Source organism: Neorhizobium sp. SHOUNA12A, from assembly GCF_023006505.1.
Taxonomy (GTDB): domain Bacteria; phylum Pseudomonadota; class Alphaproteobacteria; order Rhizobiales; family Rhizobiaceae; genus Neorhizobium.
In genome coordinates, this window is record NZ_JALBGV010000055.1 from 1 (window position 1) to 42,090 (window position 42,090).

At 60.4% G+C, this 42,090-nt stretch carries 46 protein-coding genes and 1 tRNA gene; 23 read left to right on the forward strand and 24 right to left on the reverse strand.

The window, feature by feature from the left end; translation table 11 throughout:
• Positions 1-332: 332 nt before the first annotated feature.
• Positions 333-1,556, reverse strand: coding sequence for an MFS transporter (locus MOV63_RS21715; protein WP_247036723.1), 1,224 nt, complete (start codon positions 1,554-1,556; stop codon positions 333-335).
• Between the two features lie 158 nt (positions 1,557-1,714).
• Here MOV63_RS21715 and MOV63_RS21720 point away from each other — a divergent pair, with 158 nt between their 5' ends.
• Entirely contained in the window at positions 1,715-2,332 is a 618-nt protein-coding gene (locus tag MOV63_RS21720) for a TetR/AcrR family transcriptional regulator (RefSeq protein WP_247036796.1), read from the forward strand.
• A 284-nt stretch (positions 2,333-2,616) separates the two neighbouring features.
• On the opposite strand, the gene MOV63_RS21725 is transcribed toward MOV63_RS21720, so the two are convergent.
• Positions 2,617-5,055, reverse strand: a complete 2,439-nt coding sequence (locus MOV63_RS21725; RefSeq protein ID WP_247036725.1) for a hypothetical protein — start codon at positions 5,053-5,055, stop codon at positions 2,617-2,619.
• Between the two features lie 134 nt (positions 5,056-5,189).
• Here MOV63_RS21725 and MOV63_RS21730 point away from each other — a divergent pair, with 134 nt between their 5' ends.
• Together MOV63_RS21730 and MOV63_RS21735 are read left to right on the forward strand one after the other, a co-directional pair.
• On the forward strand, positions 5,190-6,089 hold the full coding sequence (locus MOV63_RS21730) for a DMT family transporter (RefSeq protein ID WP_247036727.1): 900 nt from the start codon (positions 5,190-5,192) through the stop codon (positions 6,087-6,089).
• A 103-nt stretch (positions 6,090-6,192) separates the two neighbouring features.
• The gene (locus MOV63_RS21735; RefSeq protein ID WP_247036729.1) at positions 6,193-7,452 is read left to right on the forward strand and encodes an MFS transporter; all 1,260 of its coding nucleotides are present in this window, start codon (positions 6,193-6,195) and stop codon (positions 7,450-7,452) included.
• A gap of 19 nt (positions 7,453-7,471) precedes the next feature.
• Here the strand turns inward: MOV63_RS21735 and MOV63_RS21740 are convergent, their stop codons facing one another.
• Complete coding sequence (locus tag MOV63_RS21740; protein WP_247036731.1) at positions 7,472-7,846, reverse strand: GFA family protein; 375 nt, start codon at positions 7,844-7,846, stop codon at positions 7,472-7,474.
• Positions 7,847-7,874: 28 nt separating this feature from the next.
• On the reverse strand, positions 7,875-8,627 hold the full coding sequence (recO, locus tag MOV63_RS21745; protein ID WP_247036797.1) for a DNA repair protein RecO: 753 nt from the start codon (positions 8,625-8,627) through the stop codon (positions 7,875-7,877).
• A gap of 187 nt (positions 8,628-8,814) precedes the next feature.
• On the opposite strand from recO, the gene MOV63_RS21750 reads away from it, so the two are divergent.
• Positions 8,815-9,204, forward strand: coding sequence for a hypothetical protein (locus MOV63_RS21750; RefSeq protein ID WP_051899676.1), 390 nt, complete (start codon positions 8,815-8,817; stop codon positions 9,202-9,204).
• A gap of 10 nt (positions 9,205-9,214) precedes the next feature.
• Here MOV63_RS21750 and MOV63_RS21755 read toward each other — a convergent pair whose 3' ends face one another.
• The 7 genes from MOV63_RS21755 to MOV63_RS21785 all read right to left on the reverse strand — a co-directional run bounded on the left by MOV63_RS21755 (position 9,215) and on the right by MOV63_RS21785 (position 13,786).
• Positions 9,215-9,712 carry a PAS domain-containing protein gene (locus MOV63_RS21755; protein WP_247036733.1) on the reverse strand — a complete coding sequence of 166 codons (498 nt, stop codon included), beginning with the start codon at positions 9,710-9,712 and terminating at the stop codon, positions 9,215-9,217.
• Between the two features lie 167 nt (positions 9,713-9,879).
• Positions 9,880-10,836: a GTPase Era gene (gene era, locus MOV63_RS21760; RefSeq protein WP_247036734.1), complete on the reverse strand. Its 957-nt coding sequence runs from the start codon at positions 10,834-10,836 to the stop codon at positions 9,880-9,882.
• A gap of 10 nt (positions 10,837-10,846) precedes the next feature.
• On the reverse strand, positions 10,847-11,566 hold the full coding sequence (gene rnc, locus MOV63_RS21765) for a ribonuclease III (protein WP_038541489.1): 720 nt from the start codon (positions 11,564-11,566) through the stop codon (positions 10,847-10,849).
• Entirely contained in the window at positions 11,563-12,312 is a 750-nt protein-coding gene (gene lepB, locus MOV63_RS21770; protein WP_038541486.1) for a signal peptidase I, read from the reverse strand. The genes rnc and lepB overlap by 4 nt, the downstream gene beginning before the upstream one ends.
• 83 nt (positions 12,313-12,395) lie before the next feature.
• Positions 12,396-12,797 carry a holo-ACP synthase gene (acpS, locus tag MOV63_RS21775; protein ID WP_037080909.1) on the reverse strand — a complete coding sequence of 134 codons (402 nt, stop codon included), beginning with the start codon at positions 12,795-12,797 and terminating at the stop codon, positions 12,396-12,398.
• Between the two features lie 40 nt (positions 12,798-12,837).
• The gene (locus MOV63_RS21780; RefSeq protein WP_247036736.1) at positions 12,838-13,398 is read right to left on the reverse strand and encodes a DUF2062 domain-containing protein; all 561 of its coding nucleotides are present in this window, start codon (positions 13,396-13,398) and stop codon (positions 12,838-12,840) included.
• A 232-nt stretch (positions 13,399-13,630) separates the two neighbouring features.
• Positions 13,631-13,786 carry a DUF3563 family protein gene (locus MOV63_RS21785; protein ID WP_065814410.1) on the reverse strand — a complete coding sequence of 52 codons (156 nt, stop codon included), beginning with the start codon at positions 13,784-13,786 and terminating at the stop codon, positions 13,631-13,633.
• Between the two features lie 288 nt (positions 13,787-14,074).
• Here MOV63_RS21785 and MOV63_RS21790 point away from each other — a divergent pair, with 288 nt between their 5' ends.
• Entirely contained in the window at positions 14,075-15,553 is a 1,479-nt protein-coding gene (locus MOV63_RS21790) for an FAD-dependent oxidoreductase (protein WP_247036738.1), read from the forward strand.
• Positions 15,554-15,555: 2 nt separating this feature from the next.
• Here MOV63_RS21790 and MOV63_RS21795 read toward each other — a convergent pair whose 3' ends face one another.
• The 3 genes from MOV63_RS21795 to rpoZ all read right to left on the reverse strand — a co-directional run bounded on the left by MOV63_RS21795 (position 15,556) and on the right by rpoZ (position 18,947).
• A complete protein-coding gene (locus tag MOV63_RS21795; RefSeq protein ID WP_247036740.1) occupies positions 15,556-15,993 on the reverse strand; it encodes a VOC family protein in 438 nt (145 codons plus the stop codon).
• 171 nt (positions 15,994-16,164) lie between these two features.
• Entirely contained in the window at positions 16,165-18,381 is a 2,217-nt protein-coding gene (locus tag MOV63_RS21800) for a bifunctional (p)ppGpp synthetase/guanosine-3',5'-bis(diphosphate) 3'-pyrophosphohydrolase (protein ID WP_247036742.1), read from the reverse strand.
• A 158-nt stretch (positions 18,382-18,539) separates the two neighbouring features.
• Positions 18,540-18,947: a DNA-directed RNA polymerase subunit omega gene (gene rpoZ / locus MOV63_RS21805; RefSeq protein WP_037080919.1), complete on the reverse strand. Its 408-nt coding sequence runs from the start codon at positions 18,945-18,947 to the stop codon at positions 18,540-18,542.
• A 289-nt stretch (positions 18,948-19,236) separates the two neighbouring features.
• Here rpoZ and MOV63_RS21810 point away from each other — a divergent pair, with 289 nt between their 5' ends.
• Both MOV63_RS21810 and MOV63_RS21815 read left to right on the forward strand, forming a co-directional pair.
• Positions 19,237-19,812 (forward strand): NYN domain-containing protein, encoded by a 576-nt coding sequence (locus MOV63_RS21810; RefSeq protein WP_247036743.1) that lies wholly within the window; start codon positions 19,237-19,239, stop codon positions 19,810-19,812.
• A gap of 85 nt (positions 19,813-19,897) precedes the next feature.
• Positions 19,898-20,959 carry a bifunctional transcriptional activator/DNA repair enzyme AdaA gene (locus MOV63_RS21815; protein WP_247036746.1) on the forward strand — a complete coding sequence of 354 codons (1,062 nt, stop codon included), beginning with the start codon at positions 19,898-19,900 and terminating at the stop codon, positions 20,957-20,959.
• Positions 20,960-21,172: 213 nt separating this feature from the next.
• Here MOV63_RS21815 and MOV63_RS21820 read toward each other — a convergent pair whose 3' ends face one another.
• The 4 genes from MOV63_RS21820 to dapA form a co-directional block, all read right to left on the reverse strand.
• Positions 21,173-22,138 (reverse strand): YbhN family protein, encoded by a 966-nt coding sequence (locus tag MOV63_RS21820; RefSeq protein ID WP_247036752.1) that lies wholly within the window; start codon positions 22,136-22,138, stop codon positions 21,173-21,175.
• An 81-nt stretch (positions 22,139-22,219) separates the two neighbouring features.
• Positions 22,220-22,513 (reverse strand): WYL domain-containing protein, encoded by a 294-nt coding sequence (locus MOV63_RS21825; protein WP_247036754.1) that lies wholly within the window; start codon positions 22,511-22,513, stop codon positions 22,220-22,222.
• A 94-nt stretch (positions 22,514-22,607) separates the two neighbouring features.
• Positions 22,608-23,084, reverse strand: coding sequence for an SsrA-binding protein SmpB (gene smpB / locus MOV63_RS21830; RefSeq protein WP_038541461.1), 477 nt, complete (start codon positions 23,082-23,084; stop codon positions 22,608-22,610).
• Between the two features lie 124 nt (positions 23,085-23,208).
• The gene (dapA, locus tag MOV63_RS21835; RefSeq protein ID WP_247036756.1) at positions 23,209-24,093 is read right to left on the reverse strand and encodes a 4-hydroxy-tetrahydrodipicolinate synthase; all 885 of its coding nucleotides are present in this window, start codon (positions 24,091-24,093) and stop codon (positions 23,209-23,211) included.
• Positions 24,094-24,370: 277 nt separating this feature from the next.
• Here dapA and MOV63_RS21840 point away from each other — a divergent pair, with 277 nt between their 5' ends.
• Positions 24,371-26,464, forward strand: coding sequence for a lytic transglycosylase domain-containing protein (locus MOV63_RS21840; protein ID WP_247036759.1), 2,094 nt, complete (start codon positions 24,371-24,373; stop codon positions 26,462-26,464).
• 175 nt (positions 26,465-26,639) lie between these two features.
• Here MOV63_RS21840 and MOV63_RS21845 read toward each other — a convergent pair whose 3' ends face one another.
• From MOV63_RS21845 to MOV63_RS21865, 5 genes are all read right to left on the reverse strand, one after another.
• Complete coding sequence (locus tag MOV63_RS21845; RefSeq protein ID WP_247036760.1) at positions 26,640-27,680, reverse strand: porin; 1,041 nt, start codon at positions 27,678-27,680, stop codon at positions 26,640-26,642.
• Between the two features lie 180 nt (positions 27,681-27,860).
• Positions 27,861-28,925 (reverse strand): porin, encoded by a 1,065-nt coding sequence (locus MOV63_RS21850; protein WP_247036766.1) that lies wholly within the window; start codon positions 28,923-28,925, stop codon positions 27,861-27,863.
• 419 nt (positions 28,926-29,344) lie between these two features.
• A tRNA-Ser gene (locus MOV63_RS21855) sits at positions 29,345-29,434 on the reverse strand.
• A 126-nt stretch (positions 29,435-29,560) separates the two neighbouring features.
• A complete protein-coding gene (locus MOV63_RS21860) occupies positions 29,561-30,361 on the reverse strand; it encodes an aldolase/citrate lyase family protein (RefSeq protein ID WP_247036768.1) in 801 nt (266 codons plus the stop codon).
• 11 nt (positions 30,362-30,372) lie between these two features.
• Positions 30,373-31,602 (reverse strand): NAD(P)/FAD-dependent oxidoreductase, encoded by a 1,230-nt coding sequence (locus MOV63_RS21865; RefSeq protein ID WP_247036770.1) that lies wholly within the window; start codon positions 31,600-31,602, stop codon positions 30,373-30,375.
• A gap of 280 nt (positions 31,603-31,882) precedes the next feature.
• On the opposite strand from MOV63_RS21865, the gene MOV63_RS21870 reads away from it, so the two are divergent.
• The 3 genes from MOV63_RS21870 to MOV63_RS21880 all read left to right on the forward strand — a co-directional run bounded on the left by MOV63_RS21870 (position 31,883) and on the right by MOV63_RS21880 (position 34,629).
• Positions 31,883-32,236, forward strand: coding sequence for a PilZ domain-containing protein (locus MOV63_RS21870; protein WP_038541444.1), 354 nt, complete (start codon positions 31,883-31,885; stop codon positions 32,234-32,236).
• 344 nt (positions 32,237-32,580) lie between these two features.
• Positions 32,581-33,474 (forward strand): LysR family transcriptional regulator, encoded by an 894-nt coding sequence (locus tag MOV63_RS21875; protein ID WP_247036771.1) that lies wholly within the window; start codon positions 32,581-32,583, stop codon positions 33,472-33,474.
• Positions 33,475-33,519: 45 nt separating this feature from the next.
• Complete coding sequence (locus tag MOV63_RS21880; RefSeq protein ID WP_247036774.1) at positions 33,520-34,629, forward strand: pyridoxal phosphate-dependent aminotransferase; 1,110 nt, start codon at positions 33,520-33,522, stop codon at positions 34,627-34,629.
• Between the two features lie 187 nt (positions 34,630-34,816).
• Here the strand turns inward: MOV63_RS21880 and MOV63_RS21885 are convergent, their stop codons facing one another.
• Entirely contained in the window at positions 34,817-35,083 is a 267-nt protein-coding gene (locus tag MOV63_RS21885; protein WP_007758903.1) for a sel1 repeat family protein, read from the reverse strand.
• A gap of 520 nt (positions 35,084-35,603) precedes the next feature.
• On the opposite strand from MOV63_RS21885, the gene MOV63_RS21890 reads away from it, so the two are divergent.
• The 12 genes from MOV63_RS21890 (at position 35,604) to MOV63_RS21945 (ending at position 41,920) form a co-directional block, all read left to right on the forward strand.
• Positions 35,604-35,942 (forward strand): DUF2147 domain-containing protein, encoded by a 339-nt coding sequence (locus tag MOV63_RS21890; RefSeq protein WP_247036776.1) that lies wholly within the window; start codon positions 35,604-35,606, stop codon positions 35,940-35,942.
• A 572-nt stretch (positions 35,943-36,514) separates the two neighbouring features.
• Positions 36,515-36,739, forward strand: coding sequence for a hypothetical protein (locus tag MOV63_RS21895; RefSeq protein WP_038541431.1), 225 nt, complete (start codon positions 36,515-36,517; stop codon positions 36,737-36,739).
• A gap of 88 nt (positions 36,740-36,827) precedes the next feature.
• A complete protein-coding gene (locus MOV63_RS21900) occupies positions 36,828-37,043 on the forward strand; it encodes a hypothetical protein (protein ID WP_247036777.1) in 216 nt (71 codons plus the stop codon).
• 87 nt (positions 37,044-37,130) lie between these two features.
• A complete protein-coding gene (locus MOV63_RS21905) occupies positions 37,131-37,346 on the forward strand; it encodes a hypothetical protein (RefSeq protein WP_247036779.1) in 216 nt (71 codons plus the stop codon).
• An 86-nt stretch (positions 37,347-37,432) separates the two neighbouring features.
• Positions 37,433-37,699, forward strand: a complete 267-nt coding sequence (locus MOV63_RS21910) for a hypothetical protein (RefSeq protein ID WP_247036786.1) — start codon at positions 37,433-37,435, stop codon at positions 37,697-37,699.
• 85 nt (positions 37,700-37,784) lie between these two features.
• Positions 37,785-38,078, forward strand: a complete 294-nt coding sequence (locus MOV63_RS21915) for a hypothetical protein (protein WP_038541422.1) — start codon at positions 37,785-37,787, stop codon at positions 38,076-38,078.
• Between the two features lie 85 nt (positions 38,079-38,163).
• Positions 38,164-38,424, forward strand: a complete 261-nt coding sequence (locus MOV63_RS21920) for a hypothetical protein (RefSeq protein ID WP_038541420.1) — start codon at positions 38,164-38,166, stop codon at positions 38,422-38,424.
• 453 nt (positions 38,425-38,877) lie between these two features.
• Positions 38,878-39,174 (forward strand): hypothetical protein, encoded by a 297-nt coding sequence (locus MOV63_RS21925; RefSeq protein ID WP_247036788.1) that lies wholly within the window; start codon positions 38,878-38,880, stop codon positions 39,172-39,174.
• Between the two features lie 324 nt (positions 39,175-39,498).
• The gene (locus MOV63_RS21930) at positions 39,499-39,669 is read left to right on the forward strand and encodes a hypothetical protein (RefSeq protein WP_157884579.1); all 171 of its coding nucleotides are present in this window, start codon (positions 39,499-39,501) and stop codon (positions 39,667-39,669) included.
• Between the two features lie 72 nt (positions 39,670-39,741).
• Positions 39,742-41,244 (forward strand): AMP nucleosidase, encoded by a 1,503-nt coding sequence (gene amn, locus MOV63_RS21935; protein ID WP_247036790.1) that lies wholly within the window; start codon positions 39,742-39,744, stop codon positions 41,242-41,244.
• A gap of 59 nt (positions 41,245-41,303) precedes the next feature.
• Positions 41,304-41,534, forward strand: a complete 231-nt coding sequence (locus MOV63_RS21940; RefSeq protein WP_247036792.1) for a type II toxin-antitoxin system VapB family antitoxin — start codon at positions 41,304-41,306, stop codon at positions 41,532-41,534.
• A complete protein-coding gene (locus tag MOV63_RS21945) occupies positions 41,531-41,920 on the forward strand; it encodes a PIN domain nuclease (RefSeq protein ID WP_247036794.1) in 390 nt (129 codons plus the stop codon). The genes MOV63_RS21940 and MOV63_RS21945 overlap by 4 nt, the downstream gene beginning before the upstream one ends.
• Positions 41,921-42,090 lie beyond the last annotated feature (170 nt).

The window sequence follows — 42,090 nt, forward strand, 5'->3', positions numbered from 1 at the left end:
CCCGGACCACTGTTCGGCTGGAACGCCGTGCCGCGCGGCACCGGGCGGATCAGAATCGGCGACGTGGCGACGGTGGTTGGCGAACGGGCGGAGGCCTGGGCGATCAAGCGGCGGGCCTGACACGACTGACGGAAATTGGTTGGCGGCGGAGGCTCTGGTTTGTCGAGGTGCCGCCCCTCATCCGCCTGCCGGCACCTTCTCCCCGCGCGCGGGGAGAAGGACTTTTGCCGCGCCCTCTCCGGTCCCCCTCGCCCCGCGTGCGGGGAGAGGGTCGCCGAGCGTAGCGGAGGCGGGGTGAGGGGCCGCCTCGCCCAAGAGATCACCTGAGGAGATCACTCCGCCGGGTTTAATACCCCCGCCGCCGGCACCGCTTGCCGATCCGGCCGGCTCAGCAAGCCATAACCGGAGAGCATCGTGGTGAGCGCCAGCGCGCCGCCGGCGACGGCGACCCAGAAGCCGTTGGAGGCGCCGTAGGCGTCGATCGTCCAGCCGGCGAGCGAGGAGCCGGCGGCAAAGCCGATGCTCATGCCGGTCATGGCATAGGTGATGCCTTCGGTAACCTGCGAGGAAGGAACGATGCGCTCGATCAGGGTCATGGCGCTGATGAAGGTCGGCGAGATCGCAGCGCCGGCAAGGAAGATGACCGCTGTCAGCCCCCAGAGGCTGCCGACGAAGGGCATGGGCAGCGTGGTGACGGCGGCAACCAGGCTTGCGAAGAGCAGCCGGCGGGCCAGCGACGACTTGAACTTGATGGCGCCGAAGACGATGCCGACCACGAAGGAGCCGGCGGCATAGGCCGACAGGATATAGCTGGCGGCGCCCTTGTTGCCCATCGCTTCCGAAAACGCGACGACCGAGACTTCCGCCGTGCCGAAAATGATACCCATGCCGGCGCAGAGCACCACTAGGAACCACATGGCAGGCAACCGCATGACCGAACCGCCGCCTTTCATCCGCTGCGGATCGACCTTCGGTTCGGTCGATTTCTGGACCACGAACAGTGCCGTGCCGACGGCGAGGAACGCGGCGGAGGCGAGCACGCCGGCTTCCGGGAAGAGCGCGACGCTGAGGCCGATGCCGAAGACCGGGCCGCAGATATAAACGAGCTCGTCGATGACAGATTCGAAGGCGAAGGCGGTGTGCAGTTCCGGCCGGTCGCGATAGATTTCCGACCAGCGGGCGCGCACCAGCGCCATCATGCTCGGCATCAGCCCGGCGACGAGGGCGAAGGCAAACAGCGTCCAGATCGGCCAGCGCATCCAGGCAGCGGTCGCAAGACCGATCAGCGCGAGGAAAGTGACGAACGTCGTCGGCACCAGCACGGCCGACTGCCCTTTCGCATCCACCCAGCGCGACACTTGCGGGGAAATGAAGGCGTTGGCGAGGGCAAACGTGGCCGAGACCGCGCCGGCCAGCCAATATTCGCCATGCGTCTGGGAAAGCATGGCGACGAGGCCGATCGTCGTCATCGGCAGCGGCAGCCGCGCCACGAAAGCGGCGGCGGAAAAACCTTTCGTACCCGGCCTCGCGAATATTTCGCGATAGGGATTGGGCATAACCTGCTCCTTGGGTTATTTTGAATGAGGACTTACATACGCCGCGTATGTGAGGTAAATAGCCGCATACGTTTCGTATGTCAATTCACATACGGAGCGTATGCGAATAATTCGGAGTCCGCATGGCTGAGAAGATGGCAGACAAGATCGTCACCGATATGGCTCCCGGCACGAGCCCGAGGAGCGCCGCCAGGCCGCGCAAGGAAATGATCGCCGAAACGAAGGCCAAGCTGATCGCCGCCGCAAGGCACGCCTTTGCGCGCCAGGGTTATGCCGAGGCCTCGATGGACGATTTTACCGCCGGTGCCGGGCTGACGCGCGGGGCCCTCTACCACCATTTCGGCGACAAGAAGGGCCTGCTGATGGCGGTCGTCATGCAGATCGACGCGGAAATATCAAACCGTCTCTGCGAGATCTCGAGCCGGGCCGACAATACCTGGCGCGGCTTCGTAGACGAATGCGTCGCCTATATCGAAATGTCGCTGGAGCCCGAAATCCAACGGATCATGCTGCTCGACGGCCCGGCGGTGCTCGGCGATCCGTCGCAATGGCCAAGCCAGAGCGCCTGCATCCGCACCACCACCGCAAGCATCCAGAAACTGATCGACGACGGTACGATCCGCCCCGTCGACGCCGAAGCCACCGCCCGCCTCGTCAACGGCGCCACCTTGAGTGCCGCACTCTGGATCGCCAGTGCCGAGGACCCGGAGGCGGTGTCGAAGAAGGCGGTGGAGGCGTTTCTGACGCTGGTTTCGGGGTTGTTGGTGGAGAGGTGAGGTGGGTGGGGCGAGTCCAGGCGGTACCGCTAGGCTCGACTTCAGAACTCAAGCCCTCCGAAAATTGCGGCAGTCGGATTAGGTTGCATCCCCTTCAGCCCAAAGTGGTCGAAGCCGATGGTATTCCGCCAAGTCAGTTCTCAATAAAACGATCCCCATCGGAAAAAACTAAGAGGTTATTCGACCTTTTGGATTATCACTTGGCCTTGTCAGGGGTCACCGCTTCATCAGTTACGCCTATGTTTGGGAAGAGCCCCCTTTCAAACGTACTTGACGCGCGAGGCTCAAGAAACGCAAGGAAAAGGAAGAGGTATGCTGCCCAAGAGAAATTCGCTATCCAGTTCAAGGCCTTCACAGGCCACCTCTCTAAGTAATAGCAAACGATTCACGTAAATCTTACAGAGCACAATGCTCAAAACGGCTATCGTAATCTGCCCCGCAAGTGGCGCCAACCATCCAGCGAAGCCCGATAGTTCAACGGCAAAATATCGAACCGCAGAGATCGCCGGCGTCGCCACAGCCGCGCCTAGAAGTACAGAAGCTGCAAACTTCCATTTTTCGCTGAGGATCTTACGTACAGCGACGCGCGCCTCATCCTCACTCTGTATTATTGCCAATTTGGCTCGGATATCCGCAAGCTCTGCATCGGTAGACAATTTCGCGGCCTCAGCACGCTCCTTCTCCGCGAGAGCCGCTATAAGTTGTGCCGAATTTTCCGCCTGCACGGTTTCTAGGCGGGTGACGCCTTGCCTCCGCTCACTCTCCATCAACTCCTGCACACGAATTAGATGCGACTTAGCGTCATTGGCTTCGCGCGTTTTCTCTGCCAGATGCTCTACAATCGCATCCTTAATAAGTGCAACCTCACCCGTCGTATCCTGACTTTCGCCAATCTTAGCGCGCAGAACCTTATTGCCCAGTATGGTGAGTATTGTTTCTTCACCTAGTTCATCGATATTTTCGTACATCGATAAGGTTCCCAGAATTTTCTGGGTAGCTTTTTCGTCCTCAATATCGAACTGCTCGAAAAGGAACGGCATCTGCATCAGCGCAAGAATTGTCCTCTCGAGATTTTCATCAGAAGGAATTACAATCTGCAACGCCTGCACAAGAGATGCAGGATGCACAAGTAACGGTATACCGGATCCGTGCCTTTTGTGATTATCAAATGCAATAAAACCAAAGTCTATAGTTACGCAAACCCATTCAGCATCAAAAATTGTGTCACTTATTTCTGGCCTCTTATCGAATATAAAATGCCACAATACCATATCGTGCCATATTCTATCGTAAGATTTCTCGCGTTTTCCTGCTACGTTCTTGCTGGCATAAAAAGACTTCTGATCTAACGCGTCGTCGATAGTTGATTGGTCGGTTGCATACTTTTTGTCTTCGCCATTCAATACGTGAACACCATAACTATTCAAAATTGCTTTGATGTCATTGAAATACGGATCAAAGTAATCCTTGGCAGTGATCTTGTATCCGCTTTCGCGGGCCTTCAAAAGAAAGGCCTCGATTACCCCTGAAACATTCGACTTCACCCCGGCAGAAACGATACCAGACGTAGGCCTAATGCGTTCAGCCACACCTTGATAGTAACTTATCGATCGGTGGAACTCGTCAATGGTGGACGGCAAGACATACATATCGACGGAAAACGGCTTGGGTACCCGAGATATCAGGTCCTGTAGCATCGATACCGCCTCATTGGAGGGATTGGAATGAAGCTTGAAGAGAGAAAATAAGAAATTGGTATCCAAGACCAGCCGCAGCCGCCTCTCCTGCCCAGGCTTCGCAAATGCCTTTTCGGTTACGAAGCGGGGGAGGCTGACAGCAGACTGAAAAAAATAACTATTGAGAAGTCTTAGGATGTACTTTCGGCAATCGCCATCGCTTTTATCCAGGGCGGACAAAATCATTGCTTCGAGTACAATTCTGCGCTCGTCGGTGAATTTTCCGAGAAAGTCCGAAATAAAAATGTTTTGCCGAACATTGGTATTCGCCCCGGTCATCAATTCATAGGCGCGAGCACCGAACTCCCGAATGAACGGCACGATAAACTCTTCGTGGAATCCGTCCCAAATCTTTCTTTCCCAATCGTCTCCCGTGGAGACACCTGTGTCTTGCGCAGCTTTCAATACCTTTTTACGAACGTGCGCTTCTACGTTTTCGGCTGTTGAGATTGATTTTTCGAGGCTTTCAATCTCCGCCTCAGCCAATTTGAATTTGTCGTTGCCGACTGGGAGTATGGCGTTCAAATCCAGAAGTTCATTTATCGCAGTTTCCGCTTGCTCCCTCGTCAACTTGTTAAGGCCGAGGTTTTCACGTTCGTTTAATATCATATTGATGTCGGCGGGTTCGCCGATCATCCAGATCAGGAACCGGACAGCTTTGCGGATTGCAGTGTTTACCCAGCCGCTTTCATTCAGCTCGATATGATGAACGAGCGCAATAATATCTGGGCCAACGTTACGACGTCCATTCATCAAAGCCTCCATTCGATGACTGAATATTGCAGTAAATTTCGCAGGCATGATCAATAATCGTCGTGACAGAGCGAAATATGCACAGCTACTTTGCAACTCTTGGTTCAAAGTGACAGATACAAGCTGTAGCACGCGTTCGCAGCCACGCCGGGCTTTGTAACGATGATGCTCTTGGCGCAAAGCGACAACTTTAGCTAAAGCCTCAACTCCACCCCACTCCCCCGCCCCACGCATGGCAGCTATTCGCAAAATCACGTTGTTCGGCCCCTTGCCGAACGATCAGAACGGGGTCATCACCATAAGCCGCCCTGCTTCCCATGCGCCGGCCGGATTTCCGTCCGGGCGGCACCCCGAAAGAGACTGCCTTCATGACCCCTCGGTCCACCGGCCTCATCTGCGCCATCGCGGCGGTGACGATCTTTTCGCTGCAGGACGGGATTTCCAAACATCTGGGCAGCGCCTATCCGCCGATCTTCATCACGATGATCCGCTACTGGGCATTCGCGGGCTTTGCGTTTGCGCTGGCGAGCCGGTCGTCGGGCGGCGTGAAGGTTGCGGCGAAAGCCGGCCGGCCCTGGCTGCAGATTGCCCGCGGCGCGCTTCTGGCGGTGCAGATCGTCATCTCGATCTTCTCCTTTTCGCATGTCGGGCTGGCGGCCAGCCACACGATGTTTGCGGCGACGCCGCTGGTGGTCGCCTGTCTTTCGGTGCCGTTTCTCGGCGAAAAGGTCGGCTGGCGGCGGTGGACGGCGATCGGCGTCGGCTTTATCGGCATCCTTCTGATCGTCAACCCGCTCAACGCCACCTTCGACGCCAGGATCGTCATTCCGATGGTCGCGACGCTGATGTTCGGGCTCTATTCCGTCATGACCCGGCTTGCCAGCCGCACCGACACGTCCGAAACGGCCTTTTTCTATACCGGCGTCGTCGGCGCGGTGACGATCACCTTTGTCGGTCCGTTCTACTGGACCCAGGTCACGCCTGTCGACTGGCTGTGGATGGTGGTGCTCTGCATCACCGGCATGAGCGGGCATTACCTTCTCATCCGCGCCTTCAACCTGCTCGATGCGGTGGTCGTGCAGCCGATGACCTATATCCAGTCGGTGCTGGTCTGCCTGATCGGCGTCTTCGTGTTCGGCGAGGTGATGACCGCCAACATGATCCTCGGCGTCGCAATCGTCATCGGCGCCGGCATTTTTACCATCTGGCGCGAGGCCCGGCTCGGGCGCGCGACCCCGCCGGCGATCGATCCGCCGGGCACGCCGTAAGGGGCGTACCATCAATCCCGGTGATGGATTGATTGAGCAAAAGTTGTTTTAACACCGCAAGCGCACGCGGTATGTTTTGCCCCTTGTGTTCGAGGAGGTCCGCATGCCCACGTCTGCATCGCCATCCGTGCGCCCCTCGGGGCAGAGGCCGGCTTCCATGCCCTGGCTGATCATCGTCGCCGGTGCCCTGATCGCCATGCTGACCTTCGGCCCGCGCTCGGCCATGGGTTTCTTCCAGCTGCCGATGCTCCACGATACCGGCTGGGACCGCTCCACCTTCGCGCTCGCCATGGCGATCCAGAACCTTGCCTGGGGGCTCGGCCAGCCATTGTTTGGGGCGCTTGCCGACAAATACGGCACCGGGCGGGTGCTGACCCTTTCCGGCCTGCTCTACGCCTGCGGCCTGATCCTGATGTCGACTGCCCATTCGGTCCCGGTGCTCTATCTCAGCGGCGGCGTGATGGTCGGGCTTGCGGTCGGTGCCGGCTCGTTCGGCACCATCCTGTCGGCCTTTGCCCGCAACGTGACGCCCGAACAGCGGTCGGTCGCCTTCGGCATCGGCACGGCTGCGGGTTCGGCCGGCATGTTCCTGTTTGCGCCGTTGAGCCAGGCGCTGATCAGCACCTACGGCTGGTCGGACAGCCTCGTCTACATCGCCTTGCTGATGCTGCTGGTGCCGGTGCTCGCCTATCCCCTGCGCGGCAATTCCAGCTCCGGCACCCAGTCGCAGTCCGAGATCAAGCAGACCGTCGGAGAGGCGCTACGCGAGGCCTTCGGCCACCAGAGCTATCTTCTCCTGACCTCCGGCTTTTTCGTCTGCGGTTTCCAGGTGGCGTTCATCACCGCGCATTTCCCCGCCTATCTCGGCGATATCGGCATCGCACCCGCTTACGCGGTGATCGCCATGGCGCTGATCGGCTTCTTCAACATCATCGGCTCGTTCGGCGCAGGCATGATCGGCCAACGTTATTCAAAACCCTATTTCCTCGCCTATATCTATGTCGCCCGGTCGATCGCGGTCACCGCCTTCCTCCTCCTGCCCCAGACGCCCGCCTCGGTGATCGTGTTTGCGATCGTCATGGGGCTTTTGTGGCTTTCCACCGTGCCGCCGACCAACGGGCTCGTCGCCATCATGTTCGGTACGCGCCATCTAGGGCTCTTGGGAGGCATCGTTTTCCTGTCGCACCAGGTCGGCTCGTTCCTCGGCGTGTGGATGGGCGGTTATCTCTACGACCGATTCGGCTCGTATGATCCGGTCTGGTGGCTCGGCGTGGCACTCGGCATCTTCGCCGCGATCGTGCACTGGCCGATCCAGGAAAAGCCGGTCGACCGCGGCTTGTTGCGGCCGCAGCCTGCGGAGTAACGCGGCTTCTTGCAGACGGTCACTCGAGCGCCGGCACCCAGGAATGCCGGTGCTGGTCGTAGACGGCCTGCGAGGGTGCCGGGAAGCCGGGATCGGCGAACGAGCCAACGCCGACCGCGATCACGTCGGGCCTGCGCTGCGGCTCCCAGAACACAGTCGAACCGCAGTTCGGACAGAAATGCAGGTTGACCGCAAAGCCGCTGTCCCCCAGGCGGGCATAGGCGGTGCTTCCCCCCTCGATGCGCACCTGGGCGCGGTCGAAGAAGGCGCCGATGCCATAGGTGCTGCCGGTCCGTTTCTGGCATTCGAGGCAATGGCAGAGCGAGACCTTGACCGACTCTCCTTTACAGATGGCCCGCAATTTGCCGCAGGCGCAGGTGGCTATCCGCTCCATGGGTTCCTCCTTCAGCTGGATTTCTCGTTCAACCGGTCTGGCGTTCCGTATCCTTCGAAAGCGCCTTCAGCGCCGCCTGGACGAAACCGTCACGGGCGGCGTTTTCCGTCAGGCCGCGGGGTTCGTAGACGTGGCGATGCAGGAAATAGCCGGTGAGCCGGAAGGCCTCCGCCATGCTGTCGCGGTCGGCGGCCGAAGCGGCGCCTTCGCTCAAGAACCCCGGCAGGGCCAGCATCCGGTCGGCATAGGGCATGCCTGCCTCGCGGGAAACGGCGCGGCCGGTTTTCGGCGAGACGTAAACGAGGTTTTCGCGTCCGCCGGTCGCCGCGCATTCGGTGAGGTCGAGGCCGAAACCAAGGTCGTTCAACACCGCGAGCTCGAAACGCACGAAAAGTTCGCCAGCATCGGAGGGGTCGTCGAAGGCGTCGAGGATGATGTCCAGCGCTTCGAAGAGATGCGGATGCGGATCACGCTCCGGCAGCAGGCGCAGCAGCGCGCCCATCGCCTGGACGCCGTAGACCGCGGTCGCCGTCTCCATCAGCTTGGCGGCGCGCAGGCGGATCGGTTCCAGCTTGAACTCGCCGAGATGTTCGTCGAGCCGCGCGCGCCAGACGGCCTCCACCCGGTTTCCGGCCTGCAGCACCGGCTGCATCACCCGCGAGCGGCCAGAGCGGACGAGGCCGAGATGCCGGCCGCGGTCACGGGTCATCAGCTCGGCGATGACGCTCGTCTCGCCGTGGCGCTTGACGCCTATGATGATCGCTTCGTCCTGCCACTGCATGTATCTGTTCAAGATCCTTCCGAGCCGATTCAACAATAGAGCATAAGTCCTTCGGACTGAATCGGTTTCTGCTTTCCCCGGTCGACGGCAAAGATGCAGGTGTCCATGGGCTTGCCTGGAACAAATCGGCCTCCATTTGGATTCCTGTGCGAAATTCGCACGTCAAATACGACCCTTGGGAGTCTCCATGAAACACGCCCTCTTTGCCGCCCTCCTGGCCGCCTCGCCTGTCGCCCTTGTCGCTCCCTCGCCCGCTGCGGCGCAATCGCCACAGCTCGAACAGGCCTGCATCTCGGTCGCCAAGAATTTCCTGCTGGTGCCCTCGCTGAAGACGGGTATCGTCCAGTCCTTCCCGGAACTGGACCCGCCGGGCGCGCGGCTGACCTATTCCACCCGCGAGGAGCCCAAGCCGACCGATTTCAGCAACGAGATCGAATGCGAGTTCGACAAGGGGCAGCCGCCCTTCCGCTTGCAGCGCTTCTGCATTTCCGACACCTGCTACGGCCCCAACGAACAGGACCAGGACCGTCGCCGCCGTTACCTGGAGGTCAGGGCGCTGATGGACCGGCAGAAGTGAGGCGGGGAACCTATTTGCCGAGCACGTTGAGCGCCGAGGTGAGATAGCGCGCGGCGAGCATCTGGCGGCGTTTGGTGGCAAGCCAGAGAGCGGCGCGGCAATGGTGCTCCAGCGGATCGGTCGCCGCAGCCGCCGTGGGCTGGATCATCACGGTGCCTGAATAGATATACGGGACACCCTCGGCATCGCGCAGACACCGACCATTCGCTGCGACGTCGATCCGGCGCCCGTCCGGATGGGTGACGCGGTAGTTTTCCTGGTATGCGAACCCTGTGACGATCGCATCGTGGATCGCCTTTGCGACCCGCTGCCTATCGCCCTCGTTGATGTAGCGGATGACCCTCTCGATCGGGGCGCCGGCAGCCAGTTCCTGATCCGAAACGCCGAATATGGAGGCAATCACCTGATCGCCATACACCTTGTTTTCCGGCACGATCCAACTGTAGAAGCCGACGGAATTCGGATCATCCGAGCCCGTGCCTTCATCTGCTGATCCGCCATCCGACATTCATGACTCTCCGCGCCATTTTGCCGATAAATTGGATCTTCGGCTCAACGTTAGCAAGTCATTATAATGATGGATAAAAATCGCTAACGAGATACTCCGTCCGTGGGTATCGCTCGCGGCGGTTGACGCCGCCACGTGGCGGCGCTGGCGGATGTGGCAGCGTTGGTTCAGGACTTCGGGAATTCCAGGCCCATCTCGCGAAAACGCTCGGGATCGTCGCCCCAGTTCTCGCGGACCTTGACGAACAGGAAGAGGTGGACCGGCTGTTCGAGGATTTCGGAGAGTTCCTTGCGGGACGCGGTGGAGATTGCCTTGATGGCGTCGCCGTTCTTGCCGAGCGCGATCTTCTTCTGGCTGTCGCGCTCCACGTAGATGACCTGTTCGATGCGCACCGAACCGTCCTTGCGCTCCTCCCATTTCTCCGTCTCGACATGGCTGGCGTAGGGGAGTTCCTGGTGGAGGCGCAGGAAGAGCTTTTCACGGGTGATCTCGGCGGCCAGTTGGCGCATCGGCAGGTCGGAGATCTGGTCTTCAGGGTAATACCAGGGGCCTTCCGGCAAGGTTTTGGCAAGGTAGTCCATCAGGTCGTCGCAGCCGGAGCCTGTGGTTGCCGAGACCATGAAGGTGCGCTCGAATGGCACCGCTTCGTTGGCGGCGGCGGCGAGCTTCAGCAGGTCCTCGTGGCGGACGCGGTCGATCTTGTTCAAGACCAGGATTTTCGGCTGATGGACTTCCTTCAAGCCTTCGAGGATTGCCTCGGCGTCGCCGCGGATGCCGCGTTCGCTGTCGATCAGGAGCAGGATCAGGTCGGCATCCTTGGCCCCGCCCCAGGCCGAGGTCACCATGGCGCGGTCGAGCCTACGGCGCGGCTTGAAGATGCCGGGCGTGTCCATGAAGACGATCTGGGCGTTGTCGTGGATGGCGATGCCGCGCACGATGGCGCGCGTCGTCTGCACCTTGTGGCTGACGATCGAGACCTTCGCGCCGACGAGCCGGTTGAGAAGCGTCGATTTGCCGGCATTGGTGGGGCCGATCAGCGCCACGAAGCCGGAATGGGTCGGGCCACCAGCCTGGGTTTTGCCGGCTTCGTTCTCTTCACCGGGAATGTTGTCGTTTTCGGTCATGGTGTCCAATTCATTGTTCGGCAGCGGGTTTCTGCCACACGCCTTCGCGCTCGAGCATCTTTGTGGCGGCCACCTGTTCGGCGGCGCGCTTGGAACGGTCCACGCCGGTTTCCGGCGCCACGCCGGTTACCTCGACGGTCACCGTGAAACGGGGATCATGATCCGGTCCGGAGCGTTCGTCGACCCTGTAGGCGGGCGTCAGGCCGAATTTCGCATGCGCCCATTCCTGCAGCTCCGTCTTGGCATCGCGCCGCGCGCCGTCGGCGCGGGTGGCGCGGGCTTCCCAATACCTGATGATGAAGCCGCGGGCAGCTTCCAGCCCGCCATCCAGATAGAGCGCGGCGATCAGGCTTTCGACCACGTCGGCACGCACGTTCATCATCCGCTTGCCGGTCAGCTTCTTGACGTCGGCGCCGGTGCGGATGAACCGATGCAGTTCCAGTTCGTCGGCAACAACGGCGCAGCTGTCAGCGCTGACAAGCTGGTTCAGACGCACGGAAAGCTCGCCTTCGGCGGCAGTGCGGAACGTTTTGAACAGCAGTTCGGCGACGCAGAGACCGAGCACGCGGTCGCCCAGGAATTCCAGCCGCTCGTAATTAGCACTCTTGGCGGACCCGGTGCTCGCATGGGTGAGCGCCCGGTCCAGCCATTGCTTGTCGGCGAATTCATGACCGATGGCTTTTTCAAGCTGGCCGCGTTCCTCCGCCGAAAGCGTCTTTGACTTCATCACCGGACGACCTTGAAAATCCGATCCCAGCGCATGTTGGTCGGCCATTTCCAGATTTCGCGGAACGAGGTGTCGTTGCCGAGCGAGAAGAAGATGACGCTGGCGCGGCCGACCAGATTTTCGGCGGGCACGTAACCAACGTCGAAACGGCTATCGAGCGAGTTGTCGCGGTTGTCGCCCATGAAGAAATAATGATCCGCCGGAACCACGAATTCCTGGGTGTTGTCGCCGCGCGAAACCGGTGAATGGTCGAGCGTGTCATAGGTGACACCGTTGTCGAGCGTTTCGCGGAAAACCGGCACGTCGGTGCCCGGATCGAGGCTGTAATCGGAGGTAAAGGCGCCGTCGCCCTGTTTGGGGACCGGCTTGCCGTTGACGAACAGCACGCCGTTGGTGACCTGGACGCGGTCGCCCGGCAGGCCGATCAGGCGCTTGATATAGTCGACATCCGGATGGCTCGGCAGGCGGAAAACGATGACGTCGCCACGCTTCGGCTGGTTGAATTCCAGGATACGGCCGGAGAACAGGTCAGGCGAGAACGGCAGCGAATATTTCGAATAACCATAGGCGAACTTGTTGACGAAGATATAGTCGCCGACGAGCAGGGTCGGCATCATCGAGCCGGACGGGATGGTGAAAGGCTGGAAGAGCACGGTGCGGATCACCATCGCCAGCAGCAGAGCCTGGATGATGACCTTGATGTTTTCCCAGAGGCTGTTCTGCGACTTCGTCTCGGCTTTGTCGGACACGTTTAACGTCTTTCTGTTCGGCGCGGCTGTTGCCAGCGGTTTTGCGTTCTCTAAACCCTTCGCAAAGCGGCGGCAATGGTCGATTAGGCTGCGAGGCGCGCTTCGATCACCACAAAGGCTTGCGCATAAGGGTATTCATCGGTGATCGTGATGTGAATAACCGCTTCGTGACCCGCCGGCATCATGCTCGCGAGACGTTCGGCGGCGCCATTGGTGAGCACCATGGTCGGCCGTCCGCCGGGCAGGTTGACGACGCCCATGTCCTTCCAGAACACGCCGTGGGCAATGCCGGTGCCGAGCGCCTTGGAGCAGGCTTCCTTGGCGGCGAAACGTTTGGCATAGGAGGCGGCGCGGTTCTGGCGGCGGTCGGATTTCGCCCGCTCGATCTCGGTGAAACAGCGATGGGTAAAACGCTCGCCAAACCTCTCGATGGATTTTTCCACGCGTCTTATGTCGATGAGGTCACTGCCCATGCCGATGATCATGAAATCTTCCTCACGGCGCCAGGCCGGTTCTCGTCAGTCTTTATACTGACTTGAGGGCTCCGGCCCGTGCCGTCAAGCGTTCCAGCCGCCGGTTGCGGAAACTGCGCACGCCCAGATAGGTGACCGCGTAGAAAACCAGGCCGCACAGGATACCCGGCGGCAGGGAGCCGATCAGCATCGGCTCGAGGATCGGCCGCCAGAGCTGCGAGAAATCGAGATGGTGGAACAGTCGGCCGAGATCGAGATGATCGTGGCCGGAGGCTTCGTTGCCGAGCAAGGTCTCGCCGATCTTCCAGGTGAGCGGCCAGATGATCGGACAGGTGACGGGATTGGCAAACGTGGTGCCGAGGGCTGCGGCGATCATGCTGCCGCCGAAGAGATAGGCGAGCGGGATGGCAAACAGGATGTGGAGGCCGAGGAAGGGCGTCCAGGCGCTGATCACGCCGATCGCGAGGCCTGCCGCGACTGCGTGCGGGGAGCCGCCGATGCGCATGACCTTCAGGCGATAATAATCGAGGACGCGGCGAAAGCCCTTGGGAGGCAGGACGGCACGGCGCAGTCTTTCACGAAATGCAAGCGGTGTACGGCGGCGAAACGGCATAGGGGCGCATCTGGTTCAGCAGCGGGATATTCATCCGTCGGCTGCGGGAATCTTCGATCGAACAGGCTTTAGCCCAAGCCGAAGATGATGGCGAAAATTTGCCCGTCTCGCATGAGACAAGGTTTTCGCGGAGGTGATCAGGCCTTCGGCCGCATCGAGGCAGCACGGGAAGACCCACATCTGCCGCGCGGCGATTTTCCGCGCGAACGGGTGGCTGATCGGAACGTGTCGCTTAGAAGGACGACTTGCGGAACATGCCGCGGTCGACCTGGCGCATGCGGAATTCAAGGTCGATCCGGTCCTTGGATTCGTTCAGATAGGCGACTTCACGGTCCTGGGTGGAGGGAACGCGGAAAGCGCGGGCGAACTTGCGTACTGAGTCAAACATGATGTTTTCTTTCTCTCTTATATTGCACTGCACCAATATATGACGCGGCATCGCGCTTTACCAACGCCGCAACTGCTGGTCAGCCCTGCGTGGGAAGCATGGCGGGTTAATCCGGATGCGCATGAAATAGGCGGACGCAGGAAGCCGTTGGGAGCCGGGCTTCATCACCTAGCGTGAATCGAGAAAGCTCTATCGGCGTATTGGTGTCTTTTCCACGCTGCTTTTCCTTGGCTAAATCACCTTTTGGATCGTCGGGCGTGACGGTCCGCAGAAATCAGGGAGGATGCCATGACTGATCAGAAGGTTTCGGTGAAGGAGATACGCCAGAACGAGAACCGCTTCCTGAGCTCCGATATCTTCGAATCGGGGCACTATGTCTTCCCGCGCCGCAACGGCGAAGGCGTTTTCCGGGAGGAGGCCCGCGACATTCCGGTCTATCATCGCTGCGACGTACTCGTCGTGGGCGGTGGGCCATCCGGAACCGCCGCAGCGCTTGCCGCCGCGCGAACCGGGGCGGAGGTCGTGGTGCTGGAGCGCTATAACCATCTCGGCGGGCTTTCCACCGGAGGCGTGGTGATCTGGATCGACCGGATGACCGACTGGGAGGGACGCCAGGTCATTCGCGGTTTTGCCGAGGAGGTTCTCGGCCGCCTTCCCCCTGAAGCCGTCGCCGGGCCGGACAGGAGCCTGTGGGGGCAGGGGGACGCGGATCTCGCAAAATACTGGCGGCTGCGCACCTCCGCCTTTCATGGGATCGTTACCTGGGCGCCTACGATCGACCCTGAAAGACTGAAGCTGATCTCGCAGGAAATGCTGATCGAGGCGGGCGTGCGGATCGTCTTCCATTCCTGGGCAGCGACCCCGGTGGTCGAGGACGGCGCGGTAAAAGGCGTCATCTTCGAAAGCAAGGAGGGACGCCAGGGGATCATGGCCAAGGTCGTGGTGGACTGCACCGGCGACGGCGATGTTTTTGCGCGCGCAGGAGCGAGTTTCGAGGCCGATATCGAGGAAGGCGACGTCCATCACTCGATGAATACCGGCTTCATGCTGGGCGGCGTGGACATGGAAACATGGCTGACATTCCGTGCCACCCAGGAGCAGGCCTTTGCCGACTTCAACACGCTCGGGCGCGAAGAGCTCGGCTTCTTCCAGACGCCCTACGTTTCCTGGCGCAACGACATCGCGCTGTTCCTCGGCCCGCGGCAATCGGGGCTTTCGGCGCTCAATGTCGACGATATGACCGAGGTCGAGATCCGCTCGCACCGGTTCATGCAGTCGCATTGCGAATTCTTCAGGAAACATGCGCCGGGATTCCAGGACGCCTACATGCTGCTCAGCGCGCCTCAACTCGGCGTCCGGCACACGCGGCGTCTGGCGGGCGCCGGCCGGGTCGAGCGCAGCCAGTGGCCGGTCGGTGCCGTTCTGCCGGATGAAATCGGCGTCAGTCCCTCGGTCTCGCCGAAGTTTCCGGTGATCTCAGTACCGTACGGAGCACTTGTGCCGGCAAGGCTGGATGGACTGCTGGCCGCCGGGCGACACATCTCCTGCGATGCCAACAGCCACGGTTTCATGCGCGAAATTCCGCAGTGCTGGCTGACCGGCCAGGCGGCGGGTGTCGCGGCGGGCATTGCGGCCAACCGTGGCGTGGCACCGCGGAATGTGGATATTGCCGAGCTGCAGTCGACCTTGCGGGCTCAAGGCGCCTTCGTGCGGGATGCGAGCGAGGCTGCTGCGATGGTGAGCCAGGCGGAGACGGTGCAGGACTGACCTCAGGTGAGTTCCTGGGCCAGTCCGATGAGAAGCCCGCCAGGCCCGCGGATGTAGCAGAGCCGGTACACGTCTTGATAGTCGACGACCTCGCCTACGAGCTCAGCGCCGCGCGCGCGGAGCCTTTCAAGCGTCTCGCCGATGTCGTCCACGGTGAACATGACGCGAAGGTAGCCGAGCGCGTTGACCGGGGCGTTCCGGTGATCTTCGACGATTGGCGGCGTGAGGAAGCGGGAGAGCTCGAACCGGCTGTGGCCATCCGGTGTGCGCATCATGGCAATCTCGACATGCTGATTGCCCAACCCGGTAACGCGTCCGGCCCATTCTCCTTCGATTGTCGCCCGCCCTTCGAGCTCAAGGCCGAGTTCGCGAAAGAAATCAATCGTCACGTCGAGATCCTCGACGACGATTCCTACATTGTCCATCCGCTTGAGCGCCATGTTTCCAATCTCCGATGGGTCGGTTCACTCTACAAGGTGTTCGCCTCGTCTGACAAAAGACGTTCGGGGCACACCAATACCGACAGCCATCCGCGCTGAATCGGCCGTTTCCACATCAGAAGCTTGAATGAGGGGCCGCCTCGAACCTACGGCCCCTTTTCAAACGGTCTCTCAGTCATACACCCGCTTGACGTTCGCCACGCAGTCGAGATCCTTCAGCTGGCTCAACAGCTGGTTCAGCTGGCGCAGGTCCCAGACCTCGACTTCCATGGTGATCTCGGAGAAGTCGGCGGCGCGGTTGCTGCCCATGGTCAGAGTGCGGATGTTGATGTCGAGATGAGCGATCGTCTGGGTGACGGTTGCGAGCGTGCCGGGCTCGTTCAGCGTGTTGACCTCGATGCGGGCGAGGAAGCGGGACTTGTTGGCCTCGTCGAGATCCCAGCGCACGTCGATCCAGCTTTCCGGCTGATCGTCGAACCGCTGCAGGGCGGACGCCTGGATCGGGTAAATGGTGATGCCCTTGTTCTTTTCCATGATGCCGACGATGCGGTCGCCGGGCACGGCGCCGCTCGGCGCGAAGCGTACCTGCAGATTGCCCGAAAGGCCGCGGATCGGCAGCGGATCGGGGCCTGCTTCCAGCTCCTCCGGCGAGACGCGCCGCTGGTTCGGCAGCTTGAAGATCATGCCCGAGGCGCTGCGCATGTTGAACCAGCCGTCGTCGGCGGCCGGCTTCACGGTGACGCGCTCGTCCTTGTAATCCGGGAAGACGGCGCGCAGCACGTCGAGCGACGAGAGTTCGCCGCGTCCGACCGCGGCGATCGCATCCTCGACATCCTTGTGGGCCAGTCGATGCAGCGCCGGCTTGAGCGTTTCGCGGGTGAAAACCTTGCCGGCGCGCTCGAAGGTGCGCTCCAGGATCCGGTGGCCGAGACCGGCATATTGCTTTCGGATCGCCATGCGGGTGGCGCGGCGGATCGCCGAGCGCGCCTTGCCAGTGACGACGATCTCCTCCCAGGCAGCGGGCGGCACCTGCACGCCGGAACGGATGATCTCCACCTCGTCGCCGTTGTTGAGCCTTGTGACCAGCGGCATGATCCGGCCGTTGATCTTGGCGCCGACCGTGGTGTTGCCGATATTGGTGTGGACCGCGTAGGCGAAGTCGATCGGCGTGGCGCCGCGCGGCAACGCAATCAGCTTGCCCTTTGGCGTGAAACAGAAGACCTGGTCCTGGAACAGTTCGAGCTTGGTATGCTCCAGGAACTCTTCCGGATTGTCGCCCTCGGCCAATGACTCGATGGTGTGCCGCAGCCAGGAATAGGCGTTGGATTCCTTCGGCAGCAGCTCTCCGCCCCTGCCGTCCTTGTAGAGCGCATGCGCGGCGATCCCGTATTCCGCGATTTCCTGCATCAGCTGGGTGCGGATCTGCAGCTCGATGCGCTGGCGGGAGGGGCCGACGATGGTGGTGTGGATCGAGCGGTAGTCGTTCTGCTTCGGGTTGGAGATATAATCCTTGAAGCGGCCGGGCACGACACGCCAGCGCGTATGGACAATGCCGAGCGCGCGGTAACAGGATGGAATGTCGCCGACCACGATGCGGAAACCGTAGACGTCCGAAAGCTGCTCGAAGGAGAGCGACTTCGACTGCATCTTGCGAAACACCGAATAAGGCTTCTTCTGGCGACCCTTGACGAAGGCATCCTTGAGGCCGTTGGCGATCAGCAGCTCACGCAGCTCGTCCTCGATCTTCTTGATCAGGCCCTCGTTGCGGGCCTCGAGATCGGCGAGCCGGCCGGTGACGGTGTCGTAGGCTTCGGGATTCATGTAGCGGAAGGACAGTTCCTCCAGCTCGTCGCGCATGTCCTGCATGCCCATGCGGCCGGCAAGCGGCGCATAGATGTCCATGGTCTCTTCGGAAATGCGCGCCTTCTGCTCGGCCTTCATGTGCTCGAGCGTGCGCATGTTGTGCAGCCGGTCGGCGAGCTTGACGAGCAGGACGCGCACGTCGTCGGAAATGGCCAGCAGCAGCTTGCGCAGGTTTTCCGCCTGCTTGGCTTTCTTGGAGACGAGGTCGAGGCGCTTCAACTTGGTGAGGCCTTCGACCAGCCGGCCGATATCCTCGCCGAACAGTTCGTCGATCTCGGCGCGGGTGGCAGTGGTGTCCTCGATCGTATCGTGCAGCAGGGCGACCGCGATGGTCGACTCGTCGAGATGCATGTCGGTGAGGATGGCTGCGACTTCCAGCGGGTGGGAAATATAGGGGTCGCCGCTGGCGCGCTTCTGCTGACCATGCTTCTGCATGGCGTAGACATAGGCTTTGTTGAGCAGAGCTTCGTTGGCTTCGGGTTTGTATTTCTGAACCCGCTCCACCAGCTCGTATTGCCGCATCATCCTGAAAAATGTCCTCGATACCGCTTCAGTGCCTGCGAATGGGCACCGGACGAAAAGAAAATGGCGCGCCAACCGGGAAGGTTGGCGCAGCCATCATAAAACATTCAAGCAGATTAGGGCGAGAGAATGAACGAAAACTTGCTAAGCAGGTGTTTCGCTTAGTAATCGTCACTCTTTTCCGGCGGCACGAGGCCTTCGATGCCGGCGAGCAGTTCTTCTTCCGACATCTGGTCGAAGGTGACGGTCTCCGGAGCGTCGTCTTCCTCGTCGCGATCGGAGGCGACGGCAACGCCGCCGGCAGCGATCAGCGAAGCCGGATCGGGCTCGGGCTCGTCGACTTCGACGTGCTTCTGCAGCGAATGGATGAGGTCTTCCTTGAGGTCGTCCGGCGAAAGCGTCTCGTCGGCGATTTCGCGAAGAGCGACGACAGGATTCTTGTCATTGTCGCGGTCGATGGTGATCGAAGCACCCTGCGAGATCTGGCGGGCGCGGTGGCTCGCGAGCAGGACCAGTTCGAACCGGTTGTCGACTTTGTCGATGCAATCTTCTACTGTGACACGGGCCATTGCCTGTCCTTTGATCAGTGATTTTCGGAATTGATACGCCCGATACAGGCATTGCGCGGCAAATTCAAGTTTTTCCTGATAATTGACTTTCGGCAAGTGAGGCCACGCCTTCTGGGGGTGCCGGCGAAATTCAACCCCAAGCTGCTTGGATTATTGCGAATCGTGCCATAAATGACAGTTATATGAATAGTTCGTAATGTAGTGGATTATTCCGGAGATTTGGCTCGGCTTATATTGACCAGGCCTCCACCTGCCAAGCAGGTTCATAAGAAAAGGGGATGGAGACCATATGTTTGACCCAAGGGAGAAGATTGCTCTCTTCATAGACGGCGCAAATCTTTACGCTGCTTCGAAAAGCCTCGGTTTTGACATCGATTACCGGAAATTGCTCAAGGCCTTTCAAAAGCGCGGTTATCTTCTTCGCGCCTATTATTACACCGCCCTGATTGAGGACCAGGAATATTCCTCCATCCGCCCGCTGATCGACTGGCTCGACTACAACGGATACAAGGTCGTCACCAAGCCGGCCAAGGAATTTACCGACAGCATGGGCCGCCGCAAGATCAAGGGCAACATGGATATCGAACTTGCGATCGATGCCATGGAGCAGTCGGAAACCGTCGACCATCTCGTGCTGTTTTCCGGCGACGGCGACTTCACCACGCTGGTGGAGGCCCTGCAGCGGAAAGGCCGGAAGGTTTCCGTGGTTTCGACCATGGCGACCCAGCCGCCGATGATCGCCGACGACCTGCGCCGGCAGGCCGACCATTTCATCGACCTGGTGTCGCTGAAGGCCGAAGTCGGCCGCGATCCGTCCGAACGCCCGCCCCGGCCGGCGGAATCGGCCGAAGCCGCCGACGCCTGATCACCCGGCATCCGCACCATTAAAAAGGAGAATAGGCGCCCGTTTTTCGGCGGCGCCTTTTTTCGTTCTGGGCTAAAACGGCTTCATGCTTTTCGAACGCCCCTCCGACGATCTTCTTTACGATGCGCTGGTCGCCCGCGACGCCTCCTATGAAGGCTTTGCCTGGGCTGCGGTGAAGACGACCGGCATTTTCTGCCGCCTGACCTGCCCGGTCCGCAAGCCGAAGCGCGAAAACACCAGTTTCTTTGAGACGATCGCGGAATGCCTGGAGGCCGGCTTCAGACCCTGCAGCCGCTGCCGACCGATGCTGAAACTTGGCGAGGCGGATCCGATGGTGACACGGCTGCTGACGGCGCTCGATACCGAGCCCTTCCGCCGCTGGAGCGAGGATGATGTCGTTTCTCTCGGCATCGATCCGTCGACCGCACGGCGTGCCTTCAAGCGGCAGTTCGGCATGAGTTTTCTCGAGATTGCCAGGCTCAGGCGTATGGGCAAGGCGGCAGAAACGCTGAGGCAAGGGGCAAGCGTTCTCGATGCGCAGCTCGATGCCGGTTACGAATCCGGCAGCGGCTTTCGCAGCGCCGTGACGAAGCTGTTCGGTGCGGCGCCCGCCAACCTGCGCGACAAGACGCTGCTGCGGGCCGACTGGATCGAAACGCCGATCGGGCCGATGATGGCGATCGCCGACCAGCATTCGCTGCACCTCCTCGAATTCGCCGAGCGCAAGGCGCTGCCAGCGGAAATCAAGAAACTGCAAAAATTCACCGGCAGTGGCATCGTCATGGGACGCCATCCGCCGATCGATCAGATCGAGGCGGAACTGAACGCCTATTTCGCCGGCGAGGACCGGGGGTTCAAGACCCGGATTGCCGGGCACGGATCGCCATTTCAACGCCAGGTCTGGGAGGCATTGCGGGCAATCCCGGCCGGCGTGTCCACGACCTATGGAGCGGTCGCTGCGGAACTCAACCTCCCCTCCTCCACCCGCGCGGTTGCGGGCGCAAACGGCGCCAATCAGATCGCCATCGTCATCCCCTGCCACCGCCTGATCGGCGCAGACGGCAGCCTCACCGGTTACGGCGGCGGGCTGTGGCGCAAGCGCTGGCTGCTGGAGCATGAGCGGCGGATGACGGTGAGGAACAGCTAGCTACGTTCGCGGTATTGCGGATGCGACCCCCCTCTGCCCTGCCGGGCATCTCCCCCACAAGGAGGGAGATTACAAGTGGGATGACCGCCACTCCCAAAGTTTCGTGGCAGAGGGTGAGACCTCAGAGAGAGCCGTGAGCACGCCGCCAGCCGATCTCCCCCCTTGAGGGGGAGATGCCCGGCAGGGCAGAGGGGGTGGCGGCGCCCACCAATCTCACGTCGATGCCGGCTCGCGCATCTGAAGCCCTTCCGCCGAAGACCGCTTCGCCTTCCGCGCCCGAAACACCGCCTCGACAACCAGCGACAGCGGCAGGCCGATGAAGAACGGGATAAAGAAATAGATGACCCGGAAGGCGACCAGCGAGCCGATCGAGGCCTGGTCCCCCATGACGTGGCGAACAGTCGCTTCCAGCACGCCAAGACCGCCCGGGGCGTGGGTGATCAATATCGCCAGGTTGGCGAGCACGAAGGCGGTCGCCGCCTTGAGATAGCTGACATCCGCCGTGGCGCCCATGACCTCGCGCAGGCAGGCGGAGACCATTGCGAAATTGATCGTGCCGATCACCACTTGGGCTATAGCGATCTTCAGCGTCGGCATCTCGAAGGTCCATGCGCGGATTTTGAGCGGCGTGCGGACGAAGGCGGCGAGCGCCAGGTAACCGGCTGTGGCGGCAAGGCAGGCAAAACCGATCGCGATGATCACGGTTTCGCTCAGGCCCAACACCGAAGCGGCATCCTTCGGATTGATGACCATAACGATGCCCGACAGCACGGCCATGCCGATACCGACGGTAACGCCCGACAGCAGAACGATCTTCGCCACGTCCTCGGCGCTCATGCCCCAATGCGCATAATAGCGGTAGCGTAGCGCGCCGCTGCTCAAGCCCGCAAGACCGACGCTCTGGCCGATCGACAGCGCGATGAACGAGGCAAGCCCGATCTTTGGATAGGCGAGGTCGTTCTTCACATAACGCACGCCGGCCCAATCGAAGCCCGAGAGGCAGAGATAGGAACCGAAGGCAAAAAGGAGTGCCATGAGGAGGTTGAAGGCGGGGATGGCGCGGACGGATTCGACGATGTCGGAGAGCGAGTATTCGCGAAAGGTGTGATACAGGAGATAACCGGCGGCACTGACGCCGATCACCAGCATGCCATAGGTCAAGATTTTCTTTCGCGTCATTGCCCCGTTGCCCATTGCCCGCTCGCGCTCAGAGATGAAAAACGAACGGGCGAAGGCGGATTTTGTTCCTAAGCCAAGATTTCACAGCCGCTCGATGATCCGGGAAAAGGCGGGATCGTTGGGATTATATCCGCGCGCAGGGCTGCGGAAGCCCGCCTCGGTCTCGGTCAGATCGCTGATATCGTCGACATGAAACAGACGCCACCCGGTACCCGTTCCGGCAATCTGCCAGGCGCTGAGAGCGAGCGCGCCCTCGCCGACATAACCGAGGATATGCGGCCGCACCCTGCGCTTTACGCCCTTGTAGCGGAGTTCGATGATCCGCCGCCGCTCGATCGCATCGATGATGATATCCGGATAGCTTGTCTTCCGCACGAGAACTCCCTGGTGTCTCCCTTAACGGCCGGGAGGCAGGGAAGTTCACGATCGATATATGCGAAAATGGCTTTGGCGGGAGCTGCGCGGTTGATCAGTTCGACTTCAACAGCCGCGACTTCTGGCGGTTCCAGTCGCGTTCCTTCTCGGTCTCGCGCTTGTCGTGCAGCTTCTTGCCCTTGGCGAGCGCGAGTTCGAGCTTGGCGCGGCCCTTTTCGTTGAAATAGATCTTTAGCGGCACCAGCGTCATGCCCTCACGATTGATGCCAACGCGCAGGCGGTTAATCTCGCGCTTCGACAGGAGAAGCTTGCGGCGGCGGCGCGGTTCGTGATTGAAACGGTTGGCCTGCAGGTATTCCGGCAGATGTGAATTGATCAGCCAAATTTCGTTGCCCTCGTCCGATGCGTAGGATTCGGCAATGTTGGCCTTGCCTTCGCGCAACGCCTTGACCTCGGTCCCGGTCAGGACCAGGCCGGCCTCATAGGTATCCAGGATTTCATAGTTGTAGCGGGCCTTGCGGTTCTCCGCGACAATCTTGTTGACCGTGCGCTGGCTGCCTTTGGGGGCCATGGGACTAACTTCCGTTCCGCCCTTTTTATCCGAAAACAAATCCCCGCCCATGGGCAATGAGCGGGGTTGGTTACCTATGTAATGCGGCGGATGCCGAAAGTGAAGCGGCGAGCGCTGACGTCTCTCAGTTCAGCAGCCCAGCATGGCGTAGCGCGGAGTCGATCGCCGCCTCGGTTGCCGGCTCCAGCGTCGAGACCAGCGGCGAGCGGACCGTGCGGTTCATGCCGCGGGTCCTGTTGAGGCCGTATTTGGCGCCGCAGAGGCCGGGTTCCAGGAAGATCGCCTTGTGCAGCGGCATCAGGCGGTCCTGGTATTCGAGCGCCTTGGCATAATCGCCGGCAAGCGTCGCCGCCTGGAATTCCGCACAGAGGCGCGGCGCGACATTGGCCGTCACCGAAATACAGCCGACGCCGCCATGGGCGTTGAAGCCGAGGGCTGTCGCATCCTCCCCCGAGAGCTGCACGAAATCCTTGCCGCAGGTGATGCGCTGTTCCGAGACACGCTCGATCTTGCCCGTCGCATCCTTGACGCCGACGATGTTCCGATGCGTCTTCACGAGCGCGCCCATCGTTTCCGGCGACATGTCGATGACCGAACGCGGCGGGATGTTGTAGATGATGATCGGCAGCTTTGTCGCTTGCGCGATCGCCGAGAAATGCGCGATCAGGCCCTTCTGGGTCGGCTTGTTGTAATAGGGCGTCACGACGAGGACGGCATCGGCGCCTGCCTTTTCGGCGTGCACGGCCAGCTCGACGGCTTCACGCGTGTTGTTGGAGCCGGCGCCGGCGATCACGGGAACCCGCTTTCTGGCCACTTCGATACAGAGTTCCACGACGCGCTTGTGCTCGTCATGGCTGAGCGTCGGCGATTCACCGGTGGTGCCGACCGGCACCAGTCCGCTGCTGCCTTCGACGATCTGCCAATCCACATGCGCGGCAAAAGCCTGCTCGTCCACTGCGCCATCGGCCGTGAACGGGGTAACTAGGGCGGGCATCGATCCCTTGAACATGCAATACTCCCAGTCGGCAACGTTCATTCTGCTGCCGCAATCCATGACTATGAGGGACGTTCAGGACATTTGGACGGGCAGCGACGCAGCCGATCTTTTCCAGAAAGCCTCTCAGGTCGCGCACCATAAAGCGGCGGGAAAGCGACGACAAGCGCAAGTGCCAGGGATTTCATATGGAATCTCATATAAGAAACCGCGCATTTTCATAAACGTGGTAAGCTTTCGTTAATGTGGCTGGCGGCTAATAAGGGGACGACATATTTTCGCGAGTTACCGGATGTACAGGCCTGTTCTGATCCTCGCAGCACTGGGGCTCGGCGCTGTGAGCATGCATGCATTTGCTGCATCGCTTCCCGAGAGCATGGCGCCCCTCCCCTATGTGAAGCCCGAAAACCCGGTCGCGATCACCATGCCCGCCGCGATGCCCGCGCCTGTTGCAACTCCCGTGCCTGACGTGACCGGCACGATCCCGAGAACCGATCCGCTGGTCGTTGCCCCGCAGTTGAAAGCCGGGCTCGACGCACTTGCAGGCAACGACATCGCCGCCGCCCTTGCCACACGGAATGGTCTCGCCGAAGGTTCGCTCGACCGTCATATCCTCACCTGGGCTATCGCCACATCCGGCGCGCCGGGCGTGCCGTCGGGCGAGATCGCGGCGGCGCAAACGGAACTGAAGGGATGGCCGGGGCTGAAGGGCCTGCGCGCCAACTCCGAACGGGCGCTTTATCGTGAAAACCCGCCTGCCCCGACCGTGCTTGCTGCCTTCGGCGCGACCCGGCCGGAAACCACCGAGGGCACGATCATCCTCGCCCGCGCGCTCGTCGCCTCCGGCAAACAGGCGGAGGCTGCACGTCCGCTGCGGCAGATCTGGCTCACCGACACACTCGACAAACCGACCGAGGACAAGATCCTCGCCGAGTTCTCGGCGCTTTTCACCGCCGCCGACCATAAGGCGCGCATGGACTTCCTGATGTACAAGGGGCGGGCAGCGCAGGCCAAGCGATTTGGCGATCTCGGCAAGGCGCAATCGCTCTACAAGGCCTGGGCTGCGGTCATCGGCAATGCCAAGAATGCCGAGGCGCTACTGAACGGCGTCGACGGCTCGCTGAAGGACGATGCGGGTTATCTCTTCGCCCGCGTCGAATATCTGCGCCGCCAGGACAAATATCAGGATGCGGCGGACCTGCTCGAAAAGGCGCCGCGCGAGGCGGCAAAACTGGTCAATACGACGGAATGGTGGAACGAGCGGCGTATCGTGGCGCGCGGTCTTGCCGACCAGGGCGAGTTCAAGCTGGCCTACCGGACCGCGGCCAATTATGTCGCCGCCTCCTCCACCGATATCGTCGATGCGGAATTCCACGCGGGCTGGTATGCGCTGCGGGCGCTGCATGAACCGGAAACTGCCGAAAAGCATTTCCGCAAGATCCTCGACACTTCGAACAAGCCGCTATCCGCTTCGCGCGCCCTCTACTGGCTCGGCCGCGCCGCCGAAGACGGCGGTCCGGGCAATGCCAAGGAGTTCTTCTCCAAGGCGGCGCATTTCTCCAGCACGTTCTACGGTCAGCTGGCCGCCGCGCGGCTGGACCTCAAGTCGCTCGACGTCACCTATCCGAACCCGAGCGGGGCCGACCGCCAGAATTTCGAAAGCCGCGAAGCCGTCCGGGCGATCGCAAGGCTCGAAGATGCCGGCCACGGCAAGCGCGCCGCGGTGCTCTATCGCGCGCTGGCGGAAGAAATGACCAGTCCCGGGGAACTGGCGATCCTTGCCGCCAGGGCAGAATCGGAAGACAATCACGCCCTGTCGCTGCAGATCGGCAAGACAGCCTTCAGCCGTGGCATCGATGTGGCCGCACTCGCCTTCCCGGTCGGCGTCATCCCGGCCGGCGCCGATATCGAAGGTTCCGGCAAGGCGCTCGCCTATGCGATCGCCCGGCAGGAAAGCGCCTTCAACCCGGGCGCGGTTTCGCCCGCCAATGCCCGCGGCCTCTTACAGATCCTGCCCGGCACGGCGCAGGGCGTCGCCAAGCGCCACGGCCTCACCTACGCGGCCGCGCGGCTGACCACGGATGCGGGCTACAACGCGACACTCGGCGCCCATTATCTCGGCGAACAGATCGATACGTTCGGCGGCTCCTACATCCTGACCTTCATCGCCTATAATGCCGGGCCGAAACGGGTGCCCGAATGGATCACCCGCTATGGCGACCCGCGCGGTAAGTCCCTCGATGAGGTGGTCGACTGGATCGAGCGCATCCCCTTCCCCGAAACCCGAAACTACGTGCAGCGGGTGATGGAGAACTATCAGGTCTACAAGACGAGGCTGGGGCAGAAGGCGGATATCGAGGCGGATCTGCGGTTCGGGCGGCAGTAGCAGGCTGCGGCTCGACCGAGATCATTCCTCTTTTCTTTTGAACAAGAGCCGGTCGCGTCTTCCAAGACGGTGTCGGGCTCATTGCGGCCGGCCTTGCTGTTGAAGGTCGCAGTCCCCCAAAGCAAAAAAGCCCGGCACGAGGCCGGGCTTCTGAACTCAACCTGATCAAGTCAGATTAGAAGTCGCGCTGCAGGCGGACGATGCCCTGTACCGTACCGTCGTTGTCGCCAACTTGCTGATAGTTGACAGCAACCTTGGCAGCGAAGTTTTCGACGATCTGGTAGTTGACGGTTACGCCAGCGCCCCAGGCATCGTCGCCGAAGAAGTCGCCGTCTGCATCAGCTTCCGTATTCCAGATGTACTGGGCTTCCGGAATGATTTCGAGCTTGTCGGTCGCCTTGAAGGAATAGGCAACGGCCACAGCTGCTTCACCAGCGGCGGTATCGGTTACGCCGTAGTAGGCATTGTCACCCGACGACCAAACGCCGGAGAGGTAGAAAGTGCCCGGACCGACGGCCACGGAGCCGATCGCACGGATCGCGCCGTCTTCAGCACCGAAGTCATAGGAACCGAGCAGTTCCAGCTTGGCCGGGCCGATTGCTGCCTGGATGATAGCCTCGATACCGACGTTCTGTCCGCCAACGCCCTGAAGACGCGACAGTTCGTCAACCTGAATGCCAGCCGTGAAGGCCGAGCCTGTATAGGTGTAGGAGATCGACTGCAGACGGTTCGAACCGAGATTGTCGAGCTCGCCCGGAAGGTCGTTCGCATCCCACCAGTTCAACCAGCGACCAACGCGGAAACCGCCGAGCTGGATGTAGGCTTCGTTGATGTAAGCCGTGGTAGAGCTCGTGTTGGAGGTGTAACCAACGTCCTGATTGGCTTCGAAGCGAACCGAGGCAACCGAGGTCAGCGTGCCGAGTTCGGTGTCGGACTTTGCCGTGAAGTCGAGCTGAGCGCGGCTGTACGAATCCCAGTCGCCGTCGTTGAAGCTATTCGTGCCGTCACCAAAGCCGACTTCGAAGCGGACATAGCCACCAACCTTGAGGCAGGTTTCAGTGCCCGGGATGTAGAAGTAACCAGTGCCGAACGCGTCGCAGACGCGGACGTATTCCATGGGCTCCGGTTCGGCAGCGACGATGGCGTCGGCAGCCTGAGCGCCGGAAACTGCCGCGAGAGCCGCTGCAGAACCGAGAAGAAGGCTCTTAATGTTCATTTTATTGACCTCCAGATCAATTTCTCTGAATGCTGATTCATGCCCGCCCTAATACTGGCAAACACGGAAAGGCCGCATAAGCAGCCATATCCCCCGGTCGTATCTCCCCATGCGGCGACCTTCAGGCCACTCTTTTTATGGAAGAAACTCCCCCGGCGAACCGGGGGAGTTCCATTATGATTAGAACGAGCGATCGAGACGGACGAAGCCATCCCAGAACTTGTTCTCGCGCGAAGTCAAACCGTCGACCTGGGTCTGGTTGTAGTTCGCGGTAACCTTTGCGGTGAAGCCCGGAACGATCGTGTAGTCGACCGTCAGACCAACGCGGTAAGCTTCGTCATTGCCGTAATCGCCAACGCCGTCAGCTGCATTCCAGATGTAGGAACCGCCGGGGGTGATGGTCAGCTTGTCGGAGACCTTGAAGGCGTAAGAAGCAGCCAGGGTCCATTCGCCACGGTTGTCGTAGGCATTTTCGCCGTTTGCATCACCAAGACCGCTCGACCAGATGGCGAGAGCCTGCAGGGTGCCCGGGCCGACCGGAGCCGAGACGAGAGCGCGAACGGCGCCTTCTTCTGCACCAAGGTCATAAGCACCGAGAAGGTCGAAAGCTACCGCGCCGAACTTGGCAGTTACGATCGCTTCGATACCGACGTTCTGGCCACCAACGCCCTGAAGACGCGACAGTTCGTCAACCTGGACACCGGCGGTGAAGGCGCTACCCGTGTAGAAATAGCCGACAGACTGCATGCGGGTCGTGCCGGAACCGGAGTTCCAATCGGACTCGCCGTTGATGCCCTTATCCCAAGGGTTCAACCAGCGACCAACCTTGAAGCCGCCAAGCTGGATGTAGGCTTCGTTGATGTAAGCGGGAGTGGAGCTGGTGTTGGACGTGTAGGAAACATCCTGGTTGGCTTCGAAACGAACCGAAGCAAGCGAGGTCAGCGTACCAAGCTCGGTGTCCGACTTCGCGGTGAAGTCGAGCTGAACGCGGCTGAACGCATCCCAGTCGGTGTCGTTGAACGAGTTCTGATCCTGGCCGATGCTAGTCTCGAAACGGACATAACCGCCGATCTTGAGGCAGGTTTCAGTGCCCGGGATGTAGAAGTAGCCGGTGCCGAAAGCGTCGCAAACGCGAACGTATTCCATGGGCTCCGGTTCAGCAGCTACGATGGCGTCAGCTGCCTGAGCGCCAGAGACTGCTGCGAGGGCAGCAGCGGAGCCGAGAAGAAGGCTCTTGATGTTCATTTTTGACCTCCAGTCAAAGTTTCGTATGGGTCTGGGTTCTTTTGGCTGAAGGACAGCGTTCCCTGCCCCATCCCCGTCGATTGCTAGAAGAAGGACGATCCACCGCCTCGCTTCCGGATTTGAAAATACAAGACGGGGAGGGTCATGCAATCTGGAACTTCAACCGGACGCCATTCCGGTACCCGCTTCCCAGAAGTCTGTTGCCGAAAGGACACAAAGCCAGGGACTGCCTTAGGTGGTATTTTACGCTTTGTTAAGAAAGGGCTTATCCGGCAGCCACTTAGCGCCGCGGAGAGGCCTCGTAGGGGAATCACCTCACCCGGTCAGGCGACGCAAGTGCACGGCCGTGCGAGCGGCTGGCAGAGGTCGATCAGATCGGCATCGGGATTCGGAATTGAGCGGGCGTTTAGAGCCTGGGATGGCGGAGAAGATGGGATTCGAACCCACGATACCCTCTCGGGTATACTCCCTTAGCAGGGGAGCGCCTTCGACCACTCGGCCACCTCTCCGGTCGGGCCTGATTATTGGGAAACGATATCGATGGCAAGGTCTTTTATGGAAATGTCATGCGATTCCCACCGGTCACGACACACGAATCGCAACAAGTGATTCCATTCCTGCCGCTTCGGTGATTCTCAGTAGGCCGAACGCTGCTTGCCGGTCCCGCCACCGCGACCGTAGCGACCGGCAAGCGATCGCAACGCGCCGGAAAACTCGGTGACATCGGCGCCGACCGCCACGAAGCTCGCGCCAAGATCGAGATAATGGCGGTTCAGGGATTCGCTGAAGGTGAGGATGCCGGCCGCCTTGCCGGACTTCACGATCGTGCCGATCGCCTTCTCGATCACTTCCTGGACCTCCGGCGCCTCCATGCGGCCGAGATAGCCCATGTCGGCGGAAAGGTCGGCCGGACCGATGAACACGCCGTCGACGCCATCCACGGCTGCAATGTTCTCCAGGTCGCGGATCGCGGCCATGGTTTCGGCCTGGACGATCAGGCAGATTTCGTCGGCGGCCGTCTCGGCATAGTCGGGAATGGCGTTGAAGGCGGAGGCGCGGGCAACGGCGGCACCGACGCCGCGCACGCCGCGCGGCGGATAACGCACGGCGCGGACGAGTTCCCTCGCCTGCTCCGCCGAATCGACCATCGGCACCAAAAGCGTACGGGCGCCGATGTCGAGCATCTGCTTGATGACCCAGGTCTCGCCGATCGGCGGCCGCACGACCACTTCCGAGGGCGAGGTGGCAAGCGCCTGTAATTGCGCCAGAATGCTGCGCAGGTCGTTCGGCCCGTGTTCGCCGTCGATCACCAGCCAGTCGAAACCGGCATGGCCGGCGATCTCGGCGGTCAGCGCCTCGCCCATGTTCAGCCAGAGGCCGATCTGCGGCAGGCGGGCCTTCAACGCCGCCTTGAAGTGATTCTTCGGAGACGGCATGGCGTTTCCCTTCAGGCGAGGAGCTGTTTCAGGTCGGCGGTGGGATCGGCGAGGATGGCGCGGCTCGGTTCGATGCCGGCGTCGAGCAGCTTCTTGCCGCTCACATAAGCCTTGGCATCGTTGATCGCGTCGACGGCGATGAACCGTCCCTCGCGGAAATACCAGATCGACAGGCTGCCCTCGCGGACGCCCTTGCGCACCAGCGTCTCGTCGTAACCGAGGTTGAAACCGGCGATCTGCAGCTTGACGTCGTATTGGTCGGACCAGAACCAGGGCTTTGCGTCATAGGGTGCAGTGCCGCCGGCAAGGATCGCTGCGGCGGCTTCCGCCTGGTCGACGGCGTTCTGTACCGATTCGAGACGGATGCGCTTGCCCTTCCAGGGCAGCATGGCGCAGTCGCCCATGGCAAAAATCGACGGATCGGAGGAGCGGGCGAATTCGTCGACGATCACGCCGTTGCCGACTTCGAGGCCGCATTCCTGCGCCAGTTCGTCGTTTGGTTTGACGCCGATGCCGACGATGACGAAATCGACCTCGATCGTGCTGCCGTCGGAAAGCTCGGCGGCGCGCACGTGATTCCCTTCCGGGCCGCCTCCGCCGATCAGCCGATGCAGGCCGGTCTTTTCGCGGATGACCACGCCGTGGCTGTCGTGGATGGCGCGCATCACGTCGGCGGTCTCTTTTGCCGCGACGCGCTGCAGGATGCGGTCGGCCATTTCGATCAGCGTCACTTCGAGGCCGAGATGACGGGCGACGGCAGCGGCTTCGAGGCCGATATAACCGCCGCCTATAATAAGGAGCCGGCGGCCCGGCTTCATTTCGCCGGCTAGAAGATCGGCATCGCGCTTGTCGCGAACGGTGAAGACGCCGTCGAGATCGCCGCCGACACTTGCCGGCAGCGTGCGCGGCGTCGAGCCGGTGGCGAGCGCCAAGGTGTCGTATTCGATGACCGCGCCATCCTGCATACGGACGGACTTTGCCTTGCGGTCGATCTCCTCGACATAGGTCGAGAGCAGAAGCTCGACATCGTTCTCGGCAAACCAGCTTTCAGGCCGGAAGGTCAGCCGCTCGAATTCCATTTCACCGAGCAGATATTTCTTGGAGAGCGGCGGGCGTTGGTAAGGAATCACGTTCTCCGAACCGATGATCGTGATCGGCCGCGCATCCTTCAGGGCCCGGAGTTTTGCGGCAAGTGCGAAACCCGCCTGGCCCGCGCCAATAATCACCAACCTGCCCGTCACGTCTCGCTCCCCACGCCGATCATGGTTTCGTTGATAGCACCACTCGTCCGACCGCAAGGGGTATCCCCGCGACACCGGCCCGTCAACAACGCGACATGGCCGATTACAGGCTTTGAGTTCACAGCTGTCCCACACGAAAGGGAAAAACCGCCTCCGAGGCACTTAAACGCCGGATTTTTGGCGATATTCCCGCTATCCGTCGCATTTTACCATTCCGTTTCAGAATGTGTCAGCGGACGAGGAATATAGTCACATCCTAGGAGCGCAACAGGAGGGTGTCATGCCCTTGAACATGGACCACGACCCAAAAACAGACGGCTCACGCGAGCACGCTTTCGAGAAGTTCTCGATCGATCGGCCGGGCAAGATCATCTTCGTCGGGCATCATCTCAGCACCAAGACGAGCTTCCGCTGCCTGATCCGCAGCATCTCCCTTCACGGCGCGGAACTCGAGGTCAGCCCACACCTACCGGTGCCCAACAATTTCTTCCTCGAAATCCTCGGCATCCATGACGACATCGGCTGCACGGTGATCCGCCGCGAGGAAGAGAAGGTCACCGTCGGCTTCAACATGCTGATCGACGCCGAATTTCTGCATCACGTGATCCGGCTGAACTTCGAGACCAGCCACTGACCGGCTGATAGTCTCGCGGCCGGCGGGCTTTCCTCTCCCGCCGCTTGTGGTTGCCGTTCGTCAGCCGCGACAAAAGCGGCACCGCCCATAACAGCCCGCACCATTCGGCGCCCTCCAGAGGATCAGCGAGCGGATCCCGCCGCCCGTTCCGGCAGCGCCCGTTCTTCTCCTTGTTCAGTTGTTTCCAAAACCTCACCCGGTTGAGAAACATGGCAGTCACTCCATCTATGATGTGATGCCATCGAGCTAGTGGTTTGCGGCACGGCTTGTAGACGCGCCGGCGAACGCCGTTTTTCATCCATGAACGATGGGACGATCACCGGTGAAACAATAAGGTGTCTCGCATGACAGACGCGGGCTGGGATGATCTCAAACTGTTCCTGCATGTGGCAAGCGAAGGTGCCTTGAGTGGCGCCGCCGCCCGCACGGGCCTCAGCGCGCCGACGATCGGCCGGCGGATGCTGGCGCTGGAACGGACGACGGGCCGGACCCTTTTCGTGCGCAGCCAGCAGGGTTATCGGCTGGCGCCCGACGGAGAGACGCTGCTCGAACATGTCCGTGCCATGCAGAAGACGGCCGACAGCATCGCCGACTGGAAGGCGCAGGCCTTCGCGCTGCCGATCGTTTCGATCGGCGCCGATGCCTGGCTTTCCGGTTTCGTCAGCGATCATACGTCCGAGATCAGAGGCAAGGAGGACCGGTTCCGGCTCTGCTGCAAGTCGCTGCACAAGGGGCTCGATTTCACCTATCGCGAGGCGGATGTCGGGATCGTCGGCCGAAGGCCCGAATCCGGCAATGTGGCGATCCGCCGATCGGTCGCTGTCGCACACTCTATATATAGAGCGTATAGCCTTGCCGAAGACGAGACCATGCCGTGGGTTTCGATCGGCACCGAAAGCTCCCATTCGCCGGCCGACAAATGGGTGTTTCAGCATCACGAGGCCGATATCCGCACCTGGACCAATTCGCCGGAACTGCTGCTGCGGCTGATTGCCGGCGGCAACGGGCGCGGCGTGCTGCCATGCTTCATCGGCGACGAGGTCCCTGGCCTGGTGCGCGAGGGCGGCATCATCGAAGAACTCACCTATACGATGTGGATCGTCGCCAATGACGACGACCGGCACCGGCCGGAGGTGCGCCAGGTGATCGAAGGCCTTGGAGCGCTTTTCAAAGGCCACGAGAGAAGATTCATCGGCGAGAGGGCGCAATCGGCAGCAAGCAGACTTGCATGCCGGTAAATCGATCCTATTGTGTGCCGTTTTAAAGAACCGGAACTGAAATCCATGCCTGCATTCTCGCGCTTTACACCGCTGATCAGCGCCCTTCCCGCCACCGTCCCCTTCGTTGGACCCGAGGCCATCGAGCGCAATCGTGGCCTCATGGTGAAAGCTCGGATCGGCGCCAATGAAAACGGCTTCGGCCCTGCGCCTTCCGTCATCGAAGCGATCAGCGCCGCAGCGGCAAGCACCTGGAAATATGCGGATCCGGAAAATTTTGAACTGAAGCAGGCGCTCGCCGCGCATCTCGGCTGTCAGATCAACAACATTGCCGTCGGCGAAGGCATAGACAGCCTGCTCGGGCTGATCGTCCGGATGGTGATCGAACCGGGCATGCCGGTCGTCACCTCCTTCGGTGCCTATCCGACCTTCAACTTCCATGTGGCAGGCCACGGCGGCCGGCTGGTGACGGTGCCTTATGTCGGCGACCGCGAACATCTCGACGGGCTGATGGAAGCCGTTCGCCGCGAAAACGCGCCACTCGTCTATTTCGCCAATCCCGACAATCCGATGGGAAGCTGGTGGGATGCCGACAGCATCGTCGCGTTTGCCAAGGCGCTGCCGGAAACCTGCCTGATGATTCTCGACGAGGCCTATTGCGAGACGGGGCCAGCCGGCGCGACGCCCGATATCGCCGCCCTGATCGACCGGCCGAACATCATCCGCACTCGAACCTTCTCGAAGGCCTATGGCATGGCCGGCTCGCGGGTGGGTTATGCGATCTCGACGCCGGGCACGGCGGAGGCCTTCGACAAGATCCGCAATCATTTCGGCATGAACCGGATCGGCGTCGCCTCGGCGTTCGCGGCACTGAAAGACCAGGCCTACCTCTCCCAGGTGATCGGGCAGATCAAGGCCTCGCGGGAACGGATCGCCGCCATCGCTCAAACCAACGGCCTGAAGCCGTTGGCGTCTGCCACCAATTTCGTGGCGATCGACTGCGGCCGCGACGGCGCCTATGCGCGCTCGATCGTCGATGGGCTGATGGAGCACGGGGTTTTCATCCGCATGCCGGGTGTCGCACCGCTCAACCGCTGCATCCGCGTGAGCACGGGACCGGAGCCGGACATGGCGTTGCTTGAAGAAGCGCTGCCGAAGGTGCTGAAGAGCTTATAGGCCAAAAGAAAATGACCGCGCCGGCCTTGTTCCTGCCGGTCGCGGTCTCAATTTCAGGCGTCGTCCCCGTCCAGACCCGACCGCCCTGTCTCCCGATCCCCTTTTGGGTTGATGTCTTTTGGATTGTTCTCCCGCCGGCCCTCTTGCGGGGCCGGTCAAATTCTTCGACCAGAGCTCTTTCAAGAGCTCAGTGCATGGTCATCCATTCGCGTGCGGCGCGAAGGGCTGCGGCCAGCTGCATCTTGCTCATCGTCTGCGCCAGGTCGGCGCGCAGTTCGGCTGCGCGGTCGGAGCCTTTGATCGCGGCGATGTTGAGCCATTTGTGAGCGGAAACGAGATCGACGTCGCAACCACGGCCGGTCGCGTACATCAGGCCCATTTCGCAGAAAGTGTCGGCGCGGGTTTCGCCACCCATGGTGGCCATTCCGGAATTGTTCATTTCAAAGCGTGCCATCGGTTTGATCCCTGTTAAAGCCTGTTGTTCGTCGTCTGCCCTGTTTTTGCCCTTTCGGGCTCCGTCCGGATCGCCGTCTTAAAGCGGCTGTTTCGATCCTTCCGGCCGGCGGTTTTTCCCGCTCGTTTGATGACTTCACTATGCGCCCAACCTTCCAAAAGACGCCTAAAAAGCATGATTAATTCAACGAAAACAAAGTACAAACGCTTGGTAAACTTGGCTTTTTGTTAAACATGGGATGCCTTGCATTTTAAGGAATTTGCGGAGATTTTTACGAAAAATTTAGAAACGGATTTAAACTGATCGCTAACTACGAATCCGGGTCGCATCGAGGATCTGTGGAAAAACCTGGCCCTCCCCGACGCTGTAAATCCCCGTTTTCCAGCCAATCCGATATTTACCTTTACGTATGGGTAAGATAAATTTCGAACCGGGTTCGCGCAAAGGGTGCGAATTGGAGGAAACCGCGCCGTCTATCGCTTGAGAAGGTCTGACGGCGGAAGCAAAGGAGGAAACAATCATGATGCGCAGACTGATGCTTGCCGCCGCGCTGACACTTGCCGCAGCTGGGGCACAGACCGCCGAGCCGATCGAAGGCAATTGGAAAACCGCCAGCGGCGAGACCGCAGCGATCGGCAAATGCGACACCGCCTATTGCGTGACGCTGAAGACCGGCAAACATTCCGGCAAGCAGATCGGCAAGCTCTCCGGCAAGGACGGCGAATACAGCGGCGAGATCACCGACCCGGCGGACGATAAGACCTATAGCGGCTCAGGCTCGGTCAGCGGCAATTCGCTGAAGATGAGGGGCTGCGTCCTCGCGATCTTTTGCAAATCGCAGACCTGGACACGCCTCTAAGGTCGGCCCGCCCATATTCCTTATATAAGAAGTGCAGAAATGGTCGCGCCGGCAAAGGCCGCGGCCATTTTTCGTCTCGCGACGTCAAGGACTGCCTGATTTTTTTGCTGCGCCGCACCAACAAAAGGCAGCATGATCACGGAAACGGCATCGGATTTGACCACCAAGTCCGGCGGATTTTTGGATGTCACAGTTTTGTGAAAAGCTTGAATAGGCCTTGAACGCAATTTATGCCGCACAAAAGTCCCAAAAAAGCCTTATTCGGCCAAAACGCACACGCAGGCGATGCAAATTCTGTCCGACCTGTCTATGCTATTGATATTAATCGATAATTATCTTACCAAATTGTAACTTAATCGGTTTATTTACGGCAATCTCAAAAAAATTAGCTTGCTTAGCACTTTTAACGTGCATTTTTAAAAGCCGATTTTGGCTGTCAACGTTTCGTTGACAACAGTCGCCAAAAGTGGGGCTTTCGGATCGAACCGATCGGTCCGATATCAGCATCGCAAACAGAAATTCACTCTGGTTCGACCCAAGACCGAACCGAACATACTCCAAGGATAAAGACAATGACCAAGATCACTTCCGCATTCGCCGCAGCCCTTATCGCTTCGGCTTCTTTCGCTTCCGTCGCCCTCGCTGAAGGCGACTATTATGAAGGCGCCTCCAAGGCCTCCGCGACTGTCGACCATGTTCAGACCGGCAGCATTGCAAAGGATCAACAGGCTGCCAACCAGATCCAGGCTCCGATCGGCCGCGGCGACTATTATGAAGGTGCAAACCGCCCGAACTAACCGCAGCTCATTCAAAACACCGAAACAACAATCCGCAGGCCAGGTCGCAAACTCATGAGCCGCGGAACACTCTGAAGGGACTACCACAATGACCAAGATCACTTCCGCAATTGCCGCAGCCCTCATCGCTTCGGCTTCCTTCGCCTCCGTCGCCCTCGCTGAAGGCGATTATTACGAAGGCGCCTCCAAGGCTTCCGCCACGACCGACCAGGTCCAGACAGGCAGCATCGGTCAGAAGGCCGAAGCCCAGAAGGCAGACGTCAACAGCGGCGACTATTTCGACGGCGCGAACCGCCCGAACTAACCGCAGACGTTCAAGACACAGAAACAACAATCCGCAGGCCAGGTCGCAAACTCATGAGCCGCGGAACGCTCTGAAGGGACTAACATCATGACCAAGATCACTTCCGCTATCGCCGCAGCCCTTATCGCTTCGGCTTCCTTCGCCTCCGTCGCCCTCGCTGAAGGCGATTATTACGAAGGCGCTTCCAAGGTTTCCGCCACGACCGACCAGGTCCAGACCGGCAGTATCGGTCAGAAGGCCGAAGCCCAGAAGGCAGACGTCAACAGCGGCGACTATTTCGACGGCGCGAACCGCCCGAACTAACCGCAGACGTTCAAAACACCGAAACAATTTCCGCAGGCCAGGTCGCAAACTCATGAGCCTCGGAACACTCTGAAAGGACTACCATCATGACCAAGATCACTTCCGCAATTGCCGCAGCCCTGATCGCTTCGGCTTCCTTCGCCACCGCCGCTCTTGCCGATGAAGGCGACTATTACGAAGGCGCACAGCCTACAGAACAGGCTCAGGCCGTTCAGGGCGCTCGCGTCGACAACTTCGGCTACACCGGTTCTATCGGTCGCGCCAAGGCTTCGGCCCAGTCGAACCAGTCCTTCGACGGCACGGTCACCCTGAACCACGGCGATTATTATGAAGGCGCAGTTCGTCCGAACTAACCGCCCTCAATCAACCGAAACAACACATCCGCAGGCCAGGTCGCAAACTTTGAAGCCGCGGATCACTCTGAAAAGGAATAGGATCATGTCTAAGATCACTTCGACGATCGCTGCTACGCTGATCGCTACCGCTTCCTTCGCCACGGCCGCCCTTGCCAGCGGCGGCACCTATTACGAAGGCGCCGTCGAACCGGCTCCCAGCCAGCCGGTTGCCTCCAGCCATCAGGCCGCTCCCAAGGCCCAGCATCCGCGGGTCAGCTACGGCTACACGGGCTCGGTCTCGCACGCCACTGGCTCCGATCAGTCCGGCAAGGGCTTCGACGGCACGGTGATCCTCAACCGTGGCGACTACTACGAAGGCGCAGTTCGTCCGAACTAACCGCCGTTATTCAAGATACTGAACATATGTCCGCAGGCCGGGTCGCAAACTCACTGCCGCGGGCAACTCTGAAAGGCATAAGACAATGACCAAGATAACTTCCGCACTCGCCGCAGCCCTGATCGCTTCGGTTTCGTTCGCCGGTGCAGCACTTGCTGAAGGCGACTATTACCAGGGCGTTCAGAAGACTGCGCCTTCCGTTTCCACCTCCATCGATCGCACCAACACCGGCAGCATCGATCGCCAGGACGGCAAGCTTCCGTTCAACAATGGCGGCGGACGGGATAACCGTATCTCCGATCTGGACAGCGGCGACTACTACAGCGGCGCAAATCGCCCGAACTAATTCTTAAGTTCGCTCGCGATCGATAGCCGCACGGAGCCTCGGCCAGTGCGGGATCGGACAGACAGAAAATATACGGAAAAAATGAAATACCAGCCGCTTGCGCGGCTGGTATTCGCAGTTCATTCAAGACACCGATTGGAAAGACGGGTCGCAATCGTCTTTCCGGTGCGTGGATGGCAGGACTCTGAAACCCGCCACCGTATTCAAGATTAAGTGAAGCTTTTCCACGAATCAATCACGTTGATGCTCTTCTTCGTGAGATTCCTGCATTTGGCAGCGGACCGCCCGTTTTTCGCGGTATTCCAGGCTTTTTCGCCGCTCAGAGAAAAAACCGTTAGTGGCAAGTCCGCTCCATTTCCATTGGAACGATCCGTCCTTCCAGGGATTTCTATCTTCGGCGGAGCGATGCGACTATCGCTTCGCACCATAAGAACAGATGGAAAGGACAGGACAATGAAAACCTATCTGACTTCCGGTATTGCCGCTCTTATCATTACGGCAGGTTATACTGGTGCCGCCATGGCACAGGATGCCGTCTATCCTGACCCGAATGGCCTGCCGCAATCGCCGCCGACCATCCAGCAGGACCGCGGCCGGGATCGTGGCCAGGGCGTTGATACCATGTCGACCGGCAGCATCTATCCGGGCACCGGCTACATGTACAACAACAACACCAGCGGCAATGCCGACCTGGACGGTGGACAGGACGAAGGCGACTACTATGACGGAACGTTGCGTCCGCATAACTAAGCAGTTGCTTCAAGATACCGCATCTCGCGCAGGTCGCAACCAGCGCACGGAATGACCTCTCCACCGATAGAACCAATTTTAAAGCCGGCCCCCAGGGGTCGGCTTTTTCGCGATCGGCATGGCTTCGAAGATGCACGGCGACATCCGATCACCTCGTGCCTGCGCCGGACCATGTTTCGGCAGGGACGCAGTCATGTGCGGCTCTTCAAGCGTCCGTTCTGTTCGGCCGGCGTTAACCATTCTGAACCCAGGATGAAGCCCTCTCTCAGGACGCATTCAGCCCCGCGCCTTTATTCTGCCGCCATTGGCTTTGGGGAGAGAACCATGACCGTCCTCGCACGTCGCCTGACAATCGTAACGCTGATCATGACCATTTTCGCATTTGCCTTTGCCGCGCTTGTCGCAGCTCCGGCACGCAACGATCTGCGCGTGCATCTCGGCACGACCGTGCCCTGTTACCATCCCGCGACGCCAAACTGCGTCGCCGCGCTTTGAAAACTCATGGATCAACCGGCAGGAGTCTTCCGACGTCGTTTGATTGTTATTGAGTTCCCACTATAATAGCGCATGAACACACGAATCTTTTCCCTATCCCCGCTTTCCTTCATCAGCCCGAGCCCGGTCGAGCCGCGCGCCTTCGACAATCCGGTCGAGGCGGTCGATGCCCTGACCGAGCTCTACGAGCGCAACACGCGGTTCCTGATCGAGGCGTTCGGAGCGCTTGCCGACGGCGCCGCCGTGACCGGCCGCTACCGCGCCTGCTACCCGCAGGTCAGCATCGAGACGACCTCATTCGGACACGCCGACTCGCGCCTCTCCTACGGCCATGTGTCGTCCCCCGGCGTCTATACGACGACCATCACCCGGCCAAAACTGTTCCGGCATTACCTCAAGGAACAGCTCGGCCTGCTGATGCGCAACCACAGCGTTCCGGTGACGATTTCCGAATCGACCACGCCGATCCCGCTGCATTTCGCTTTCGGCGAAGGTGCGCATGTGGAAGCGTCGGCGACCAGTTCGCTCGCCGACATCTCGCTGCGCGATCTCTTCGACACGCCGGATCTCAACAATACCGACGACCTGATCGCCAATGGGGAATACGACCAGGTGCCTGGCGAGCCGGCGCCGCTTGCGCCGTTCACCGCCCAGCGCATCGACTATTCGCTGGCGCGGCTCAGCCACTACACGGCGACCAGCGCCGATCATTTCCAGAACTTCGTGCTGTTCACCAACTACCAGTTCTACATCGACGAATTCGCGGCCTGGGCCCGGGAGATGATGGCAAAGGGCGGCGATGGCTACACGGCCTTCGTGGAGCCCGGAAATATCGTCACGCTTGCCGGCAGCGACAAGCCGGAAACCGATGCGATCGTCCGCCTGCCCCAGATGCCTGCCTATCACCTGAAGAAGAAGGGCCATGCGGGCATCACGCTCGTCAATATCGGCGTCGGGCCTTCCAACGCCAAGACGATCACCGACCATATCGCCGTGCTGCGTCCGCATGCCTGGCTGATGGTCGGCCACTGCGCCGGCCTGCGCAACAGCCAGCGCTTGGGTGACTATGTGCTGGCGCATGCCTATGTGCGCGAAGACCATGTGCTCGACGACGACCTGCCGGTGTGGATCCCGATCCCGGCGCTTGCCGAGGTGCAGCAGGCGCTGGAGAGCGCGGTTGAAGAAGTCACCGGCTACCAGGGCTTCGAGCTCAAGCGGATCATGCGCACTGGTACAGTCGCGACGATCGACAACCGCAACTGGGAACTGCGCGACCAGCGCGGGCCGGTGAAGCGGCTTTCCCAGTCGCGCGCCATCGCGCTGGACATGGAATCGGCGACCATCGCCGCCAACGGTTTCCGCTTCCGCGTGCCCTATGGGACGCTGCTCTGCGTATCCGACCGGCCGCTGCACGGCGAACTGAAACTGCCCGGCATGGCAACCGCCTTCTACCGCACCCAGGTCAGTCAGCACCTGCAGATCGGCATCCGCGCCGTGCAGAAGCTTGCGGCTATGCCGACCGAGACACTGCATTCGCGCAAGCTGAGAAGCTTTTACGAGACGGCGTTTCAGTGATGTTGTAAGGCCAGCCACCTTGGTGTATAATTTTCGGAATTCATACACACGAGGTGGCTATGCGCACCAATATCGAACTCGATGATGAACTGATCACCGAAGCAATGGAACTGACCGGCCTGCCGACGAAGAAGGCGACGGTGGAGCAGGCATTGAAGGATCTCGTTCGTATCCGCAGGCAGATGCGCGCGGTCGACAATCTCGAAGGCATCGGCTGGGATGGCGATCTCGATGACATGCGGAAAGACTCCTTGCGCTTTGCCGATTGGGGCTTAGAGGGCCGCGAATGATCGTCGCCGACAGCTCAGTCTGGATTTCGTTATTTCGAAAAGACGATGTCGATGTCGCGGGTAGACTGCGCTCCTTCATAGCCCAGGGCACTGTTCTTGTCGGCGATATCATCATGCTCGAAGTGCTCCAGGGCGCTCGCGATTACCATCAAGCCCGTTGGATCGAACAAAACTTCCGCGACTTTCCCGCTGCTCAAATGCTGTCGCCCTCACTTGCAGTAAAGGCGGCGACCAATTACCGGCTTCTTCGGGATCGAGGCGTCACCGTGCGGAAGACGATAGATATGATTATCGGCACCTATTGCATCGAGCGCGGCCACCGCTTGTTGCATAGGGACAAGGATTACCTGCCGATGGTCGAACATCTCGGACTACAGATCGCCTGATCACTCCGCATTTGTCGGCCTCGCCACCAGCAAGGACAGCGCCGTCCCCACCAGCGACGAGATGATCACCAGCAGGTGCGTGTTGACCGCAGCTTGGCCGAGTTCCGCCAGGGGCAGCCCGGCCGTGCCGGCGCCGAAGGCGATGGCGCCGGCGGTGATGCCGGCGGGAT

What these genes read in the sequence shown, in the direction of transcription:
- amn (WP_247036790.1), top strand. Translation starts at nt 39,742, where the DNA reads ATGAACACACGAATCTTTTCCCTATCCCCGCTTTCCTTCATCAGCCCG.
- MOV63_RS21810 (WP_247036743.1), top strand. Translation starts at nt 19,237, where the DNA reads ATGTTTGACCCAAGGGAGAAGATTGCTCTCTTCATAGACGGCGCAAAT.
- MOV63_RS21945 (WP_247036794.1), top strand. Translation starts at nt 41,531, where the DNA reads ATGATCGTCGCCGACAGCTCAGTCTGGATTTCGTTATTTCGAAAAGAC.
- MOV63_RS21905 (WP_247036779.1), top strand. Translation starts at nt 37,131, where the DNA reads ATGACCAAGATCACTTCCGCTATCGCCGCAGCCCTTATCGCTTCGGCT.
- MOV63_RS21875 (WP_247036771.1), top strand. Translation starts at nt 32,581, where the DNA reads ATGACAGACGCGGGCTGGGATGATCTCAAACTGTTCCTGCATGTGGCA.
- MOV63_RS21920 (WP_038541420.1), top strand. Translation starts at nt 38,164, where the DNA reads ATGACCAAGATAACTTCCGCACTCGCCGCAGCCCTGATCGCTTCGGTT.
- MOV63_RS21750 (WP_051899676.1), top strand. Translation starts at nt 8,815, where the DNA reads ATGAAACACGCCCTCTTTGCCGCCCTCCTGGCCGCCTCGCCTGTCGCC.
- MOV63_RS21870 (WP_038541444.1), top strand. Translation starts at nt 31,883, where the DNA reads ATGCCCTTGAACATGGACCACGACCCAAAAACAGACGGCTCACGCGAG.
- MOV63_RS21720 (WP_247036796.1), top strand. Translation starts at nt 1,715, where the DNA reads ATGGCTCCCGGCACGAGCCCGAGGAGCGCCGCCAGGCCGCGCAAGGAA.
- MOV63_RS21735 (WP_247036729.1), top strand. Translation starts at nt 6,193, where the DNA reads ATGCCCACGTCTGCATCGCCATCCGTGCGCCCCTCGGGGCAGAGGCCG.
- MOV63_RS21755 (WP_247036733.1), bottom strand. Translation starts at nt 9,712, where the DNA reads ATGTCGGATGGCGGATCAGCAGATGAAGGCACGGGCTCGGATGATCCG.
- acpS (WP_037080909.1), bottom strand. Translation starts at nt 12,797, where the DNA reads ATGATCATCGGCATGGGCAGTGACCTCATCGACATAAGACGCGTGGAA.
- MOV63_RS21895 (WP_038541431.1), top strand. Translation starts at nt 36,515, where the DNA reads ATGACCAAGATCACTTCCGCATTCGCCGCAGCCCTTATCGCTTCGGCT.
- MOV63_RS21740 (WP_247036731.1), bottom strand. Translation starts at nt 7,846, where the DNA reads ATGGAGCGGATAGCCACCTGCGCCTGCGGCAAATTGCGGGCCATCTGT.
- MOV63_RS21785 (WP_065814410.1), bottom strand. Translation starts at nt 13,786, where the DNA reads ATGTTTGACTCAGTACGCAAGTTCGCCCGCGCTTTCCGCGTTCCCTCC.
- MOV63_RS21800 (WP_247036742.1), bottom strand. Translation starts at nt 18,381, where the DNA reads ATGATGCGGCAATACGAGCTGGTGGAGCGGGTTCAGAAATACAAACCC.
- MOV63_RS21820 (WP_247036752.1), bottom strand. Translation starts at nt 22,138, where the DNA reads ATGACGCGAAAGAAAATCTTGACCTATGGCATGCTGGTGATCGGCGTC.
- MOV63_RS21860 (WP_247036768.1), bottom strand. Translation starts at nt 30,361, where the DNA reads ATGCCGTCTCCGAAGAATCACTTCAAGGCGGCGTTGAAGGCCCGCCTG.
- MOV63_RS21880 (WP_247036774.1), top strand. Translation starts at nt 33,520, where the DNA reads ATGCCTGCATTCTCGCGCTTTACACCGCTGATCAGCGCCCTTCCCGCC.
- MOV63_RS21730 (WP_247036727.1), top strand. Translation starts at nt 5,190, where the DNA reads ATGACCCCTCGGTCCACCGGCCTCATCTGCGCCATCGCGGCGGTGACG.
- MOV63_RS21890 (WP_247036776.1), top strand. Translation starts at nt 35,604, where the DNA reads ATGATGCGCAGACTGATGCTTGCCGCCGCGCTGACACTTGCCGCAGCT.
- MOV63_RS21940 (WP_247036792.1), top strand. Translation starts at nt 41,304, where the DNA reads ATGCGCACCAATATCGAACTCGATGATGAACTGATCACCGAAGCAATG.
- smpB (WP_038541461.1), bottom strand. Translation starts at nt 23,084, where the DNA reads ATGGCCCCCAAAGGCAGCCAGCGCACGGTCAACAAGATTGTCGCGGAG.
- MOV63_RS21840 (WP_247036759.1), top strand. Translation starts at nt 24,371, where the DNA reads ATGTACAGGCCTGTTCTGATCCTCGCAGCACTGGGGCTCGGCGCTGTG.
- MOV63_RS21780 (WP_247036736.1), bottom strand. Translation starts at nt 13,398, where the DNA reads ATGCCGTTTCGCCGCCGTACACCGCTTGCATTTCGTGAAAGACTGCGC.
- MOV63_RS21815 (WP_247036746.1), top strand. Translation starts at nt 19,898, where the DNA reads ATGCTTTTCGAACGCCCCTCCGACGATCTTCTTTACGATGCGCTGGTC.
- MOV63_RS21790 (WP_247036738.1), top strand. Translation starts at nt 14,075, where the DNA reads ATGACTGATCAGAAGGTTTCGGTGAAGGAGATACGCCAGAACGAGAAC.
- MOV63_RS21795 (WP_247036740.1), bottom strand. Translation starts at nt 15,993, where the DNA reads ATGGCGCTCAAGCGGATGGACAATGTAGGAATCGTCGTCGAGGATCTC.
- era (WP_247036734.1), bottom strand. Translation starts at nt 10,836, where the DNA reads ATGACCGAAAACGACAACATTCCCGGTGAAGAGAACGAAGCCGGCAAA.
- MOV63_RS21845 (WP_247036760.1), bottom strand. Translation starts at nt 27,680, where the DNA reads ATGAACATTAAGAGCCTTCTTCTCGGTTCTGCAGCGGCTCTCGCGGCA.
- MOV63_RS21930 (WP_157884579.1), top strand. Translation starts at nt 39,499, where the DNA reads ATGACCGTCCTCGCACGTCGCCTGACAATCGTAACGCTGATCATGACC.
- MOV63_RS21850 (WP_247036766.1), bottom strand. Translation starts at nt 28,925, where the DNA reads ATGAACATCAAGAGCCTTCTTCTCGGCTCCGCTGCTGCCCTCGCAGCA.
- MOV63_RS21925 (WP_247036788.1), top strand. Translation starts at nt 38,878, where the DNA reads ATGAAAACCTATCTGACTTCCGGTATTGCCGCTCTTATCATTACGGCA.
- dapA (WP_247036756.1), bottom strand. Translation starts at nt 24,093, where the DNA reads ATGTTCAAGGGATCGATGCCCGCCCTAGTTACCCCGTTCACGGCCGAT.
- MOV63_RS21915 (WP_038541422.1), top strand. Translation starts at nt 37,785, where the DNA reads ATGTCTAAGATCACTTCGACGATCGCTGCTACGCTGATCGCTACCGCT.
- MOV63_RS21725 (WP_247036725.1), bottom strand. Translation starts at nt 5,055, where the DNA reads ATGCGTGGGGCGGGGGAGTGGGGTGGAGTTGAGGCTTTAGCTAAAGTT.
- recO (WP_247036797.1), bottom strand. Translation starts at nt 8,627, where the DNA reads ATGCAGTGGCAGGACGAAGCGATCATCATAGGCGTCAAGCGCCACGGC.
- MOV63_RS21910 (WP_247036786.1), top strand. Translation starts at nt 37,433, where the DNA reads ATGACCAAGATCACTTCCGCAATTGCCGCAGCCCTGATCGCTTCGGCT.
- MOV63_RS21715 (WP_247036723.1), bottom strand. Translation starts at nt 1,556, where the DNA reads ATGCCCAATCCCTATCGCGAAATATTCGCGAGGCCGGGTACGAAAGGT.
- MOV63_RS21900 (WP_247036777.1), top strand. Translation starts at nt 36,828, where the DNA reads ATGACCAAGATCACTTCCGCAATTGCCGCAGCCCTCATCGCTTCGGCT.
- rpoZ (WP_037080919.1), bottom strand. Translation starts at nt 18,947, where the DNA reads ATGGCCCGTGTCACAGTAGAAGATTGCATCGACAAAGTCGACAACCGG.
- MOV63_RS21885 (WP_007758903.1), bottom strand. Translation starts at nt 35,083, where the DNA reads ATGGCACGCTTTGAAATGAACAATTCCGGAATGGCCACCATGGGTGGC.